Annotated in this window: 60 protein-coding genes and 2 pseudogenes (1 of these 62 cut by a window edge); 33 read left to right on the forward strand and 29 right to left on the reverse strand. The window is 51.4% G+C overall.

Features of this window, described 5'->3' with window-relative positions; translation table 11 throughout:
• The 3 genes from CXB77_RS17005 to CXB77_RS17015 all read right to left on the reverse strand — a co-directional run.
• Window positions 1-192 (reverse strand): RsmD family RNA methyltransferase (locus CXB77_RS17005; protein WP_172452733.1); only part of this gene is annotated, 192 nt, incomplete at its 3' end.
• Window positions 189-1,526 (reverse strand): M16 family metallopeptidase, encoded by a 1,338-nt coding sequence (locus CXB77_RS17010; RefSeq protein ID WP_347338187.1) that lies wholly within the window; start codon window positions 1,524-1,526, stop codon window positions 189-191. The genes CXB77_RS17005 and CXB77_RS17010, both read right to left, overlap by 4 nt.
• Complete coding sequence (locus CXB77_RS17015; protein ID WP_105073480.1) at window positions 1,516-2,892, reverse strand: M16 family metallopeptidase; 1,377 nt, start codon at window positions 2,890-2,892, stop codon at window positions 1,516-1,518. Before CXB77_RS17015 ends, CXB77_RS17010 begins: the two co-directional genes overlap by 11 nt.
• A gap of 206 nt (window positions 2,893-3,098) precedes the next feature.
• Here CXB77_RS17015 and dxs point away from each other — a divergent pair, with 206 nt between their 5' ends.
• Window positions 3,099-4,988: a 1-deoxy-D-xylulose-5-phosphate synthase gene (gene dxs, locus CXB77_RS17020; RefSeq protein WP_105074818.1), complete on the forward strand. Its 1,890-nt coding sequence runs from the start codon at window positions 3,099-3,101 to the stop codon at window positions 4,986-4,988.
• 15 nt (window positions 4,989-5,003) lie between these two features.
• Window positions 5,004-7,235 (forward strand): DNA helicase RecQ, encoded by a 2,232-nt coding sequence (gene recQ, locus CXB77_RS17025; RefSeq protein ID WP_105074819.1) that lies wholly within the window; start codon window positions 5,004-5,006, stop codon window positions 7,233-7,235.
• Between the two features lie 82 nt (window positions 7,236-7,317).
• Here the strand turns inward: recQ and cobJ are convergent, their stop codons facing one another.
• From cobJ to CXB77_RS17040, 3 genes are read right to left on the reverse strand one after another with little or no spacing between them, the layout of a single operon-like run.
• On the reverse strand, window positions 7,318-8,112 hold the full coding sequence (cobJ, locus tag CXB77_RS17030) for a precorrin-3B C(17)-methyltransferase (RefSeq protein ID WP_105074820.1): 795 nt from the start codon (window positions 8,110-8,112) through the stop codon (window positions 7,318-7,320).
• Window positions 8,109-8,840: a precorrin-2 C(20)-methyltransferase gene (locus CXB77_RS17035; RefSeq protein WP_105074821.1), complete on the reverse strand. Its 732-nt coding sequence runs from the start codon at window positions 8,838-8,840 to the stop codon at window positions 8,109-8,111. The genes cobJ and CXB77_RS17035 overlap by 4 nt, the downstream gene beginning before the upstream one ends.
• A gap of 7 nt (window positions 8,841-8,847) precedes the next feature.
• Window positions 8,848-9,474 carry a precorrin-8X methylmutase gene (locus tag CXB77_RS17040; protein ID WP_105074822.1) on the reverse strand — a complete coding sequence of 209 codons (627 nt, stop codon included), beginning with the start codon at window positions 9,472-9,474 and terminating at the stop codon, window positions 8,848-8,850.
• Window positions 9,475-9,588: 114 nt separating this feature from the next.
• Here CXB77_RS17040 and cbiE point away from each other — a divergent pair, with 114 nt between their 5' ends.
• The 5 genes from cbiE (at window position 9,589) to CXB77_RS17060 (ending at window position 13,472) form a co-directional block, all read left to right on the forward strand.
• Window positions 9,589-10,848: a precorrin-6y C5,15-methyltransferase (decarboxylating) subunit CbiE gene (cbiE, locus tag CXB77_RS17045; protein WP_242445828.1), complete on the forward strand. Its 1,260-nt coding sequence runs from the start codon at window positions 9,589-9,591 to the stop codon at window positions 10,846-10,848.
• Complete coding sequence (locus tag CXB77_RS22560) at window positions 10,826-11,284, forward strand: trypsin-like serine protease (protein WP_242445829.1); 459 nt, start codon at window positions 10,826-10,828, stop codon at window positions 11,282-11,284. Before cbiE ends, CXB77_RS22560 begins: the two co-directional genes overlap by 23 nt.
• The gene (locus CXB77_RS22565) at window positions 11,172-11,750 is read left to right on the forward strand and encodes a trypsin-like peptidase domain-containing protein (RefSeq protein WP_242445830.1); all 579 of its coding nucleotides are present in this window, start codon (window positions 11,172-11,174) and stop codon (window positions 11,748-11,750) included. Before CXB77_RS22560 ends, CXB77_RS22565 begins: the two co-directional genes overlap by 113 nt.
• Complete coding sequence (locus tag CXB77_RS17055; RefSeq protein WP_105074823.1) at window positions 11,747-12,778, forward strand: phosphoglycerate mutase; 1,032 nt, start codon at window positions 11,747-11,749, stop codon at window positions 12,776-12,778. The genes CXB77_RS22565 and CXB77_RS17055 overlap by 4 nt, the downstream gene beginning before the upstream one ends.
• Window positions 12,779-12,863: 85 nt before the next feature.
• Window positions 12,864-13,472 carry a YggS family pyridoxal phosphate-dependent enzyme gene (locus CXB77_RS17060; RefSeq protein ID WP_347338188.1) on the forward strand — a complete coding sequence of 203 codons (609 nt, stop codon included), beginning with the start codon at window positions 12,864-12,866 and terminating at the stop codon, window positions 13,470-13,472.
• 280 nt (window positions 13,473-13,752) lie between these two features.
• Here CXB77_RS17060 and CXB77_RS17065 read toward each other — a convergent pair whose 3' ends face one another.
• The 15 genes from CXB77_RS17065 to mnmG all read right to left on the reverse strand — a co-directional run bounded on the left by CXB77_RS17065 (window position 13,753) and on the right by mnmG (window position 26,741).
• Window positions 13,753-14,520 (reverse strand): hypothetical protein, encoded by a 768-nt coding sequence (locus tag CXB77_RS17065; RefSeq protein ID WP_146108860.1) that lies wholly within the window; start codon window positions 14,518-14,520, stop codon window positions 13,753-13,755.
• A 412-nt stretch (window positions 14,521-14,932) separates the two neighbouring features.
• The gene (gene glmU / locus CXB77_RS17070; RefSeq protein WP_105074825.1) at window positions 14,933-16,303 is read right to left on the reverse strand and encodes a bifunctional UDP-N-acetylglucosamine diphosphorylase/glucosamine-1-phosphate N-acetyltransferase GlmU; all 1,371 of its coding nucleotides are present in this window, start codon (window positions 16,301-16,303) and stop codon (window positions 14,933-14,935) included.
• 17 nt (window positions 16,304-16,320) lie between these two features.
• On the reverse strand, window positions 16,321-16,518 hold the full coding sequence (locus tag CXB77_RS22570; RefSeq protein WP_242445831.1) for a hypothetical protein: 198 nt from the start codon (window positions 16,516-16,518) through the stop codon (window positions 16,321-16,323).
• Window positions 16,455-16,817 carry an FKBP-type peptidyl-prolyl cis-trans isomerase gene (locus CXB77_RS17075; protein WP_242445832.1) on the reverse strand — a complete coding sequence of 121 codons (363 nt, stop codon included), beginning with the start codon at window positions 16,815-16,817 and terminating at the stop codon, window positions 16,455-16,457. Before CXB77_RS17075 ends, CXB77_RS22570 begins: the two co-directional genes overlap by 64 nt.
• Before the next feature lie 91 nt (window positions 16,818-16,908).
• Window positions 16,909-17,334 carry a F0F1 ATP synthase subunit epsilon gene (locus CXB77_RS17080; RefSeq protein WP_105074826.1) on the reverse strand — a complete coding sequence of 142 codons (426 nt, stop codon included), beginning with the start codon at window positions 17,332-17,334 and terminating at the stop codon, window positions 16,909-16,911.
• A 12-nt stretch (window positions 17,335-17,346) separates the two neighbouring features.
• Entirely contained in the window at window positions 17,347-18,735 is a 1,389-nt protein-coding gene (gene atpD, locus CXB77_RS17085; RefSeq protein ID WP_105074827.1) for a F0F1 ATP synthase subunit beta, read from the reverse strand.
• Window positions 18,736-18,801: 66 nt separating this feature from the next.
• A complete protein-coding gene (atpG, locus tag CXB77_RS17090; RefSeq protein ID WP_105074828.1) occupies window positions 18,802-19,668 on the reverse strand; it encodes a F0F1 ATP synthase subunit gamma in 867 nt (288 codons plus the stop codon).
• A 126-nt stretch (window positions 19,669-19,794) separates the two neighbouring features.
• Window positions 19,795-21,336 carry a F0F1 ATP synthase subunit alpha gene (gene atpA, locus CXB77_RS17095; RefSeq protein WP_105074829.1) on the reverse strand — a complete coding sequence of 514 codons (1,542 nt, stop codon included), beginning with the start codon at window positions 21,334-21,336 and terminating at the stop codon, window positions 19,795-19,797.
• 13 nt (window positions 21,337-21,349) lie between these two features.
• Window positions 21,350-21,889, reverse strand: a complete 540-nt coding sequence (locus tag CXB77_RS17100; RefSeq protein WP_105074830.1) for a F0F1 ATP synthase subunit delta — start codon at window positions 21,887-21,889, stop codon at window positions 21,350-21,352.
• Between the two features lie 9 nt (window positions 21,890-21,898).
• Window positions 21,899-22,369, reverse strand: coding sequence for a F0F1 ATP synthase subunit B (locus tag CXB77_RS17105; RefSeq protein WP_105074831.1), 471 nt, complete (start codon window positions 22,367-22,369; stop codon window positions 21,899-21,901).
• An 82-nt stretch (window positions 22,370-22,451) separates the two neighbouring features.
• Entirely contained in the window at window positions 22,452-22,703 is a 252-nt protein-coding gene (gene atpE, locus CXB77_RS17110) for a F0F1 ATP synthase subunit C (protein WP_105074832.1), read from the reverse strand.
• Between the two features lie 121 nt (window positions 22,704-22,824).
• Entirely contained in the window at window positions 22,825-23,694 is an 870-nt protein-coding gene (atpB, locus tag CXB77_RS17115) for a F0F1 ATP synthase subunit A (RefSeq protein WP_105074833.1), read from the reverse strand.
• Between the two features lie 10 nt (window positions 23,695-23,704).
• Entirely contained in the window at window positions 23,705-24,079 is a 375-nt protein-coding gene (locus CXB77_RS17120) for an ATP synthase subunit I (RefSeq protein WP_105074834.1), read from the reverse strand.
• Window positions 24,080-24,175: 96 nt separating this feature from the next.
• Window positions 24,176-24,841, reverse strand: a complete 666-nt coding sequence (rsmG, locus tag CXB77_RS17125) for a 16S rRNA (guanine(527)-N(7))-methyltransferase RsmG (protein WP_197711100.1) — start codon at window positions 24,839-24,841, stop codon at window positions 24,176-24,178.
• A 4-nt stretch (window positions 24,842-24,845) separates the two neighbouring features.
• Entirely contained in the window at window positions 24,846-26,741 is a 1,896-nt protein-coding gene (mnmG, locus tag CXB77_RS17130) for a tRNA uridine-5-carboxymethylaminomethyl(34) synthesis enzyme MnmG (protein WP_105074835.1), read from the reverse strand.
• A 546-nt stretch (window positions 26,742-27,287) separates the two neighbouring features.
• On the opposite strand from mnmG, the gene CXB77_RS17135 reads away from it, so the two are divergent.
• The 16 genes and pseudogenes from CXB77_RS17135 (at window position 27,288) to CXB77_RS17205 (ending at window position 42,812) form a co-directional block, all read left to right on the forward strand.
• Window positions 27,288-28,496 carry a methyl-accepting chemotaxis protein gene (locus CXB77_RS17135; protein WP_105074836.1) on the forward strand — a complete coding sequence of 403 codons (1,209 nt, stop codon included), beginning with the start codon at window positions 27,288-27,290 and terminating at the stop codon, window positions 28,494-28,496.
• A 22-nt stretch (window positions 28,497-28,518) separates the two neighbouring features.
• Window positions 28,519-28,887, forward strand: coding sequence for a response regulator (locus tag CXB77_RS17140; RefSeq protein ID WP_105074837.1), 369 nt, complete (start codon window positions 28,519-28,521; stop codon window positions 28,885-28,887).
• Between the two features lie 30 nt (window positions 28,888-28,917).
• Entirely contained in the window at window positions 28,918-29,235 is a 318-nt protein-coding gene (locus CXB77_RS17145; protein WP_105074838.1) for an STAS domain-containing protein, read from the forward strand.
• The gene (locus tag CXB77_RS17150; protein WP_105074839.1) at window positions 29,232-31,424 is read left to right on the forward strand and encodes a chemotaxis protein CheA; all 2,193 of its coding nucleotides are present in this window, start codon (window positions 29,232-29,234) and stop codon (window positions 31,422-31,424) included. Before CXB77_RS17145 ends, CXB77_RS17150 begins: the two co-directional genes overlap by 4 nt.
• 25 nt (window positions 31,425-31,449) lie before the next feature.
• Window positions 31,450-33,420: a methyl-accepting chemotaxis protein gene (locus CXB77_RS17155; RefSeq protein WP_105074840.1), complete on the forward strand. Its 1,971-nt coding sequence runs from the start codon at window positions 31,450-31,452 to the stop codon at window positions 33,418-33,420.
• Between the two features lie 12 nt (window positions 33,421-33,432).
• Complete coding sequence (locus tag CXB77_RS17160) at window positions 33,433-33,990, forward strand: chemotaxis protein CheW (protein WP_105074841.1); 558 nt, start codon at window positions 33,433-33,435, stop codon at window positions 33,988-33,990.
• Between the two features lie 57 nt (window positions 33,991-34,047).
• Window positions 34,048-34,413, forward strand: coding sequence for a response regulator transcription factor (locus tag CXB77_RS17165; protein WP_105074842.1), 366 nt, complete (start codon window positions 34,048-34,050; stop codon window positions 34,411-34,413).
• 4 nt (window positions 34,414-34,417) lie between these two features.
• Window positions 34,418-35,044, forward strand: a complete 627-nt coding sequence (locus CXB77_RS17170) for a chemotaxis protein CheX (RefSeq protein ID WP_105074843.1) — start codon at window positions 34,418-34,420, stop codon at window positions 35,042-35,044.
• The gene (locus CXB77_RS17175) at window positions 35,044-36,024 is read left to right on the forward strand and encodes a GGDEF domain-containing protein (RefSeq protein ID WP_105074844.1); all 981 of its coding nucleotides are present in this window, start codon (window positions 35,044-35,046) and stop codon (window positions 36,022-36,024) included. Before CXB77_RS17170 ends, CXB77_RS17175 begins: the two co-directional genes overlap by 1 nt.
• A 67-nt stretch (window positions 36,025-36,091) precedes the next feature.
• Entirely contained in the window at window positions 36,092-36,877 is a 786-nt protein-coding gene (locus CXB77_RS22575) for an Hpt domain-containing protein (protein ID WP_242445834.1), read from the forward strand.
• A complete protein-coding gene (locus CXB77_RS22580; protein WP_242445835.1) occupies window positions 36,769-38,010 on the forward strand; it encodes a chemotaxis protein CheA in 1,242 nt (413 codons plus the stop codon). Before CXB77_RS22575 ends, CXB77_RS22580 begins: the two co-directional genes overlap by 109 nt.
• A gap of 12 nt (window positions 38,011-38,022) precedes the next feature.
• Window positions 38,023-38,901, forward strand: a complete 879-nt coding sequence (locus CXB77_RS17185; RefSeq protein WP_242445836.1) for a CheR family methyltransferase — start codon at window positions 38,023-38,025, stop codon at window positions 38,899-38,901.
• Window positions 38,902-38,931: 30 nt separating this feature from the next.
• Window positions 38,932-39,528 (forward strand): chemotaxis protein CheD, encoded by a 597-nt coding sequence (locus CXB77_RS17190; protein WP_105074845.1) that lies wholly within the window; start codon window positions 38,932-38,934, stop codon window positions 39,526-39,528.
• 15 nt (window positions 39,529-39,543) lie between these two features.
• A pseudogene (locus CXB77_RS24815) lies at window positions 39,544-40,662 on the forward strand (protein-glutamate methylesterase/protein-glutamine glutaminase).
• A gap of 141 nt (window positions 40,663-40,803) precedes the next feature.
• Window positions 40,804-41,640 (forward strand): hypothetical protein, encoded by an 837-nt coding sequence (locus CXB77_RS17200; protein ID WP_146108861.1) that lies wholly within the window; start codon window positions 40,804-40,806, stop codon window positions 41,638-41,640.
• Between the two features lie 179 nt (window positions 41,641-41,819).
• Entirely contained in the window at window positions 41,820-42,812 is a 993-nt protein-coding gene (locus CXB77_RS17205) for an adenosine kinase (RefSeq protein WP_105074847.1), read from the forward strand.
• Window positions 42,813-42,847: 35 nt separating this feature from the next.
• On the opposite strand, the gene CXB77_RS17210 is transcribed toward CXB77_RS17205, so the two are convergent.
• The 6 genes from CXB77_RS17210 to CXB77_RS17235 form a co-directional block, all read right to left on the reverse strand.
• Window positions 42,848-43,183, reverse strand: coding sequence for an SET domain-containing protein (locus CXB77_RS17210; protein ID WP_105074848.1), 336 nt, complete (start codon window positions 43,181-43,183; stop codon window positions 42,848-42,850).
• Complete coding sequence (locus CXB77_RS17215) at window positions 43,180-43,908, reverse strand: 16S rRNA (uracil(1498)-N(3))-methyltransferase (protein ID WP_105074849.1); 729 nt, start codon at window positions 43,906-43,908, stop codon at window positions 43,180-43,182. Before CXB77_RS17215 ends, CXB77_RS17210 begins: the two co-directional genes overlap by 4 nt.
• Before the next feature lie 579 nt (window positions 43,909-44,487).
• Window positions 44,488-44,835, reverse strand: coding sequence for a M10 family metallopeptidase C-terminal domain-containing protein (locus tag CXB77_RS17220; RefSeq protein ID WP_172452734.1), 348 nt, complete (start codon window positions 44,833-44,835; stop codon window positions 44,488-44,490).
• Complete coding sequence (locus CXB77_RS17225; protein ID WP_206781063.1) at window positions 44,802-45,281, reverse strand: calcium-binding protein; 480 nt, start codon at window positions 45,279-45,281, stop codon at window positions 44,802-44,804. Before CXB77_RS17225 ends, CXB77_RS17220 begins: the two co-directional genes overlap by 34 nt.
• Window positions 45,282-45,313: 32 nt before the next feature.
• Entirely contained in the window at window positions 45,314-46,648 is a 1,335-nt protein-coding gene (locus CXB77_RS17230) for a matrixin family metalloprotease (RefSeq protein ID WP_105074852.1), read from the reverse strand.
• 144 nt (window positions 46,649-46,792) lie between these two features.
• Window positions 46,793-47,194, reverse strand: coding sequence for a DUF423 domain-containing protein (locus tag CXB77_RS17235; RefSeq protein WP_105074853.1), 402 nt, complete (start codon window positions 47,192-47,194; stop codon window positions 46,793-46,795).
• 262 nt (window positions 47,195-47,456) lie between these two features.
• On the opposite strand from CXB77_RS17235, the gene aprB reads away from it, so the two are divergent.
• The 5 genes from aprB (at window position 47,457) to CXB77_RS17250 (ending at window position 50,364) form a co-directional block, all read left to right on the forward strand.
• The gene (gene aprB / locus CXB77_RS17240; protein ID WP_105074854.1) at window positions 47,457-47,924 is read left to right on the forward strand and encodes an adenylyl-sulfate reductase subunit beta; all 468 of its coding nucleotides are present in this window, start codon (window positions 47,457-47,459) and stop codon (window positions 47,922-47,924) included.
• Window positions 47,925-47,962: 38 nt separating this feature from the next.
• Window positions 47,963-48,499: a hypothetical protein gene (locus tag CXB77_RS22595; RefSeq protein ID WP_242445839.1), complete on the forward strand. Its 537-nt coding sequence runs from the start codon at window positions 47,963-47,965 to the stop codon at window positions 48,497-48,499.
• Window positions 48,478-49,626 carry a hypothetical protein gene (locus CXB77_RS22600; RefSeq protein ID WP_242445840.1) on the forward strand — a complete coding sequence of 383 codons (1,149 nt, stop codon included), beginning with the start codon at window positions 48,478-48,480 and terminating at the stop codon, window positions 49,624-49,626. Before CXB77_RS22595 ends, CXB77_RS22600 begins: the two co-directional genes overlap by 22 nt.
• Window positions 49,602-49,940, forward strand: coding sequence for a hypothetical protein (locus tag CXB77_RS22605; protein WP_242445841.1), 339 nt, complete (start codon window positions 49,602-49,604; stop codon window positions 49,938-49,940). Before CXB77_RS22600 ends, CXB77_RS22605 begins: the two co-directional genes overlap by 25 nt.
• 106 nt (window positions 49,941-50,046) lie before the next feature.
• On the forward strand, window positions 50,047-50,364 hold the full coding sequence (locus tag CXB77_RS17250; protein ID WP_105074855.1) for a BolA family protein: 318 nt from the start codon (window positions 50,047-50,049) through the stop codon (window positions 50,362-50,364).
• A 39-nt stretch (window positions 50,365-50,403) separates the two neighbouring features.
• Here the strand turns inward: CXB77_RS17250 and CXB77_RS17255 are convergent.
• A pseudogene (locus CXB77_RS17255) lies at window positions 50,404-51,746 on the reverse strand (alanine/glycine:cation symporter family protein).
• A 173-nt stretch (window positions 51,747-51,919) separates the two neighbouring features.
• Between CXB77_RS17255 and CXB77_RS17260 the strand changes: the two are divergent.
• The 3 genes from CXB77_RS17260 to CXB77_RS17270 are packed head-to-tail and all read left to right on the forward strand — an operon-like array spanning window position 51,920 to window position 53,811.
• On the forward strand, window positions 51,920-52,591 hold the full coding sequence (locus tag CXB77_RS17260; protein WP_105074856.1) for a septation protein A: 672 nt from the start codon (window positions 51,920-51,922) through the stop codon (window positions 52,589-52,591).
• A gap of 3 nt (window positions 52,592-52,594) precedes the next feature.
• Window positions 52,595-52,897, forward strand: a complete 303-nt coding sequence (locus CXB77_RS17265; RefSeq protein ID WP_105074857.1) for a YciI family protein — start codon at window positions 52,595-52,597, stop codon at window positions 52,895-52,897.
• A gap of 38 nt (window positions 52,898-52,935) precedes the next feature.
• Window positions 52,936-53,811: a peptidylprolyl isomerase gene (locus tag CXB77_RS17270; RefSeq protein WP_105074858.1), complete on the forward strand. Its 876-nt coding sequence runs from the start codon at window positions 52,936-52,938 to the stop codon at window positions 53,809-53,811.
• A 39-nt stretch (window positions 53,812-53,850) separates the two neighbouring features.
• Here the strand turns inward: CXB77_RS17270 and tsaA are convergent, their stop codons facing one another.
• Window positions 53,851-54,564, reverse strand: coding sequence for a tRNA (N6-threonylcarbamoyladenosine(37)-N6)-methyltransferase TrmO (gene tsaA, locus CXB77_RS17275; RefSeq protein WP_105074859.1), 714 nt, complete (start codon window positions 54,562-54,564; stop codon window positions 53,851-53,853).
• A 141-nt stretch (window positions 54,565-54,705) separates the two neighbouring features.
• Between tsaA and CXB77_RS20510 the strand changes: the two genes are divergently transcribed.
• Window positions 54,706-55,671 carry a restriction endonuclease gene (locus CXB77_RS20510; RefSeq protein ID WP_197711101.1) on the forward strand — a complete coding sequence of 322 codons (966 nt, stop codon included), beginning with the start codon at window positions 54,706-54,708 and terminating at the stop codon, window positions 55,669-55,671.
• A 96-nt stretch (window positions 55,672-55,767) separates the two neighbouring features.
• On the forward strand, window positions 55,768-56,881 hold the 5' portion of the coding sequence (locus tag CXB77_RS17290) for a Ppx/GppA phosphatase family protein (protein WP_105074964.1). The gene runs 407 nt beyond the window's last position; 1,114 of the gene's 1,521 nt are visible here — the first part of the coding sequence; it begins with the start codon at window positions 55,768-55,770; its stop codon lies beyond the right edge, outside the window.

Raw genomic sequence — 56,881 nt, forward strand, 5'->3', positions numbered from 1 at the left:
AAATCCTAGCGCCCCGCTGCCGGCAAACGCATCTAAACATCGCGCCCCGCAAATCACCGGCGCCAGCCAGTTAAACAGCGTTTCGCGCACCCGATCCGGCGTCGGACGCAGCCCCGGCTGCTCGACAAACGGCAATCGGCGACCGCGAAATTGGCCGCCGATAATCCGCAATTGATTATTTGCCTGCGTCATGTGTCGCTGCTTCTGACGCGCTGCCGCCAACGGTGACAATCGCCAGCCGGTCGGGATGAATGCGCCGCGCAAACGCATCGCGGATTTGTTCGACCGTCACGGCTTCCACCCGCGCTGTGAACCGTTCCAAATGATCGAGCGGCAATCCGTAAAAAACCGATCATCGCTAAATAACTGACAATGCTGCTGTTGCTGGCAATTTTGAGCGGAAAACCGCCGGTGATATTTTTCTTCGCTGCCGTTAATTGCGCTTCGGTCGGACCGGTTTCGATAAACCGCCGCAACGTGTCCAGCAACACTGTTTGCGCTTGATTGGCTTGGGAATTTTTCGTTTGCAAGCCCAGCGTAAAACCGCCGAGCTGCGCCAGCGGCACAAATGCACTCGACACGCTATACGACATCCCGCGTTTTTCACGAATCTCGTCCATCAAAATCGACACCAGCCCGCTGCCGCCGAGAATGTGATTGCCGACATACAGCGGAAAATAATCGGGATCGCCGCGCCGCATTCCGGGTTGACCGACCAGCACCGTCGTTTGGGTTGCGGTGAACGGAATCGCCTTGACACTGCTCGCGGTCAACTCGGCGACTGGCGGCAGCGCGGGCGCACGTTCACCAGTGGGCAATCCGGCCGTGATGCGCGTGGCAATTGCTTCTGCGCCCGCGCGATCTACTGCACCCACAATCGCAATCAGCGCGTTTTTCGCCTGATAAAAATGGGCATGAAATGCCTGCAACTCCTCGCGGGTCAACGCCGTGACCGTTACCGCAGTGCCTTGTGGATCAGTGGCATACGGATGATCGCCGAAGATCGCGGGCGACAACGCCAATGCTGCGACTTGTTCCGGCGATTCTTCGGCTTGACGCAGCGCAATCAGACGATTTTGGCGGACGCGCTCCAAATCTGCGGACGGAAAAGTCGGCGCGGTTAACACGGTCGTCAGCGTTTCCAGTGCCGTATCCATCGCTGGCTGCTGGGTCAACGTCCGCAATGACCATTCAGTCGTGTCTTGGTCAGTGCTGGAACTGAGCGACGCGCCAATCTGCTCCAACCGCTCGGCCAGCGCGTCGGCATTCCATTCGCCCGCACCTTGCGCCAGCAGCGCGGCAGTCATCGACGCCAAGCCCGATAATTTGCCATCGCGGGCGCTGCCAGCGTCAAACACCACTTTGACATCCAGCATCGGAATTTCCGGCGCAGCGACGAACAGCACTCGCGCCCCGTTGGGCGTTTGCCATGTTTGGATATTGGGCATGGCGTGGGCAGTTGACACGCTGGCGAGCAGCGCCAATAAACCCATTAACGGTAAAGAAAAGAAGCGATTAACGCGCATGAGAGAGGTCTCCGAGTTCTGGCGCAGCGGGCGCGGGTTGATCGGCAGCCAGCGGTTGCGGATCAAGCACGGCAACGGTGAGATGGTCTGCGATGAGATATTTCTGCGCCACTGCTTGCACCTGCGCGGACGTGACGGCAGCCAAATTGTCCACATAACTGTCGGCCAGTCGCCAATCGAGACCGATGGTCGCCAGCATTCCCAGCTCCATCGCTTGATAAAACAGCATGTCCTGTTGGAACACTTTGGCGGCGATGACTTGCGTACGCACTCGTGCCAGCTCCTCGGTGCTCACCAGCTCGGTTTGGACGCGAGCAATTTGGGCGCGAATTGCTTGCTCCACCTCGGCGATGCTGTGGTTTTTGCTGGGCACTGCATCAAATAAAAACAGTCCGGCGAGCCGTTGAAAGGCGCTGTAGCTGGCGCTGGCGGAAGCAGCGACTTGACTGCCGCGCACCAATTCCCGCGCAAACCGGGCGCTGTTGCCACCGTCGAGAATCGACGCCAGCATTTCCAGTGCGTAGGGTTCCCACGCTTCCGCTGCATCGGCGACCACCGGCGTTTTATAACCCATTAACACATAAGGTTCTTTCGCTGGCGCTTTGACAATCAAGCGTTTTTCGCCGCGTTGCTCCGGTTCAATCGGCAATTTCGGAGGCGTGATGGTTTCGGCTTGGAGCGGGCCAAAATACTGCGTTGCCAGCGCAAACACCTGTTCTGGATCGACATCACCCACAACTACCAATGTCGCGTTGTTGGGCGCATACCACAGCCGATACCACTCGCGCAGATCAGCGGCCTGCAACTGCTCCAAATCGCCGGGCCAACCAATCACCGGATTGCGATAAGGCGACACGTCATAAGCGATTGCGCCAAACCGCTCGGAGGTCAGGGCTTGCGGATCGTCTTCGGTGCGCATTCGCCGCTCTTCTTTGACGACTTCCAATTCTTTGGCGAATTCGGTTTGACCGAGCCTGAGATGCCGCATTCGATCTGCTTCTAATTCAAAGGCAATGGCTAGTCGGTCGCTGGCGAGATTCTCAAAATAAGCGGTGTAATCGTCGCCAGTGAACGCATTTTCTGAACCGCCGTTTTCCGCCACGATGCGCGAGAATTCGTTGGGCGCGAACCGTTCAGTACCTTGAAACATCATGTGTTCCAGCAGGTGAGAAATGCCGGTGATGCCGCTGTGTTCATAACTGGCGCCGATGCGATACCAGATTTGCGAGGTTAAAATTGGTGCTCGGTGATCGGGTTTCACCAAAATTTTCAAGCCATTATCTAACGTTCGTTCAACTACGGGCGCTGGCGCAGCAAGTGCGATCAGCGGCAACAATAACGGCACAAACAAAAAACGTCGCAGCATCATAAAATCCAAGGTGGAAGTTGATAAGAAGTGCATTAACTATAGGCGAAGCCACTGCCCCCCAACCTCGATCGCCAAACAGCGGCGCTTGTTTTCGCCGCTTAATAGTGCAAATGCTTGATTTAATTGATTGCTTTTTCTCAACAACAACCAAGTAACGATTCGTCTAAACTACCGAACCTGTCAAAAAATAGACATTTTCAATCATGCCACACCGTACCCTCAGCGATTCTGGTGTCGCCTCGCGCCGCCGTTCCCTTCTCGACTCCATCGACTCACCCGCAGATTTGCGGGCATTGCCGCAGAGTCAACTGTCTGACATTGCCCATGAACTGCGCAGTTTCCTCATCGAATGCGTCTCGCAAACTGGCGGCCATCTCGCAGCAGGATTAGGCGTGGTGGAGCTGACAATTGGTTTGCATTACGTCTTCGACACGCCGCACGACCGGCTGGTGTGGGATGTCGGTCATCAGGCCTATCCGCACAAAATCCTGACTGGTCGCCGCGAGCAGATGCTGCAACTGCGGCAGCAAGGCGGGCCGTCGGGTTTTCCGAAACGCAGTGAAAGTGAATATGACTGTTTTGGCGTGGGTCATTCCAGCACATCCATCGGCGCTGCACTCGGCATGGCGCTGGCGGCCAAGCAGCGCGGCGAACGGCGCACTGTGATTGCCGTGATTGGCGACGGCGCACTCGGTGCAGGCATGGCGTTTGAGGCGCTCAACCACGCGGGTTCGATGGACGTTGATTTGATTGTCATTCTCAACGACAACGAAATGTCGATTTCGCCACCGGTCGGCGCAATCAGCGACCATTTGGCGCGTCTGCTGTCGGGCAAGCTCTACAACACCGTGCGCGAGGGCAGTAAAACCGCGTTGGCCGGTTTACCGCAGTTGCGGCATCTGGTCGGGCGCTGGGAAGAGCACATGAAAGGCATGCTGATGCCCAGCACCCTGTTTGAAGAATTGGGTTTCAACTACATCGGCCCGATTGACGGTCACGATCTTGATTCGGTCGTCGCCACGCTGCGTAACCTCAAAGGCATGACCGGACAACGGCTGCTGCATGTCGTCACCCAAAAAGGACGCGGCTATAAATTCGCCGAAGGTCAACCGACCATTTATCACGGCGTCACACCCTTTAACCGCGACACCGGCGAACTGCGCAAAGGCAGCAGCAGCGGACCGAGTTACACCCAAATTTTCGGCAGTTGGCTGTGCGACGCAGCGGCGCGTGATCCGCGTTTGATGGCGATTACTCCGGCGATGTGTGAAGGCTCTGGATTGACGCTGTTTGCCAAACGGTTTCCGAGCCGGTTTTTCGATGTCGGCATTGCCGAACAACACGCAGTCACACTCGCCGCAGGCATGGCGTGTGAGGGTTTAAAACCAGTCGTCGCCATTTATTCGAGTTTTCTGCAACGCGCTTACGACCAGCTAATTCACGATGTCTGCCTGCAAAATCTGGACGTGACTTTTGCCGTCGATCGCGGCGGTTTGGTCGGTCCCGACGGCGCAACTCACGCCGGCAGTTTCGATCTCAGTTTCAGTCGCCCGATTCCCAATCTCATCATTCTCGCGCCCGCCGACGAAAACGAATGTCGGCAAATGCTGAAAACCGCATTTGAATACGAAGGTCCAGCGATGGTGCGTTATCCGCGTGGCGGCGGACCCGGCGTCGATATTGATCCTCACGCGCCAGCGTTACCGATTGGGCGCGGCGAGATCATCCGCAACGGGCAGCGCGTCGCGCTGCTGGCGTTTGGCAGTTTGGTTCCAGCGGCGCTGGCAGCAGGCGAAACGCTGGATGCCACCGTTGCCAACATGCGGTTTGTGAAACCGCTTGATCAAGAACTGATTCTGGATGTTGCAGCGCGTCACGAGTTGCTGGTGACACTGGAGGAAAACGCCATTGCCGGCGGCGCAGGCAGCGGCGTTTCCGAGCTGCTCGCCGCACACGGTGTGCTGGTGCGCTGTATTCATCTGGGTTTACCGGATTTTTACATCGAACACGCCGAACACGCAGCCCAGCTCGCCAGCGTGGGTCTCAACCGCGATGGAATTATCGCCAGCGTTCAGGCAGCGCTGGCGCAATAACTGGACGGCTTGGCAATGCACGACGACTCTCCGCTGCGCGTCCTGAATCGGGTATTTGGTTTCGAGCGGTTTCGCGGCGCTCAGGCGGAAATTATTGATCTGGTCATCAGCGGCGGCGATGCGTTGGTGCTGATGCCGACGGGTGGCGGTAAATCGCTGTGTTATCAAATCCCGGCGCTGCTGCGTCCGGGCACGGCGATCGTGATTTCGCCGCTGATTGCGCTGATGCAGGATCAGGTGGACGCGCTGCGGCAATTTGGGGTGCGAGCAGCATTTCTGAATTCATCGCTCAGTTTGGAGCAGGCGCGACAAGTGGAGCGCCAGCTCATCGCTGGATCATTGGATTTGCTGTATATCGCGCCAGAACGGCTGCTCACCGAGCGGTTTCAAACGCTGCTTGATCGCATTCCGCTGGCGCTATTTGCCATTGATGAAGCGCACTGCGTCTCGAAATGGGGGCACGATTTTCGCCCCGAATATATTCAACTTGATTTGCTGCACACCCGCTGGCCGCAAGTGCCGCGTCTCGCCCTCACCGCCACTGCCGACACGCCAACCCGCAACGAAATCATCACTCGCCTGCAACTCGAACAGGCGCAGCATTTTGTTTCCAGTTTTGACCGTCCGAACATCCGTTATCGCATCGTCCAAAAAGCCAATGCGCGCCAGCAATTGCTGAGTTTTCTGCGCCGCGAGCATCACGAAGATGCCGGAATTGTTTACTGTTTATCGCGGCGACGGGTCGAGGAAACAGCACAGTTTCTCACCCAGAAAGGCGTGATCGCGCTGCCGTATCACGCCGGTTTGGATGCCGACACGCGCCGTCGTCATCAACTGCGGTTTCTGCGCGAAGACGGCGTCATCATGGTCGCCACCATCGCGTTCGGCATGGGCATTGATAAGCCCGACGTGCGCTTTGTCGCGCATCTCGATTTGCCGAAAAGTCTCGAAGCCTATTATCAGGAAACCGGTCGCGCCGGACGCGACGGACAACCTGCGAATGCGTGGCTGGCTTACGGTCTCGGCGATGTCGTGATGCTGCGGCGCATGATCGAAGGCTCAGATGCAGATGAACAGTTCAAGCGGTTAGAACTGCGCAAACTCGACGGAATGCTGGGTTTTTGTGAAACCAGCGAATGTCGTCGCCAAGTGCTGCTCAATTATTTTGGCGAAACGCTGCCGACGCCGTGCGGCAATTGCGACACCTGTTTGGAGCCAGTCGCCACTTGGGACGGCACGACCGCAGCGCAGATGGCGTTGTCGTGCATTTATCGCACTGGGCAGCGATTCGGCGCTGGCTATCTCGCCGACGTGCTGCTCGGCACGGATTCCGACCGCATTCGCCAATTTGGTCACGACCGCGTGAGCACTTTTGGCATCGGCAAAGTGGTAGACGGGCAACCGATGACGGTCGGGCAGTGGCGGTCGATTTACCGGCAACTGGTCACAGCGGGCTGGATTGCCGTGGATTTAGAAGGACATGGCGCGTTGCGGCTGACCGAGCAGAGTCGTCCGCTGTTGCGCGGCGAGCAGTCGATTCGCCTGCGCCGCGATCCCGAACGCAAAACCACCCGAGCGACTCGCGCTGCTGCGGCAAAAAACGCCGCACCGAATAATCCCGAAGCAGCCGCATTATTGGCAGCACTGCGAGCACGGCGGTTGCAGTTGGCGCAGGCGCAAAACGTCGCGGCTTATGTGATTTTTCCCGATACCACGCTGTTTGATATGGTGATTTATCGTCCGCGTGATGCGGAGGAATTCGGGCGCATCAGCGGTGTCGGGCAAATGAAGCTGGCGCGATTTGGCGCAGAATTTCTGGAAGTGCTCGCAGCGCATGAAGCACAACACGGACGTCCGTCAGTGACGCTGCCGTTGCCGCCGCCGCGTTCCACTGCGCCGCGAATTGCACGGGCGCGGGGTGAATTGAGCGAGACCGCGCAAACGACGCTGGTGTTGTTTCGGCAAGGATTGACGCCGGAGCAGATTGCTGAAAAACGCAATTTCGTACATTCAACGATTTACGGTCATTTGGCGCGGTGTATTGAAGCGGGAAAGCTGGCGCTGGAGGATGTAGTGACGGTGGATGCGGAAACGCGGCAGCGCATTGAATTCGCGTTTGCGCAATTGCCGGACGATGCGCTGGCGGGATCAAAGCAAGTGTTTGATTTATTTGAAGGACGTTACAGTTACGGGTTGCTGCAGTGTGTGCGGGCGGGAATGAAAATCCCCCCAACCCCCCTTTGCTAAAGGGGGGCTTCTGGATGGTTCCTTTTTCAAAGGGGGGCTTCTCTTCCTCCCCCCTTAGTAAAAGGGGGGTTGGGGGGATTTCTCACGGATACCAGCGCGGCGTGTACACCCAATTCCCACCAGTCAGACGCGGAAATAGCCGCGTTTGCGAGGAGCCAATAATCACCACCGTGCGCATATCGACCTGTTCGGGCACCACCTCGCCCAGCGTGGTCACGCGCACCAATTCATCCGGTCGCCCAACATCTCGCCCCAGCACCACCGGCGTCGTCGGCGCACGATGAATGCGCAATAAATCAAGTGCTTGGGCGAATTGCTGCGGACGTGCCACCGAACGCGGGTTATACAACGCAATCACTAAATCGGCTTGCGCTGCATGTTCCAACCGCCGCGCAATCTGCGCCCACGGTTTGAGATTGTTCGACAGCGATAACACGCAGAAATCGTGACCCAACGGCGCACCGACTCGCGCTGCCGCCAATTGCGCCGCCGAAATCCCCGGCAAAATCACCAATTCCACCGCGTGCCAATTGGGATCATGCGACTGCTCCAACGCTTCCATCACGGCAGCCGCCATCGCAAAAATCCCCGGATCACCCGACGACACCACGGCAACGCGCCGACCCTGCGCGGCTAGTTCAAATGCCAGCCGCGCCCGCTCCATTTCGCAGCGGTTATCTGAATCGAGCACCCGCTGCTCGGCGCGAAACGGGCCGGCCAGTTCGACGTAGGTCGTATAACCCACGATGTCTTGTGCCAGCGCCAATTCCTCGCGTGCTGCCGGAGCCAGCCATTCCGCTGCGCCCGGACCAATTCCGACAACGGCTAATCGTCCTGCTGGCGCAGCATCCGGCAGTGGATCGCTCAACCTGCTCATACGCCTTGCCACCGCTCGCCGGGAATCAAAATCATTGAAAAATAAGGCACATTTTCAGGATCAATCTCGGTCAACGGCAGCACGCGCTCGCCGTCCATCGTGGCGCGTTCGACATATCGCGCCCGCTCCGCCAAACCGAGCGCGACGATCACTCGCCGCACTTTCTCGAAATTGCTGCCCAATTTCATAATCGCTGCTGCCTCAACCTCCGCCAGTCGCGCCCGCAGCGTTTCCTCCGGCAAGGTTCCCGCCAACACTTGCAACCGTTGATCTCGATACACCAGCGGAGTGCGCAACACTGCGGCGCTGGCGGTCACCGAACACACGCCGGGCACGACTTCCGTCGTAAAGCGCTCCGCGAGACGGTCGTATAAGTACATGAAAGAACCGTAAAAAAACGGGTCGCCCTCGCACAACACGGCGACATCGCGCCCAGCGTCAAGATGCGCCGCGACCGTCACCGCTGCCTCGTCGTAAAACTCGCGCATTGCGCCCTCGTAATCGAACGGCGGCGGCGGTTTCTGACCGGTCACGGGATAACGCAGCGGCACTTGAATCTGCTCGGGACGCAAGTAATTCTGTACCGTCGTCAACGCGTTGCCGGTTTTGCCCTTGCCCGCGTAATACGCCACCACTGGCGCAGCGCGGAGATAACGCAGCGCCTTGACCGTGATGAGTTCTGGATCGCCCGGGCCGACGCCCAAGCCGTATAAACACCCTGTTTCCATAACGTTTTTAGGAATGTTCCCGTCCAAATGCGTTCACCGCAGCCACCGCCATCGCGCTGCCGCCGCGCCGACCGCGCACCGTAATAAATGGAACGCCGCGACTGTCGGCAGCCAGCGCCGCTTTCGATTCCGCTGCGCCGACGAAACCCACTGGAAAACCGAGAATCAGTGCCGGTTTCGCTGCGCCAGCGTCGAGCATTTCCAGCAAGCGAAACAGCGCGGTCGGCGCGTTGCCAATCACTACAATTGCGCCAGCGAGATGCGGTCGCCACAGTTCCAACGCGGCAGCCGTGCGGGTATTGCCGAGCTGTTTTGCCAATTCCGGCACGGTTGGTTCGTTCAAGGTGCACAGAATCGGATTATTCGCTGGCATCCGTGCGCGGGTGATGCCCTGGGCAACCATTTGACTGTCGCACAGCAGCAGCGCACCAGCGGTCAGAGCCTCGCGCCCGGCCGCGCCAGCGTCGGGTGAAAACAGCAAATCTTCAACAATATCCGGCATTCCGCACGAGTGAACGATGCGCACCGCCACTGCTTCGAGGTCAGCGGGCAGATGATCGAGCCGAGTTTCGGCGCGAATAATGGCGAATGATTGGCGATAGATGTCGTGAGCATCGCGGTTGTATTCGATCATGGAAAAATCTCAGGTGAAGGGCAGCGCGGGTCGCTTGAATAATCGCGTTAAAGTATACGTTAGAACACCGGCGAAAATGACACGCCAACATAACGCATTGAAAGAATTGACATGATGACGACAGCACAACTCCCGATTACTCCTTGGTTGACCATCGTCGGCATTGGCGAAAGCGGCTTGAACGCGCTCGGCGCTGAGGCACAAACGGCGATTACCCGCGCCCGCATTCTGTTCGGCGGCGAGCGACATTTGGCGCTGCTTGCCGCTGATTTCCCCGCGCCAGCCGCGCAACAGCGCATTCCGTGGTGCAGTCCGTTTCATCAAGCAGTCGCGCAATTACTGACCTATCGCGGCACTCCGGTGACGGTGTTGGCGAGCGGCGATCCGCTGTGGTTTGGCATCGGCAGCACCTTGGTTGCGCAGTTGCCAGCGGCTGAATTGCGCATTCTGCCTGCGCCGTCGGCGATGTCACTCGCAGCAGCGCGGCTGGGCTGGGCGCTGCAAAATGTGCGGGTGATCGCGGCGCACGGGCGACCGCTCGACAATGTGACGCTACATCTCGCCAACGGAGCGCAATTGCTGGTGCTCGCCGCTGATGAACACACGCCGGAGCAGCTCGCGGCGCTGGTGACGGCGCGGGGTTATGGCGCAAGTCGCTTAACCGTGTTTGAGCGGATTGGTGGCGCTGCCGAGCGGCGCGTGGAGGGCATCGCCGCAAATTGGGCGCATCCGCCCGGCGCGGCGCTCAATCTCATCGCGGTGGAATGTGTCGCTGTTGCTGGCGCGATGCAGTTATCACGGCGCGGCGGATTGCCGGATGCCGCTTATCAGCACGATGGGCAATTGACCAAACGCGATGTTCGCGCTCTGACGCTCGCTCGGCTGACACCACAACGCGGGCAATTGCTGTGGGATGTCGGCGCGGGTTGCGGTTCGATTGGCATTGAATGGATGCGGGCGGATAACGGCTGCCGAGCGATTGCGATTGAAGCCAACGCCGCACGGCTCGCGCTGCTGGCGGAAAATTGCCGAACGCTGGGCGTGCCGGAATTGCAGATTGTCGCCGGTCATGCGCCGGAGGCACTCGCCGGATTGGAAGCGCCAGATGCAGTGTTTATCGGCGGCGGGTTGACCGTGGCGGGCGTGTTTGAAATCTGTTGGGCAGCGTTAAAACCAGACGGCGTGTTGGTTGCCAACGCGGTGACGCTGCAAAGTGAAGCAGCGTTAGTCGGTTTACGGGCGCAGTTCGGCGGCGAATTGACGCGGCTTTCGGTCGCACAGGCTGCGCCGTTGGGACGTTTTGACGGCTGGCGCACTGCGATGCCCATCACGCTGTACACGGTGCGAAAAAATGCGTTATCAATCAGCAATTAATTTGCAAATGTGGGCAGTGTTGGCGCTGCTGTGGACAGCGCCGAGCTGGGCGCTGCTCGGCGGTCAAGCCGATACGCCAGACGGATTCGGCGCAGTGATTGCGATGATGCGCGACGATCAGGCGCTGCATTGTTCCGCCACGAAAATCAGCCAGAACGTGTTTCTCACTGCCGCGCATTGCGTCGCCAGCACGCGCACCGGAACCATTGATGCTGCGTTTGTCGCCGATCAAACGCTGTTCATCAGTGCTGCGCCAGCACCAAAAACCCGCAACGATTTCATTAAATTAACAATTGAAACGCGCTCAATTGCATTCCGGCTACTTGACCGGGCTGCAACGCTTTTTTGCGTACAAAACCCAGCGCATCGCCGCGTATCAGCAACGTTACAGCGGCGAGGATTTGGCGCGGCGCATTCGCGTGTTGGAAGCGGATAATCATTTCACGGCGCGATTTCCCGATCTTGCCGTCGTGGTCGTCCGCGAACCGACGCCGCTGATTCCGGTTGCGCCAGTCGATTGCACACCGCTCGCGGCTGGCGACAAGGTGCAACTGGTCGGTTACGGCTACGACAGCATCAAACACTTCGCGCAAATCCGTAAAACTGCGCCGTTTGGTCAACGGCACTGGGGCACCACCGACGTGATTCGCGTTGATCCGATTAACTTTTATACCTACGGCGGACTGTTACGCGCTGGCGAACCGTCGCTGAGTCCCGGCGATTCCGGTGGACCAGTATTGCGACGCGGGCGTGTGGTTGGCGTCAACGGCACGGTTTACGGTCTCAGTCGCCTCGACGCAGCGCGTTCCAATATGTCAGTGAATCTCAACGGTTTAGACGCGCCAGCAGGCGACAATTCTGGCGCACACTGCCGCGCTTTTTTTCGGAAGTTCACGCCATGACTCCATCGCTCACGCTGATTTGCCCCGGATTATTGGGTCCGCTGCCGCTGTTGCCACAACCGCGCCCGGTCGTTCCCGCGCTTGATCGCTTGATTGGACGCGCAACGCGGATCGCCGCGCCAGCACCGCTGCAACATGACGATCCGCTGGCAGTTGTGCTCGCGCACTGCGGCATGTTCGCACCAGCGGAGCAGACGCTGCCGACTGCCGAGCTGTCGGTACTCGGCGAAGATGGCGTGATGGATGCGACGGGCTACTGGTTTCACGCCGATCCGGTGCATTTACGCGCAGATCGGGAGCGTTTGCTGTGTTTTGCGGGCGCAGCGATTGCGCCAGATCGCGCCGAAGCCGACGCGCTGGTGACGCTGTTTAATGCGCATTTTGCCAACGACGGACTGCAACTGATCGCGCCGACGCCGCAGCGTTGGTATTTGCGCGTTGCCCAGCCGACTGAGGTGCAGATGCCGCCGCTGGCGCAGATTCAGGGCATGGCGCTGGAGACAACGCTGGTGTGCGGCGCTGGAGCGCGGCACTGGCACAGCCTGTTAAATGAAGTGCAGATGCTGTTTTTTAACAGCGCCGTCAATCACGCCCGCGAGCGCCTGCGCCGTCCTGTCATCAGCGGAATATGGACGTGGGGCGGCGGCGCGTTGCCAGCCGTGCCGACTGGCGTTGAGGTTCCAGCAGTGTTCGTTGGCGAACATCCGCTACTGCGCGGGCTGGCGCGGCACACCGGACGCGAGTATTTGACGCTGGCGCAGTGGCGCGAGCGTGCGCCGCTTGATAACGCTTTGATTTATTACGAAACATTGCAAACGGCGCTGCTGGCGCAGGATTTAACGGCGTGGACAACGGCGCTGCTGGCGCTGGATGTCGATCTCGCAGCAACGGCAGCGCAACTCCGCAGCGGGGCGCTGGCGCAGGTGCTGATTGATGCGTGTCAAAACAATCAGTTACAGGTTATTCGTGGTCACGCCCTGCGGTGGAAATTTTGGCAACGACGCGGATTTTTTGAGGAATTCACATGAAAGCTGATGATTTTGCTGCAAATTTGCAGCAGGTGCAGGCGCGAATTGCGCCGCCTGTGCGCGAGCGCAACGCCCAGCGGATGCAGTGGCGCTGATTGCGGTCAGCAAACAGCAGTCTGCCGAGGCGATTCGCGCCGTGTCTGGGTGCGGTCAACGCATTTTTGGCGAAAGTTATGTGCAGGAGGCGGTCGATAAACAGGCGCAATTGCTTGATTTTGCGCTGGAATGGCATTTTATCGGGCGGATTCAGGCGAATAAAACGCGGCAGATTGCGGCGCATTTTGCGTGGGTGCATGGGTTGAGCGATCCCGCTCACGCGCGGCGCCTCAACGATCAACGTCCGCCGGAATTGCCACCATTAAATGTGTGTTTACAGGTGAATGTGAGCGGCGAGTCAAGCAAAGCTGGCGTGGAACCGGCGATGCTGCCGGAATTGCTGGCGGTGTGCGCGGCGCAGCCTCGGTTGCGGGTGCGGGGATTGATGGCGTTACCGGCAGCAGCGACGGATGAACTGGCGCAGCGTCAACCGTTTGCGGCGCTGCGGAGTTTGCGCGACCAATTTGCAACGCCGGACTGTCCGTTGGAGTGTTTGTCGATGGGCATGTCGGATGATTTGGAAGCAGCAATTCTGGAAGGAGCGACGATGGTGCGCATCGGGACGGCGATTTTTGGAACGCGGGCGCAATGCAGTTGATTTGGGTAGTGCCCCGATCAATAGGGTTAAATGGATTTTTATCTTACAATTACAAATTGTTAGTGAAAATTTATCCTGCCAATCAGGGCATTACCTGAATCATAAATACATCACTTTATAAGTGGCGGGTTACGCTATCGCTAACCGGCTCTACCTCGCTAACTTTATTCATCACGATTGCCCCCGTTTTGATGTCTAACGTAAAGTTCACATGCGCCGGCAAAAGAGCCGCGCGAAGCGCGGAACTTTTGACGGCGTCAGGTGCAACGGATAGTTATAATTATCGTATATTTAATCCAATGTACTCGGAATGAAGTTTTGTTTGTTTATCGAAATCTTGAGTGTTCAAAAAATCTGGTAATTGATCAACAGTGTGGCGTTCAAAAAAATCAATCAATGCTATCGGTAATTTTAGCTCTGCAATAGTTGAATATTGTTTTAATGCCTTTATATTTAGAAAGAAAAACTGTGCCTGCTCTTCAATTAATTGCAATATACGTGCAACTGGAGGGTCTATCTCTGGCACATCAGTAAATTCGTTCTGCGTGTACTGAATGTCTACACGGACATCTTGGGCGCGTGGTCTTGCAAATAAGTCCGTCAATTTATTGATAGCGTCTCTCTTTATTTCGTAAGGCGATTTTACTATTTGCTCGTTCGATTGAGTAGATATTTTTTGAAACCCTTGTTTAACTGAGTATTTAACGGAAAAACTTGGAGATGGATGAGAGAAAATTCTTGGGCTTTTTAAGAAACTTAGTTTCTTTGATAGAATTTTAATTCTGGAATCAAATAACGCTGCATTCGTTTGTGTTCCATTAGCTATTAATATTTCCCTAACAGGTCCCAACTGGTCAATAATGGCTATTAATTCAGATTCACGCATTTGTCCAGAGTCATGGCAAAATGCAGCCCCATTTTTGCATTTGTAAACAATGGCAGCACAACTCTCAACGCCATCTGTATAAAAGCCTTTCGTTGAATATTGATCTGGGGAAATTATTCCGCAACCCCCTTGCGTAATAGAAATGTAATTAAAGATAGTCATTGAGTTGTCCATTTTTGATGAGTGATATTTTGGGAGATTATAACGAGACTTCGACCTCAAATCTGAGATAAAAGCCAACCTATAAATCTGTCAAAATTGATGAAAATACATTGTACTTGCATCTATAGATGGCGTCAAATTCTTTGTTTTTAAGGGTTATAGCGCAATTGTCAGAAACATCTTTAGTTTTAGATGTCGTTTCGCAAGCCATACAAAAGCCTCGTTTGTGTAACTAGCAGTGCATATAAATGGCGTTGCCGGAGCGTACAATTCAATCGCTCAATGTGATTTGTTCATCCGCTTTCTTTTCGTCAGAGATCACACTTTTGCTTGAATTTAATACAAAATGCCGTCCACAATCTCGACATCTATACACTTACTTTTTGATAGAGTTAAAGCCGTCTTTGACACATTATTTCACGGGTTTTTTCTGCGGACGCTGCCAACTGGGAATGGTGGTTTGGCGGCTGCGGGTCAACGTGAGTTGTTGCGCTGGCGCGTCGCGGCTGATGACCGAACCCGCGCCAATCGTCGCGCCAGCGCCCACTTTGACCGGAGCCACTAGCGCCGTATTGGAGCCGATAAACGCTGCATCGCCGATTTGCGTCAACGATTTATTTACACCGTCATAATTGCAAGTGATTGTTCCTGCACCGATATTAACGCCCGCGCCAATTTCCGCATCGCCCAAATAACTCAAATGATTGGCTTTGCTGCCGCGTCCCAGCGTGGTTTTTTTGATTTCAACGAAATTGCCGACGTGCGTGTCATCGGCGAGCTGGGCGGCCGGACGCAGCCGCGCAAACGGTCCGATCCGCGCATTCGCGCCCACTTCCGCGCCTTCGATCACGCAATTGGCGAAAATCTCGGTGTTCGCGCCGATGCTGCAATTTTTCAGGACGCAATTCGGACCGACGCGCACACCAGTTGCCAGCCGTACTTCACCTTCGATGATGACGTTGATGTCAAGGCTGACATCGCTGTCCGCGTGAAGAGTGCCGCGCAAATCGAAACGCGCTGGATCAGCCAAACTCACGCCGGAACGCATCAAATTTTCCGCTGCGTCATGCTGATAAACGCGCTCTAATTCAGCCAGTTGCACACGATCATTGACACCGGTCACTTCCGCCAAACTGCTGGGTTGGGCGCTCGCAATCACCACGCCATCCTGCGCTGCCAGCGCAATCACGTCGGTTAAATAGAATTCGCTTTGCGCGTTATCGTTTTTGATCCGCGCCAGCCAATCCGCCAGTTGCGCCCGATCTGCCACGAGAAACCCAGTGTTTACTTCGGAGATTTCCTGCTCCGCTAAGGTTGCATCGCGCTGTTCGACGATGCGCAGCACCCGCCCAGCGTGGTTGCGGACAATGCGCCCGTAACCGGTCGGATTGCAGAGTTCCGCCGTCAACACTCCCAGCGCAGTGTTGGCGCTGACCGTGATCAAGCGCCGCAGCGTCGCCGGAGTAATCAGCGGAACATCGCCGTACAGCACCAGCACCCGATCGACATCCGCCAACGCGGGCATTGCTTGCATCACGGCATGACCCGTGCCTTGCTGCTGCGCCTGCTCCACCCACACGCAGTCATAACCCGCCAACGCTGTTTGCACCTGAGCGCCGCCGTGTCCAAACACCACGACGCAACGCTCGGCAGCGAGGCTGTTGGTAGCGTCGAGAACATGCGCCAACAACGGTTTGCCCGCGAGCGGATGGAGCACTTTCGGCAGTTTGGAGCACATGCGTTTGCCGAGTCCGGCAGCCAAAATCACGACGCCTAATGTCATCGAAATTGCTCTCAAAATTAGTGAAGACTGGTGCTGGGCAATTGACAACCGCTTGATTCGCAGTCAATTCTGCGTGTCGGTTCGCGCACTTCTTGGATGCGAATGTGCACCACCAGTGATTTGCCTGCGAGGGGATGATTGCCGTCAACGGTCAATTTGCCGTCGGCGATTGCGGTGACGATGAAGGTGCGCACCTCGCCCGCTTCGTTTTGCATCTGCACTTCAGCGCCGATAAAACGAAACTCCGGCGGACATTATCCAGATCGTCGGTGAAAGTTAGGTTTGGATCGTGCGCACCAAAACCGTGTTCTGGCGTTAATTGCAATTCAATGATGTCGCCAGCTTGTTTGCCCCGAATTGCTGCATCCATGCCGCCGATCAATTCCGTGTGTCCGCCGTGAATATAGGTGACGGGAAGATCAGCTTGTTCCAAAACCGCGCCATTGGTATCGGTGATGCTGTAAGTCAATGCGACCAATTTACCGTCGCTAATCGTTTGATCTGCTGCACTCATTCAACATCTCCGCGAAAAAAAACGCTCCTGTCGGAATGACAAGGAGCGTTTGATTAAAGAACGAATGACCATCACAAATAGAAATGGTGAATTAACGTCCTTTCATTTTGCGCAATTTCTCAATGGCGCGAAGCTGTGCTACTGCTTCAGCCAATTCGATTTGTGCTCTGGCGTATTCAAACTTTGCAGATTGACCAGCCAGCGTATCTTCGGCGCGACGTTTGGTTTCCAACGCTGCCGCTTCATCGAGATCACGAGCGCGAATCGCAGTATCCGCAAGCACCGTGACCACGCTGGGCTGCACTTCCAACATGCCGCCAGAAACATAAAAATGCTCCTGCTCGCCATGTTCGTTTTCCACCCGCACATCACCCGGTTTGAGCCGACTGATAAACGCAGTGTGACGCGGCGCAATGCCCACTTCACCCATTTCGGCGGTTGCATACACCATTGTCGCTGGACCGGAATGGATCGCACCCTCAGCACTGACGATATCGACACGCACTGTCATTGCCATCGGAGAATCCCCTTAGCTGGTCGCCGCCATCTTCTCGGCTTTTGCCACTACTTCAGCAATACCACCGACCATGTAAAACGCCTGCTCGGGCAGATGATCGTATTCGCCGTTGACGATGGCTTTGAAATCCTTGATGGTTTCTTTCACCGGAACAAACTTGCCCTCTGCGCCAGTGAACACTTCTGCCACAAAGAACGGCTGCGACAGGAAACGCTGAATTTTGCGTGCCCGTGATACTGCCAGCTTGTCCTCATCGGAAAGCTCATCCATGCCCAGAATGGCGATGATGTCTTTCAGCTCTTTGTAACGCTGCAACGTGCCTTGCACCGCCCGCGCCGTGTCGTAATGCTCTGCGCCAACCACGTTTGGATCAAGAATCCGGCTGGTGGAATCGAGCGGATCAACTGCCGGATAAATACCCAGCTCGGCAATTTGCCGTGACAACACCAGCGTCGCGTCCAAATGCGCAAATGTTGTTGCTGGTGACGGATCGGTCAAATCGTCCGCTGGCACATAAACGGCTTGGAACGAGGTAATCGAACCGGTGCGGGTGGAAGTGATGCGCTCTTGCAGTGCGCCCATTTCCGATGCCAGCGTGGGCTGATAACCCACAGCAGATGGCATCCGCCCGAGCAGCGCAGACACTTCGGTTCCGGCCAGCGTGTAACGGTAAATGTTGTCGATAAACAGCAACACGTCACGTCCTTCGTCGCGGAAATATTCCGCCATCGTCAGACCAGTCAATGCCACGCGCAGACGGTTGCCGGGTGGCTCGTTCATCTGCCCGTACACCAGCGCAACCTTGTCAAGAACGTTCGACTCTTTCATCTCGTGATAAAAGTCGTTGCCTTCACGAGTCCGCTCGCCGACGCCAGCGAACACCGAAAAGCCGGAATGTTCTGCCGCGATATTGCGAATCAGCTCCATCAGCGTGACGGTTTTGCCCACGCCAGCGCCACCGAATAGACCAACCTTGCCACCTTTGGCGATCGGCATGATCAGGTCGATGACCTTAATGCCGGTTTCTAAAATTTCGGTGGAAGCGGCTTGGTCTTCCAACTTCGGCGCAGCGCGATGAATCGACCAGCGTTCTTCGCAGCCCACTTCACCGAGTTCATCAATTGGGTTGCCGAGCACATCCATGATGCGCCCCAGCGTTGCCTGACCAACTGGAACCTGAATTGGCGCACCGGTTTTGATGACTTCGAGACCGCGCTGCATTCCGTCGGTCGAACCCATCGCAATCGTGCGCACGACGCCGTCGCCGAGCTGCTGCTGCACTTCCAGCGTCAGCCCCATCGACTCAATTTTTAAGGCTTCATAAATTTTAGGCATCTCACCGCGTGGGAACTGTACGTCCACGACGGCGCCGATGATTTCCACCACGTTACCGGAACTCATAATAATTACTTCCTCTTCTGCCTTGTGGCGTCTGCGATTCTGTCTGGAACTGGTTTAGCGCGGCGCTCACACCGCAGCGGCACCGCTCACGATTTCGGAAAGTTCCTGCGTGATAGCGGCTTGACGCGCCTTGTTATACACAAGTTGAAGCTCGCCAATCAGGTTGCCAGCGTTGTCCGAAGCGGACTTCATCGCAACCATTCGTGCCGCCTGCTCGCAGGCACTGTTCTCAACCACTGCCTGATAAACCAGCGATTCAATGTAACGGGTTAACAGCGCATCCAACACTGAACGGGCATCTGGTTCGTAGATGTAATCCCAGTGATTAGGCAGGGGATCGTGCATCTCCTCACCAGCAATCGGTACCAGTTGGCGAATGACCGGACGCTGCGTCATGGTGTTAACGAATTCATTACTGACGATATAAATCGCGTCAATCTGTTTAGACTCGTAAGCGTCAAGCATGACCTTCACCGTACCGATGAGGTCTTCGATGTGCGGTTTATCACCCAAATGCGTGGCTTGTCCCAGCACTCGCCCACCAAAACGCTTGAAAAAAGCCAGTGCTTTGCTGCCAATCGTGCAGAACGCTACCGCAGTGCCAGCCGCTTGATGCGCTTTGATTTCACTCGCTAAACGGCGAAACAGATTACTGTTTAAGCCGCCACACAGCCCACGATCTGACGAAATAACGATATAGCCCACGCATTTGTGTTCGCGTTCAACTGCCATAAACGAATGGCGATATTCCGGCGTTGCGTGAGCGAGATGACTAATCACTTGCAGCATCTTTTCCGCGTAGGGACGCGAGGCCGACATCCGATCCTGAGCCTTGCGCATTTTCGAGGCGGCGACCATTTGCATGGCCTTAGTAATCTTTTGGGTACTTTTGATGCTTGCGATCTTGGTGCGGATTTCTTTGGCGCCTGCCATATGGTTTGTTTCAACCCTTGTTGTATTTGGACTTAGCGTTGCAACGCCCGGCGGTTTGATGCGCGTTAAAACACCTCACACCAGTTGCTCCACTTCTGAAGAAGCAAGCAACTGGTGTGATTGAGCTTACCAAGTGTTATTTGCCTTGAAAGTCTTGATCGCAGTGTGCATTGCTGCCTGAATGGCATCGGAGAAATCACCGGTGGCATCAATTTTAGCCAGCAAATCAGCCTGTGATGATTTGATGTAGCTCTGCAATGCCCGTTCAAAATCAACGACTTTCTTAACATCTACGTCGTCAAGATAGCCTTCGTTGGCTGCAAACAGCGAAATCGCCATTTGCCCGACACCCATCGGCGAATACTGGGTTTGCTTCATCAACTCGGTCACGCGCTCACCGCGTTGCAACTGCTTCCGCGTGGCTTCATCCAAATCCGAAGCAAACTGCGAAAAGGCTGCCAATTCACGGTACTGCGCCAGCGCCAACCGAATACCGCCGCCGAGTTTCTTGATGATCTTGGTTTGCGCCGCGCCACCAACCCGCGAGACCGACAAACCGGCGTTAATCGCTGGGCGAATGCCGGCGTTAAACAGATCGGTTTCCAAGAAAATCTGCCCGTCAGTGATGGAAATCACGTTGGTCGGCACGAATGCGGACACGTCACCAGCTTGAGTTTCAATGATCGGCAGTGCGGTTAATGAACCGGTTTTGCCCGTGACCTTGCCACCAGTGGCTTTTTCAACAAAGTTGGCATTGACCCGCGCTGCCCGTTCCAACAAGCGCGAATGCAGATAGAACACGTCACCGGGATAGGCTTCACGACCGGGCGGACGACGCAGCAGCAGCGAGACTTGACGATACGCCCACGCCTGTTTGGTTAAATCGTCATACACAATCAGCGCATCTTCGCCTTTGTCGCGGAAATACTCGCCCATCGTGCAGCCGACATAAGGCGCGATGAACTGCATCGCTGCAGATTCAGCGGCAGCGGCAGCAACAATAATCGTGTGTGCCATCGCGCCATGTTCTTCGAGCTTGCGCACCAGCGCCGCAATCGACGAATTCTTTTGTCCGATGGCAACGTAAATACACTTAACGCCCGTGCCTTTCTGATTGATGATCGCGTCAATCGCAACAGCGGTTTTACCGGTTTGACGGTCGCCAATAATCAGCTCGCGTTGACCACGACCGACCGGAACCATCGCATCAATCGCCTTCAAACCCGTTTGCACCGGTTGATCGACGGATTGGCGAGCGATAACGCCGGGCGCCACCTTTTCAATTGGCGAAGTGCCAGCGGCGTTGATCGGACCCTTGCCATCAATCGGATTGCCCAGCGAGTCCACGACCCGCCCCAGCAAACCCTCACCGACCGGCACTTCCAACACGCGACCGGTGCAGCGCACCCAATCGCCTTCGGTCAGATGGGTGTAATCACCGAGGATGACTGCGCCGACGGAATCGCGCTCCAGATTCAACGCCAAACCAAAGGCGTCACCCGGAAATTCCAACATTTCATAATACTTAGCGTCAGATAAACCGTGAATACGGACGATGCCGTCGGTCAGGCTGACGATGGTGCCTTCAGTCCGGGCTTCGGTCTGAAGGTCAAAATTCTCGATCTTCTGTTTAATGAGATCGCTGATCTCAGAAGGATTCAGTTGCATGGCGGTATCCAGTTCAGAATTGCAAAGCGTTAGCCAGTTGCTTGATCTTGCCGCGCACCGAGTCGTCGATCACGAGATCGCCGGCGCGAATCTCTATCCCGCCGATCAATGCGTTATCGGTCTCGACCGTCAGCTCAACCTGACCCCCAAAGCGTCGCGCCAACGCCTGAGCCAGTGATTCTTGCTCTTCGGCGCTTACATCAAAGGCACTGCGAATCTGCACATGACGCACGCCTTGATCGGCAACGCGACTGACTTCAAACAGACGCGCAATTTCAGGGAGTGCGGTTAAACGCGCATTTTTCGACAACAGGCGCAAGAAGTTAGCTGCTTCCTTATGAAGCTGTGCACCGCAGACATCGAGAATGATGCCGCAAGTGCGTTCACGCGAAACACTCGGATTGCTAATTTGCGCAGCCAAAAGTGGGTCGGTGGTCACTGCCGCCAAAAGTTCCAAGGCTTGGGACCAGTGATCGATCTGCCCGACTTCCTTGGCGCGTTCAAATACCGCTTCGGCATAGGGACGTGCGATGGTGGTCATGTCTCCGGCCATAAGGTATCCCTAGAGCTGCTTGGCAAAAGTATCGACGAGCGACCGGTGCGCACTGACATCGATCTCTTTTTGCAGAATTTTCTCTGCCGCAGCAATGGCGAGTGCCGCCACCCGTTCCCGCAGTTCTTCACGCGCACGATTGGTTTCCCGCTCAATTTCAGCCTGTGCTGCGGTCACTAACCGACTGCCTTCAGCGCGGGCATCATCCTTCGCTTCTTCAACGATTTCAGTTGCGCGTTTCTGCGCTTGCGTCACGATTTCAGCCGCAGTTGCCTTCGCTTCGGTTAACAATGTTTGGGCATGTTGTTCACCGCGAGCCTTTTCTTGATGACCGCGCTCGGCAGCAGCAAGACCTTCTGCGATCTTGGTTTTCCGCTCTGCCAATGCACCGACAATGGGCGGCCAGACAAATTTCATACAAAACCCGACGAACACCGCAAAAGCGATCATCTGGGCAAATAGCGTCAAATTGATATTCATAGCGTTGCCTCGTGCCTATGTCTCGTACCGAATCAGGGTGACTGCTGAAAAACCGCGACCCCTGGCAGCAGCGGGACGTTGATTAGGCAGCAAACATGAGGTACAGACCCATGGCGATAGCGATCACTGGCAAAGCGTCAACCAGACCCATGACGATGAAAAATTGGGTGCGCAGCATCGGAATCAGTTCTGGCTGACGCGCCGCGCCTTCCAGAAAACGACCACCGAGAACGCCAATACCGACACCTGCGCCAACAGCGCCCAGACCGAGCATCAGACCTGCGCCAATAAATTTGATAGCTGCTGCAAATGCTTGTGCGACTTCGAGTTCCATAAGATTCCCCAGAGTTAGGTGTTGCGACAAAAGTTAAGGGTAAAGCGATAAACTAGAATCACTAAAATTAATTACCGTCATTCGCAAGTGTTAATAAACATTGCGAACAACTGCCATTCATTTAGTGATGCTCCTGATGTGCCATGTCAAGATAAACAATGGTTAACACCATGAAGATAAACGCTTGAAGCGTGATGATCAGGATATGGAACACAGCCCAGACAAATTGGAGCAAACCACCTGTCACGTTAAGAACAACGCTGCCACCATAAAGAAGTGCGATCAGGATGAAAATCATTTCGCCAGCGTACATGTTTCCGAATAGACGCAATGCCAGTGAGAGCGGTTTGGACAGCAAACTAATTCCTTCAAGTAGAAGATTCGCTGGCATTCCCCACTTTCCAAATGGCTGAAGCGTCAATTCACCTAAAAACCCGCCAACGCCTTTCATCTTAAAACTGTAAAAAAGCACCAAAAAGAATACCGTCAACGCCATACCAAAGGTGGCATTTGGGTCTGTTGTTGGCACAACTTTTAAGAAGACGTGATGCGGATCAGCGCCGAATACGGCAGCAAATTGACTGAATAGATAAGGCATCAAATCAACTGGCAATAAATCCATTAGGTTCATCAAAAACACCCAAGCAAAAATAGTCAACGCCAGTGGCGCAACCATTGGATTTTTCGCATTGAATGAACCACGCACATTCTCTTCAACAAAATCGACAATCCATTCCACAAAATTCTGTGCACCACTGGGAACTCCAGCAGTGACACGCTCGGCTACGCCCTTGAAAAACCAGAGGAAAATACCACCGAGCAGAATTGAAAAAAACATGGTATCGACATTGATTGCCCAGAAACCCATCTGCGCTGCTTCTGCACTGGAATGAGCAAAACCAAACCCATGCTCAGGATGAACACCAAGCGTCAGGTTAGTAAGATGGTGCTGGATATAGCCCTGGGAGGTGAGCATTTCGGAAGAAGACATCAATCATCTCTCACATCGGGTTTCGACTGCCGAATTGGGCGGCGATCAGGGTTGGTATGATTTGGGTAGCAAAATAAGCGCCCAGCATGACTGGGATATTAAGATTATCAAACGTCAATCGCGCCAGCGCAAACAAACTCAAAATAACGGCGATTTTAACGATTTCGCCCTGATAAAAACGCCGCATTAAACGCGGTATTTCTTGAGCACGATAATCTTGAAAAACCAGAACTGCGAGCAGAGCATTGGCAATAAAACAGGTTCCAGAGCCAACGGCGACCGCTAGCGCATGATTTGAAAATAACGCAATAACACTTATCACAAAACCAAAAATAATTTGGCTTTGAAGAAGTGATTTAGCCTGAAACACACCCGACTGTTGCATGGGTTGTCAAGAATCGGACAAGCGCGATATTTACGGAATGCCCAGTATAAGGGGTTGCCGATAAAGGGTCAACGCAACTCGTGCATTTTGATTATGTTATGCGTCGAACGAAATTTCGATGATATGTCGTGCCGCATCAAGAAAAGGAATTTGTAACTGATGAATGTGAAATGGCGGCCACGCCTGTCGATTGGGCAATGTGTCCATCCGCCCTTTCATCAACAGCAATCGTCCGGCAGGAGCAAGCAGACCGCTGCGTAATACGCCAATGACCTCGGTATAGGCGACCGCTCGGCTGACAATGGTCGTAAACGGTTGCGTCGTTCGATACGTTTCAATGCGCGTTTGCACCGGCGTCACATTAGGCAGCGCCAGCTCCAGCACTGCCTGCCGCACAAACCGGATTTTTTTACTGTTGCTGTCCAGCAACACAAACTGCCGCTGCGGTTCAATGATCGCCAGCGGCAGCCCCGGCAATCCCGCACCAGTACCGAGATCAAGCACCACATCGCCGCTGAGATACGGCGCAATTGCCAAACTATCGAGCAGATGCCGCGCTACCATTTCCAGTGGATCGCGCACCGCAGTTAAGTTGTAAGTCTGATTCCACTGCGCCAGCAGCGCGAGAAATTGCAGCAACTGTGCGTGTTGCGCTGCCGTCAGCGTCAATCCCAATTGCGTCGCGCCAGCGGTCAAACGCTCGCTCAACTGCATTTGATCGACTGCAACTGGCGCGATTTTCGATTTCGGTTTTAGTTTCATCAGCTTATCGGCTTTCTGCGTGACGTTTGAGATGAATCAATAGCAACGACACTGCCGCTGGCGTGACGCCCGGAATTCGCGCTGCCTGTCCCACCGTCACCGGACGCACCCGCTTAAATTTTTCGCACACTTCCTTAGATAGTCCGCGCACCCGGTCAAAATCGAAATCAGCCGGCAGTGTTTTGGTTTCCTGTTCGCGCTGGCGCTCAATTTCGGAACGTTGGCGCGTGATGTAGCCGTCATAACGCGCTTGAATTTCCAACTGTTCACTCACCGCTGCCGCCACCGGCTCTGGCGATTCACCGGTCAATTGCACCACGCCCGCATAACCGACATTGGGACGCGCCAGCAGTTCTGACGCTCGCGCTTCCCGACGCAACGGTTCGCCCAGTACCTGCGTTGCCAGCGTTTGATCGACCATTTCAGGGCGAATCCACAATTCGCGCAATCGCTGGCGTTCGCGCTCAATCGCCTCGCGTTTAGCGGCAAAATGTCGCCATTGCGCCTCGCCGACCAAACCCAATTGCCGCCCGATTTCCGTCAACCGCAAATCGGCGTTGTCTTCGCGCAGCGTTAACCGATATTCGGCGCGACTGGTGAACATGCGATATGGCTCGTTCGTTCCGCGAGTGACCAAATCATCCACCATCACGCCCAAATAGGATTCATCGCGGCGCGGCAGCCACGGCTCGCGCTCCTGAATCTGCAATGCGGCATTCAATCCGGCGAGCAAACCCTGCGCCGCAGCTTCTTCATAACCCGTTGTGCCGTTAATTTGCCCAGCAAAAAATAAGCCGTGCAAATGGCGGGTTTCCAATGTCGGAGCCAAATCACGCGGATCAAAAAAGTCGTATTCAATCGCATAACCCGGGCGCATTAAATGCGCGTGTTCCAAGCCAGCAATTGATCGCACCAATGCTTCTTGAATGTCATACGGTAAACTGGTGGAAATTCCGTTTGGATACACTTCGTGCGTATTTAATCCTTCTGGCTCAATAAACACTTGATGCGAATTCTTATCCGCAAACCGCACAATTTTATCTTCAATTGACGGACAATAACGCGGCCCAACGCCTTCAATTACGCCAGTAAATAATGGCGAACGTGATAATCCAGAACGAATAATTTCGTGAGTGCGTTCATTGGTTTGCGTGAGATGACAACTGATTTGACGCGGATGATCGGCGGCGCTGCCGAGATAAGAAAATACCGGCACGGGTTCATCACCGCGCTGTTCGGCGAGCTGGCGATAATCAATAGTGCGGGCATCGAGACGCGGCGGCGTTCCAGTTTTCAGTCGTTCCACCGCAAACGGCAGTTCGCGCAGTCGCCGCGCCAGCGCATTGGATGGCGGATCACCAGCGCGACCGCCTTCATAATTCGCCAGCCCAACGTGAATGCGTCCACCGAGAAAAGTGCCGACGGTGAGAATGACGGCACGAGCAGCAAAACGCAGTCCCATTTGGGTTTGCACGCCAATCACGCGATCTTGTTCGACAATGAGATCATCAACAGTTTGCTGAAACAGCGATAAATTCGGCTGATTTTCCAACGCGCTACGCACGGCAGCGCGATAAAGTACACGATCCGCCTGAGCGCGAGTGGCGCGAACTGCCGGTCCCTTGCTGGCATTCAAAATGCGAAACTGAATCCCCGCGCAGTCGGTTGCTCGCGCCATGAGTCCGCCAAGCGCGTCGATTTCCTTGACCAGATGACCCTTGCCAATGCCGCCAATCGCCGGGTTGCAGCTCATTTGACCGAGGGTTTCCATTTTTTGCGTGACCAGAAGTGTTCGCGCACCGCAGCGAGCCGCAGCCAGCGCCGCTTCTGTCCCAGCATGACCGCCGCCAACGACGATGACATCGTATTGATCGCTTGCCAACTTAACTTCCTGTTCCATAAATCCTAATCAAACTTGACTAGGTGAATTAATCTGCACTTGGTTGGCGTGATGGATCGTCCCACACAAGCCCCTTAACGCTCAGTTACACCGTAGAATGTGCATGTAGCAACCGTTTGACTTCCTAATACGGCGTAAACCATTTGATTTTAGAAACTGCATTTTTGCAATGCGCTTTGCAAACTCGCCGATGTTACATTAATTTCTCATATCGAGGGATTATAAATAAGTGTACTTAAAAACAAAATATCAGTTGCTAGACTCTCCTATTTCATAGAGTTCAAAAATCATGAGTCGGCACTAAATAAAAACTCGCTCATTATTCACTCGGTGCGCGGGTTTTTTGTTTCAATAGCATCAGCAATTCATTTTGCTTATAACTTTGTGCCTGATGGTTTCCGGTTTTATTTATCAACAGCAACGTATGGCTGGCTGTTAATTAACGCAGATGCTGCAAATCACCAGCAGTAACCGCGTTGCCTTGTCGCTATTCTGTGCAAGGCGTAGCATCATCGCCCACAATAAATACCCAATGCGGGAGCACCGATGGCGCAAAATTCGCAATTTAATCAAAGCAAAGATGCTCCACCTCGTCCGTGGAAAACCTTGTTATTGGGCATCGTAGCCGCGGTTGCTTTAATTGCCATGACGCCGGCGTCATGGCTGGCATGGGCGCTGGCATTGTTGCTGATTGCGGCAGCGATGCTGATCGAATATCTACAATGGCGCACGCTGAAGACGCTGCTCACGCAGACATCCCAAGAGATTGCGCACAACATTGCGGACAAATCGCAGCAATTGGATGTGTGGACGCGAGCGTTTGAACGGCTCGGTATCGAACTGTTTCCGATTTTTACGCGCCATATTGAACATTCGCGTCAGCTCGCAGAAACCAGCGTGATTCATTTGTCGCAAACTTTCAGTGGTTTGGTGATGGATTTAGAACGGGTGATTTCTGCATCACAGAGCGGCGGTAGTCAGGATCAACTCATCGTTGGTCAGTTTCAACAAAGCCAAATCGCGCTCACCGAAGTCATCAGCGATTTTGAAAACATTCTCCACCGCGAAGTTGAAATGTCTAATCAAGTTAAACGATTGGCGGGATTTGGTGCGGAGATGCAGCAGATGGCGCAAGGTGTGCGGGCAGTTGCCGAGCAGATCAATTTGCTGGCACTCAACGCAGCAATTGAGGCAGCACGCGCTGGTGAACAGGGACGCGGTTTCGCAGTAGTCGCGGATGAAGTGCGTAAATTGGCTGGCACTTCGGCGGAAACTGGAGCGCAGATCAGTCATAAAGTGGAAGAGCTGGCGCGAGCCTTGACACAAACACAGACACTTGTGCAAACCTCGATGCAGAGTGCTGACGGATTAGTGAAAGCCTCGGAACAAAAAGTCGGCACGGTGCTGGCGCGGTTGCAGGAAACTACGGAAACCATTAACGCCGATGCCGGACAATTGCGGCAATTAAGTGCCACGATCCGCGAGCAAATCAGCGCCGCTTTGGTTGATCTGCAATTTCAAGATCGCACCAGTCAGATTTTGGTGCATGTCTGCGAAGGTCTGGATCATTTGAGCGAACGCTTAAAACTGTGCGCCAAGCATGATTTGACACAGCAACAACAAGATATTCTGGAGATCGACGGACTATTGGCGCAAATGCTGGCTTCTTACAGCACACTGGAAGAGCGCAATTTGCACCATGGCGGCGGAACTACTGCATCATCAGCGGCAAGTTCTGAATTAACTTTCTTCTAATCGCAAATGGGGTTCATTCAAAATGGCAAAAACCATCATGGTCGTTGACGATTCAGCATCGCTGCGCAATGTAGTCGGCATTGCATTAAAAGGTGCGGGTTATGACGTGATTGAAGCCTCCGATGGACGTGATGCGCTGGCGAAGCTCAATGGACAAAAAGTGCATTTAATTGTGAGTGACGTCAATATGCCTAACATGGACGGAATTACGCTGGTGCGGGAATTAAAACAACTTCCAAATTATAAATTCACGCCGATTATGATGCTCACTACGGAAAGCCAGCCGGAAAAGAAACAAGCAGCGCGAGATGCTGGCGCAAAAGCATGGTTGCTTAAACCTTTTCAACCGCCGATGTTGCTTGATGCAGTGGCAAAATTAGTATTGCCTTAAACATTAACGATCAAGCAGCGAGGTGCATAGATGAATACTGATACTGAGGATACGGCGCTGGTGTTGGAGGGCGAACTGACGATTTATACCGCCACTGCCACATTTGTCACTCTGCGCGATTATTTATCTGGTCGGAATCTGTGCGCATTGGATTTATCAGCAGTCACTGAAATTGATAGCGCTGGGCTGCAACTGCTGTTATGGGCGCGACGGGTCGCAGCAGAACAGCGTATACGCTTTCAATTCGTTGGCATCAGTCAAGCGGTAATTAACGTGATTGATTTATTGCACCTTGAACCGCTATTTGGTGGCTATCCGCTGGATACAAAAACGGAAAATCCGACATGAATCTCGATAGCGCCCGGCAAGCCTTTATCGAAGAAGTAGCCGAATTACTCCAATTGATGGAGGATGCGCTGCTAGCATTAGAAGAAAACCCTGAAGACCCCGAATCACTCAATGAAGTGTTTCGCGCCATGCACACGATTAAAGGCACGGGCGGAGTATTCGGCTATACACCCATCGTCGATTTCACGCACACTGTAGAAACGTTAATGGACGCAGTGCGCAGCGGGCGTATGGCATTATCTAAACCATTAATTGAAACGCTATTTGAATGCCGCGATCACACTTCGGCGTTAATTGATTTCATTGCCGCAGATAAGACCGGCACTGCGCCACTTGATCCTGAATTGCAACGTGCTGGCGATGCGTTGTTAGCGCGGCTCGGTCATACGCCAGTTGCTTCGCCATTGCCGATTGCAGCACTGCATTTTGATACGCCTAAATACCTGCCAGAAGCAAATGAACTGTGGATGATTAGTCTGGAGTTTAAGCGCGATGCGTTACGTAATGGCATGGACCCACTATCTTTTTTGCGTTATCTCAGTTCACTCGGCGATTTAGTGCATGTCGCGACCTTATTTCCAATTGCGTCTACTGCCAGCGAGCATTTCGATCCAGAAAGCTGTTATCTCAGTTTTGGTATTGCTTTTCGCAGCGATGCCGATAAACGGACAATTGCCGGCGTATTTGAATTTGCGGATGAAGATTGCGAGATTCGTATTCTTGAACCCGATTCAGCACAAAATCGCTACATTGAATTACTCGAAAGCATTCCGCATGAACAGGTTGATTGCATGGGCGATTTGCTGGTCAGTATCGGTGCATTAACACCTTACGAATTGGCGCGAGCATTGAAAACGCAGGAGACTGCGCCGCAAACCATTGATTCTGATGGCTCAACATCGAAACGGCGTTTAGGCGAAATTCTGGTTGAACAGGGTTCAATTAAACCGGGCGTGGTCGAACATGCGGTAAAAACACAGGAAACCATCCGCGCAAAACGTCAGGAAGAAAATCGCGTCATTCGCGTTGACGCGCAGCGCCTCGGTCATCTCATTGATTTAGTGGGCGAATTGGTAACGAGCAGCGCCGCCATTCGTGTGATGGTTAAACGCGCTGGCATTGATAACATGACCGAAGTCGTTGATGGCGTTGATTATTTAGTATCGGAAATCCGCGATAACGCGCTGCAATTGCGTATGGTGGCCATTGGCGAAAGTTTGTCGCGTTTTCGGCGCGTGGTGCGCGATGTTAGTCAAGAACTCAGCAAATCAATTGAATTGGTGATTACTGGCGGCGAAACTGAATTAGATAAAACTGTCGTAGAAAAAATCACCGATCCATTGACGCATTTAATTCGCAATGCGGTTGATCATGGAATTGAACTACCCGCAGTGCGACAGGCAGCTGGGAAATCAACTACCGGCACAATTCATCTTAATGCCTATCACGATTCCGGGCATATCGTGATTGAAATTAATGATGACGGCGCAGGATTAGATACGGCGCGTATTCGCGCAAAAGCGGAAGCGAAAGGATTAGTTAAACCCGAAGATGTATTAACGCATGATGAAACGCTGCGGCTGATTTTTGCACCGGGTTTATCAACAAAAGATCAGGCGACTAATTTATCCGGGCGCGGCGTGGGCATGGATGTCGTGCGACGCAACATTGAAGCCTTGCGCGGCACAGTGGAATTGGAAAGCCAGCTTGGTCTTGGTACTAAAATCACTATTATTTTGCCGCTCACGCTGGCGATTATTGAGGGCTTTTTAGTCGGTGCTGGGCGCGATCAATACGTGATTCCATTATCGCAAGTCGCCGAATGTGTCGAAATGAATGTGATTGAAACGCGCCAACATCGCGGCGAGCATTACATCAATTTACGCGGTGAAGTATTGCCGTTCATTCGCTTGACTGATTTATTTGAAAATGCCGAGGAAAACCGTGTTGCTAGCCAACGTGAAAGTCTAGTTGTAGTGCGCTTTGGTCATCATAAAATGGGTTTAGTAGTCGATACGCTGCTTGGCGAATTGCAAACCGTCATTAAACCCCTCGGCAAACTATTTGAACGCTTGCGCGGCGTGGCGGGCGCAACTATTCTCGGTACTGGTGACATTGCTTTAATTCTTGATGTAGCAGAATTAGCAGCAATTGGTCATGTCACTCGCCACATCACTTCAAAACACTAAGTTTTTTTAACTCAAGGAGCATCCAATGTTTCACTCAATGACAATGGCTAAGAAACTGAGTCTTGGTTTCGGTGTCGTATTGGTTTTGTTAATCGTGGTCAGTATTCTAGCTTTTACCGCCATTGATAGTGCCTCTGTAGGTTTTTCGTCCTATCGTGAAAAAGCAGTTCGTGCCAATCGCATGGGCGAAATGCAAGCGAGTATGTTGATGGGGCGAATGCAAGTTAAAAACTATCTTAAAACCCATAGCGATAAAGATGAAAAGGAATTTCAGAAATATCTGCAAGCAGCCGATAATCTTTTAAAAGAAATAACTGTTCTCATTAAAAATCCAGAACGCTTGAGTAAACTTAATACCTCAGGCGCGAATATAGATACCTATGCCAAGGCATTTGAGACCGTTGTTGCACATACCCGCGAGACAGATCGTTTGGATAACGAAGTATTGGGTAATGTTGGAAGAGAAATTGAGCAGCGATTGAGCAAAATCATGGATGAAGCTAATCAACAGGAAACGACAGCAATAGCGGGAAAAACACTGCGGAGTTTGTTATTAGCGCGGATTTATGTGCGGCGTTTTATTAGTGACAATGAACAAAAAGATGTGGATCGCGTTAATCAAGAATGGGCGGAATTTAGTAAATCGCTAACTGCCTTAGGAGTAATCACACAAGATGCGCAGCGCCGTTCGATGCTGGATGAAGTGATGCGTTATAAAAATGATTACAAAACCGCTTTTGATCGTATGGCGCAATTAACTTTTGAACGCAATCGAATTGTGACTGAAACGCTTGATGTACTCGGTCCAAAATTTGCGACGGATATTGATGAGATTAAACTCTCCTATAAAGCAGAACAGGATGTGATTGGGCCGGAAGTGCAGGCATCTAATGATCGCGCCATTATGACTATTTCAGTGCTGTCAGGAATTGCCTTATTGCTTGGAATTGGTATTGCATGGCTGATTATTCGTGCCGTCATGGGACAATTGGGTAAAGACCCCGCAATTATTGCTGAAGTGACGCGCAAAGTCGCAGTTGGTGATCTCGCAATTGAATTCGATCAAAACAATTTACGCGGCGTTTATAAAGACATGTTTAGTATGGTGGAGCGGTTGCGCCAAATTGTCGGCGAAGTGCGTGTTGGTGCTGACAATCTGTCATCGGCTTCTAGCGAGGTCAGCGCCACTGCGCAGGCACTCAGTCAGGGCGCGACCCAGCAGGCTGCCAGCGTTGAAGAAACCACTGCCAGCATCGAGCAGCTCAACGCTTCAGTGCAGCAAAATACTGAAAATGCTCGCATTACCAACGGGATTGCGAAGAGTTCGGCGGAGGAAGCGCGGCGCGGTGGCGAGGCGGTTAAACGCACGGTGAGCGCAATGAAAGAAATCGCCAGTAAAATCGGGTTGATTGAAGATATTGCGTATAAAACCAATCTGTTGGCGCTCAATGCTGCAATTGAAGCGGCACGCGCTGGTGAGCACGGCAAAGGTTTTACCGTGGTTGCCGCCGAGGTGCGCAAGTTGGCAGAAAATAGCGGCGTAACTGCTCAGGAAATCAATCAGTTAGCGACTAATAGCGTTTCCATTGCGGAAGAAGCTGGCAAATTATTGGAGCAAATGGTTCCCAATATCGTTAAAACCGCTGATTTAGTTGAAGAAATCACCGCTGCTTCTGGCGAACAAGCCACGGGAATCAGTCAAATTAACGAAGCTATGAGCCAGCTCGATAAAGCGACCCAACAAAATGCGTCATCATCGGAAGAACTCGCAGCAACTGCTGAAGAACTCAACGGACAAGCCAGCCAACTGCAAGAAACCATGTCGTTTTTTCGCACTGGCGGCGCATCAAGCGGGCGAGTAAAATCGCGTCAAACATCCACCTATCAAACCTCCCGTATTGCACCAACTCGCCGTACCAGTCATGTAAATGATGATTTTGCTGAATCATCAATTGATTCGACAGACTTTACGCATAAGGATTTCGAGCGGTTTTAAGGAGTTGAATATATGAAACAACTCGTCACGAGCACACAAAATTTACCCGCAATTCATCGCGAAGTGAGCGATGAAATTACGCAATATCTGACTTTTTCGGTTGCTGATGAGCGTTTAGCAATGTCAATTAACGCCGTGAAAGAAATCATTGAAACTCCGCAAGTCACACGGGTTCCAATGACTCCAGATTATATTCGCGGAGTGATTAATTTGCGTGGCAATGTGGTTCCGGTTATTGATTTGGGTGCACGCTTAGGGCGCGGACCATTGATGTTAACGAAACGCAGTTGCATTGTATTGGTTGAAGTGCAAGTTGCTAATGACAGCCATGTCTTGGGAATGTTGGTGGATGAAGTCAAAAACATCCTTGATATTCCACCAGAAGATGTAAAACTGCCGCCGGAATTTGGTTCTGAAATTCGCACTGATTTTATTGAAGCAATGGGACGTGTCGATGACGTTTTCGTCATTATTCTTAGCGTCGATCATGTGTTATCAGTGCAGGAACTCGCCGCATTACGTCACTTCACTGAAGATACTTTACCGAGTGGTGGTGAATTAGATACTTAATGCACCATGCTATAAATACCAACACATTTTTTAATTCTACGCAGACTTAAATTATCCATGACTAGCCCAACTCTTTTAATAGTTGATGACAGTAAAATGGCGCGAATGATGATTCGCCAGTTTATCGTCGATCAACGTCCCGACTGGCGCATTATTGAAGCCATTAGCGGTGATGATGCGTTAAAAATGATTGAGCAAGAATCGCCAACGTTTTTAAGTTTAGATGTCAACATGCCTGGTATCAGCGGTTTAGAAGTTGCTGGTCGAGTTCGTCTGCATCACCCCGATATTCGCATCGTTCTTTGCACTGCGAATATCCAAGAAGCAGTGCGTAAAGCTGCCGAAAAGGCTGGCGTTAAATTCGTCGGGAAACCGATTACACCAGCATCTATTAACGCTATGGTGACGTTGTTTGAGGAATAACACTGTGTTCCAACTCACCGAGTTGCAGTGCGATGCCATGAAAGAATTATTTAATCTTGGTGTTGGGCGAGCAGCACAAAGTTTGAGCCTGATGGTACATGATGAAGTTGAATTGTCTACACCAGATATTTTATTGGTGCAACACGATGAAGTCATTTCAACCTTATTGGGTTCAGAATTTAAACAATTGAGCATGGTCACGATTGATTTCGTGGGTTCTTTTGATGCAACCGCGATTTTGTTATTTCCAGAACGCAATGCGTTAGCAATCGTCAGTCACATGCTTGATCCGCACATGTTACCAGAAGAACTATCGGAATTTGAGCAAGAGGCAATGTGCGAAATTGGCAATATCATTCTCAATGCTTGTATGAGTTCATTAGCAGATGAATTTCAAATTGAGTTTGAAGGCGGATTACCGGTGCATTATTTTAGTGATACCGATGCACTGCCACTATTTGGCGTAAAGCAAGCAAATGAAATAAATCAAGTAGTGCTGTTGCTACAGATTCATTTATCAATGCGTCAAGAACAAATTCATGGTCATCTACTTTTTTTGCTCAGTGTGAGTTCACTTAACGCCTTATTAAAATGTGTCGATGATTATCTTGCGCGATTCGGAGTGAGTTGATGGATGGGGCGTTTGCTACCAAGTTGCTCGACCATTTACAAAGCGGAGTTGTGCTGCTTGATCCTCAGGTACAAATTTGCGCTTGGAATCAATGGATGACTCGACATACTGAATTGACGTTTAATGACGTGGTAACTAAATGTATTGACGCAGTTTTTCCTGAAATTGTGCACAGTCGGCTGCAAGACTGTATTCAACAGGCATTATATTTCAAATTGTCGTCAATGCTGACACCAGCCCTTAATCCAGCGGTTCTTCCATTGTACCAAAAACCATCAAATCGAAATCTCTCTCAACGCATTGAGCAATTGATATACATCACACCAATTCCACAGGATGAGGAGGTGTTTTGTTTAATTCAAATTCAAGACATGACTGCAACCGTGCGTCGCGAACGACGTTTACGAGCGCAATCAACAAATCTTATTGCAACCACCTATCGTGATGCACTCACTGGTGTTGGGAATCGTCGCCGTTTTGATCACGATTTAGGCGCATTTTTTAGTGATGCTTATCGTAAACAGCAAACCATCGCGCTATTGATGATTGATATTGATGATTTCAAAGCCTATAACGATCATCTTGGTCATCTCAAAGGCGATGATTGTTTAATGAAAGTAGCGACGACCTTACAGGAAGGATTGCGCCAGCGTGGTGATTGCGTATCACGTTATGGCGGTGAAGAATTTGCATTACCACTGCCAGATACTGATATTGATCTTGCTTATTCAATTGCCGAGCGGTTACGTCAATTGATTGAAACACTGGAGATTTCGCATCCGGCTTCGCGTACCATGCCACATATCACCGTGAGTATTGGCGTGAGTGCATTAATTCCTAAAGTGGGACAAAATATGACCACACTAATTAGTCAAGCGGATCAGGCGCTGTATCAAGCAAAAGATGCTGGACGCAATCGCTGTATTCGCTATACGCCAGAACTAAATACTGCACCAAAAGAACTGGTTTTGCAGCATTAAATACTGCCGCACTGTATTCGGTGCGGAGTTAATAGTTATTTCGCGCTTTAATTATAAAAAACTGGATATGACCGCCAACAACGCGCAACTGGTGTTTTTACAGGTTTTCCTCGAAGAAGTCGCGGAAGTCCTTCAATCGGTTGAAGATGCGCTGCTGGCGTTGGAACAAAATCAAACTGAAACTGAATCGCTTAACGCGGTATTCCGCGCTATGCACACGATTAAAAGTGCTGCAGCTGCTTTTGGTTACACTCCAGTCGTTGATTTTACGCATCGCGTGGAAACGCTAATGGATGCGGTGCGCGATGGACAGATAATTCTGACACCGCCGCTGATTAAAACTCTATTTGAATGCTGCGATCATATCGCTCGTATGATTGATGTTATCACCGCCGATGTTTCTGATGACATACCATTCAATCCCGATTTGCAGCGTGCTGGTGAGATGTTGCTGGCGCGTTTATATCCTTCATCAGCATCGCCAGATGACCTGATTGCAACTGTTTTACCACTCGTTGAACCTCGTCCAATTTACACCCGTTATCTCGAATTGCTGGCGCTGCCACCGCATGAACAGATTGATTGCATTGGTGATTTACTGGTCAGTGTTGGGGCACTCACTCCTGCTGAATTGACACAAGCACTGCAAACACAGCGCCATTTAATTCCGACCACCACTGCTGATGATACGCAGACAAAACCGCGTTTAGGCGAAATTTTGGTTGAACAGGGTTCAATTAAGCCGTGTGTCCTCGAACATGCAGTAAAAACACAGGAAACCATTCGCGCAAAACGTCAGAAAATCGCGTCATTCGCGTTGATGCGCAGCGCCTTGGTCATCTTATTGATTTAGTTGGTGAATTAGTAACGAGCAGCGCCGCCATTCGTGTGATGGTTAAACGCGCCGGCATTGATAACATGACCGAAGTCGTTGATGGCGTTGATTATTTGGTATCGGAAATCCGCGATAACGCGCTGCAATTGCGTATGGTGGCCATTGGCGAAAGTTTGTCGCGTTTTCGGCGCGTGGTGCGCGATGTTAGTCAAGAACTCAGCAAATCAATTGAATTGTTGATTACTGGCGGCGAAACTGAATTAGATAAAACTGTCGTGGAAAAAATCACCGATCCATTGACGCATTTAATTCGCAATGCAGTTGATCATGGAATTGAACTACCCGCAGTACGACAGGCAGCTGGGAAATCAACTACCGGCACAATTCATCTTAATGCCTATCACGATTCAGGGCATATCGTGATTGAAATTAACGATGACGGCGCAGGATTAGATACGGCGCGTATTCGCGCAAAAGCGGAAGCGAAAGGATTAGTTAAACCCGAAGATGTATTAACGCATGATGAAACGCTGCGGCTGATTTTTGCACCGGGTTTATCAACAAAAGATCAGGCGACCAATTTATCCGGGCGCGGCGTGGGCATGGATGTCGTGCGACGCAACATTGAAGCCTTACGCGGCACAGTAGCATTGGAAAGCCAGCTTGGTCTTGGTACTAAAATCACCATTATTTTGCCACTCACGCTGGCAATTATTGAAGGTTTTTTAGTTGGTGCGGGGCGCGATCAATACGTGATTCCATTATCGCAAGTCGCCGAATGTGTCGAAATGAATGTGCTTGAAACACGCCAACATTGCGGCGAGCATTACATTAATTTACGCGGCGAATTATTGCCGTTCATTCGCTTGACTGATTTATTTGAAAATACTGAGGAAACCCGTAGTGCTAACCAACGTGAAAGTCTGGTTGTAGTACGTTTTGGTCATCATAAAATGGGTTTGGTAGTCGATACGCTGCTCGGCGAATTGCAAACCGTGATCAAACCACTTGGTAAACTATTTGAACGCTTGCGCGGTGTGTCGGGCGCAACTATTCTGGGTACTGGCGACATTGCTTTAATTCTCGATGTAGCAGAATTAGCAGCAAGTAGTCATGATCATGGCGCAGCAATAAAAAACTTTATTAAATAACGGATTGAAATGATGCGAAAACCTGATTTAAGCGCCAAATCGCACCCGATGCTGCCGACAACACCAGACGTTGCGCCATTATTAGATTCAATTCCGTTATCTGAAAATGATTTCGAACGATTTCGTCGTTTTATTCACGACCGTGCTGGAATTAGTTTAACACCACACAAGCGGCAAATGGTAAGTTCACGACTGCAACGGCGCTTGCGGCAATTAGGATTACATAGTTTTAGCGCCTATTTGGATTACATTGCTGCGCCACAACAAGATCAAGAGCGTCAACATCTCATTGATTTATTAACAACCAATGAAACTTATTTCTATCGTGAACCAGCACATTTCGAGTTTTTATTACACGATATTTTGCCAGCATATCGTGGTCAATCGCTGCGCGTATGGAGTGCTGCCTGCTCATCCGGTGAAGAAGTCTATACGCTGGCAATGGTATTGGCGGAAGGTTTAGGCATGGGTGATTGGCAAATTTTTGGCTCCGATATTAGTACGCGAATGATTGAAGCTGCGCGTGAGGGCGTTTATCCGCTGGAACGTGCAAAACGATTGCCTGCCAATTGGCTGAATCAATACTGTCTTAAAGGTGTGCGCTCGCAAGCAGGCAATTTATTAATTGATCCGCATCTAAAAGCGCGGGTGCATTTAGAGCAGCATAATTTGAAGCGTCCGCTGCATACTGGTCAAAAATTTGATGTCATTTTTTTACGCAATGTGATGATTTATTTTGATGTTCCAACCAAACAAGTTGTTATGGATCATTTACAACAGGCGTTGTATCCTGGCGGCTATCTTTTTCTCAGTCACGTTGAATCATTGCATTCGCTTAAAACTACATTAGAAATGGTGCGACCGTCAGTGTTCCGTAAACCATTAAATTGATGATGGTATAACGAAAATTATTCATTGCTCATGTCGCAACATTCTATTCATCAGGTTCAGAAACATTTCGTTCATCCCGGCGAGCATTACGTCACCGCTGATCCGATTATTCTTTCTACACTATTAGGTTCATGCGTTTCTGTGTGTTTATTCGATCCGGTGGTGCGCGTCATGGGTATGAATCATTTTTTATTACCGATGCGAAATCCAGCTGGTGGAACACTCACCTTAGCTTCTGATGCGGGACGTTATGGATTATGGGCAATGGAGTTATTAATTAACGGTCTATTGAATATCGGCGCTCGGCGCGAAAATCTTCGCGCTAAAGCATTCGGTGGTGGCAATGTGCTTAATATCGCTACACAGTCGCTCCCCAATCATTTTCAAATTGGCACTGCGAATGCGCAATTTGTGCGGAAATTTCTCGTGAATGATGGCATTCCATTGATTGCTGAAGACCTTGGCGGAGATCGTGGACGACAAATTCATTTTGATGGCCGCGATTTTTCAGTGTATTTACGTCGCATTCCGCAGCGTCAAGAAGATCGAATTGCTGCCCATGAGCGAGCGTATTTACATCGCACATTGAAAGATCAACGCCGACCTGCTCCAGCAGAATTTTTTTAGAGGACATTTGTTTAAATGACTCCGGTCAAAGTATTTATTGTTGATGATTCCGCTGTAGTGCGGCAGGTATTGACGGATCAATTAAGCGCAATTGCTGGCATTACTGTCATGGGTTCTGCCCGCGATCCTATTTTTGCGCAAAAGCAAATGGAAAAAGATTGGCCGGATGTCATCGTGCTTGATATTGAAATGCCGCGTATGGACGGCATTACTTTTTTGCGCCAATTAATGCGTGAGCACCCAACGCCGGTCATTATTTGCTCCACATTGACCGAGCGCGGCGCGGAAGTGACGATGCAGGCAATGAACGCAGGCGCAGTGGATATTATTGCCAAACCAAAAGTGGGATTGCGGCAATTTCTTGAAGAATCAAGCACTTTGCTGGGAGATGCGATCAAGGTGCCAGCTGCGCCCGACTGGAACATTTTGGTGCAGCACGCCGTGCGGGTGCAGCGACCATGCCCGTGACGCCTAAGTTATCCGCTGAAGCAGTTGAAACAACACGCAATTTTAAAGCACTTGCAGCGACGACTGATCGTGGTTGCCATTGGCACTTCTACTGGCGGCACTCAGGCACTGGAATATGTGTTGACGCGGCTGCCGCGTACTGCGCCGGGAGTCGTGATTGTGCAGCACATGCCGGGACAATTTACCGCTGCATTTGCTGCTCGATTAAATGGTTTATGTGAAATTGAAGTGCGCGAAGCGCGGAATGGCGACCGCGTGATTGCGGGGTTGGCATTAATTGCGCCGGGCACCGACCATCTATTATTGCGACGCAGCGGAGCACAATACCGAGTGGAAGTAAAAAATGGTCCGTTAGTGAGTCGTCATCGCCCCTCAGTGGACGTGTTATTTCGTTCAACTGCGCAGGCGGCTGGAGCAAATGCGGTGGGTATTATTATGACTGGAATGGGTGATGACGGTGCTCGCGGTCTATTAGAAATGCACGATGCTGGCGCGTTTACCATTGCACAAGATGAAGCAACCTGCATTGTTTACGGAATGCCTAAAGAAGCAGTAAAACTCGGTGGCGTTGATGCAATTATTGGATTACCGCAAATCCCTGCAATGATTGTGCAAGCACCATCACGACAAAGTTATTTGCGCACGATCAATGAGGTTAAAAAATAACCAATCAAAAACTACTTTGCAATGTATAATTCTGTGTTTGGAATTATACCGATGACGTAGGAAGCATTTTCTATTTCAATCAGCAACTAGTTTGTTAACTTCCTAATCACCAGCCTTTACTTGATAACTACGGAGATAAAAATGAAACTGCTTTCTGATAAAAGAACATATTTCTCTATTTTTGGTGCGATCGGAGGATTAATAAGCGCATTTATTTATATCGGTTTAGGATTTGATAGTGCGTTTTCGTCATGGATTTTGGGAACGGGCTTTGACGGGATGTGTATAGCAACACTGCTCGCATTTGGTCAAACTAAATATGTTGGAAAAAGTTTCGATAAAAAAGCTATTGGTCGAGCAGCTTTAATTGGTGCATTTGGAGGCTTTATCGGTGGCGGTATCGCTTTTTTGGTGGGTTTGCCAATCGTAAGTTTGCTTGGAGGAGGAACCGATGCCGGGCGTTTTCTTGGTTGGGCGATTGGCGGTATTGTTATAGGATTTGCTGTATCTAAAGTTATCCCTAATCTTAAATCTTCAATTGCTAGTTTAGCTGGTGGGGTTGGAGGTTTTTTAGGATGTTTTTTAATGTATCTCATTTCTAGTTATTCTCTTGGCGTTGCGACTACAGGCGCAGCTATTGGTTTAGCTATTGCCTTATTTGAAACAGCATTCCGCCAAGTTTGGTTAGAGATTACAATTCGACCAAAAGGATTTTCACTAGAAAAAGAACGTACTGTATCGGTGTCACTTGGTGATAAGCCTATAGTTTTTGGCTGTGCTCATGACTCTGACGTAAAGCTGGCTGAAGTCGAAGGAGCTCAAGCTCATTTTGCAAAGGTGTCTTTAGTTAAAGGAAAAGCAGTTCTTTTTAATATAGTCACCAACAAGACATCTGATCTTGATTACAACGAAGAATTCGATGTTTCCAATGCCCATATCGTAGTACGTTCTAAAACGGCTACTGTAAACATTACATAACGTTTTTGATCTGTTTCTACTTAAAGTTCAGCGGTTTTTAGATGAATAGACAATGTGTGTTATTTTGGCAGTAGTACCTGGGTTGGCAGAACAAAATTGTATTAACAATTAAATACTTTTTATTTCTGCTAACCAGGGCATATAAAGCAACATGAATTCATTATTTAGGTAAATAAGAAATGACCGCAACATATCACATTTACGGCATTGGCAATGCGTTGGTTGATTTAGAGTATTCCGTAGAAGTGCGAGATTTAAGCGCACTGGGAATTGATAAAGGCGTGATGACCTTAGTCGATGAAACGCAGCAAGCCAGTATTCTGCATCATTTGCGCGATTATCATCATCAACGCGGTTCTGGCGGTTCTGCTGCCAATTCGATCATCGCATTTAATCAATTTGGTGGAAAGAGTTTCTATTCATGCAAAGTTGCTGATGATGAATTAGGCTATTTTTACATGAATGATCTTCGCGCTGGTGGCGTTGAAACTAATTATCACACGGCAAAAGATCAAGGGCATACCGGGCGTTGCGTGGTATTAGTTACACCAGATGGCGATCGCACCATGTGTACTTTTCTCGGTGTGAGCAGCAATTTGTCAACTCGTGAATTGGTGATTGATGCGTTGCGCGATTCCGAATGGTTTTATACTGAAGGTTATTTAGTCACGTCCGATTCTGCACGTTTAGCCTCTATTGAAGCAAAACGTATTGCCGATGCAGCAGGTGTGAAAACGGCGATGTCATTGTCTGATCCGAATATGGTGAAGTTTTTCAAATCGGGTTTATTGGAAATGATCGGCGGCGGCGTTGATTTAATTTTTGCCAATGAATTTGAGGCAATGGGCATGGCAGAAAGTGATGATTTAATGCAAGCCGTTGAAGCACTAAAAAAATTAAGCAAGTGTTTTGCAATTACTCGCGGGGCAAAAGGTGCTCTATTGTGGGATGGACAAGCCTTAATCGAAATCAATTCAATACCAGTAGCTGCAGTTGATACGCTCGGCGCAGGAGATATGTTTGCTGGAGCATTTTTATTCGGGTTAAGTCAAGGATGGGATTATCAACGGGCAGGCGAATTAGCTGCTGCTGCGTCAGCTAAATTGGTCACGCATTTTGGGCCGCGTTTGGCAGCAGCGGAAACGCAAGCGGTATTGCGAGCGTTTATTTAAAGTTCAATCACTTTTCAAAACAGGGATTTTTTATTTTAGGGTGCGGCGTTGTAATCAATGGTAAGTTCGTCATCTATTACAATGTCGCGTAGGGCGTATAATTCAAAACCATCGAAAACTGCATTGGGTTGTTCGCTGTGATTGAGCCAGCGCAACAAATTGGTTCCACGCCGCCGCATTAACACCTGCGTTTCCGTATTATAAAACCATAATACATGCGCATCATCTTCATTCATTTCTACGCCTTCAAAAAGACCAATCAATTCCCCTGATACGAAAGTCATACGTGCAAAACAACCCTGACCGTGAATTGATGATGGCGCAGCATAAACGCGATGATTCAATGAATTGGTATGACGAGAAGTTTTCATTTGAAATCGCCCCACAACGCTTGAATCACTGCAATTGCGGCCAATGGCGCAGTTTCGGTGCGCAAAATGCGCGAACCAAGGCGAACACCTTGAAATCCCTGCTTTTTCACCTGCTGGCGTTCGCTGGCACTTAAACCGCCTTCCGGTCCAATCAGCAACGTGATTTCGCCATTCGGCGCAGGCAAATTAATCAACGCTTGCGCCGCTTCTGGGTCTAGCAAGACGCCGCCCGCTGTCCATTCTGCCAGCCACGATTCCAGCGCCAGCGCCGGATCAAGTAACGGCAAACGCCGCCGTCCCGATTGTTCACATGCACCGATTACCACGCCGCGCCAGTGTTCCAGTCGCCGTGCCAGCCGCTCACCTTCCAGCCGTACCTGACTGCGTTCGGTAAACAGCGGCGTCAGTCTGCTTACTCCAAGTTCCACGGCTTTTTGCAGCGCGTACTCCATCCGTTCGCCTTTGGACACGCCGAGCGCCAGATGAATCGCCAGCGGCATGGGCGGTTCTGGCGCGGTTACATCTTGAATTAACGCCGTTGCAGTGGCGCGGTGAGATGTGAGTAAACGCGCTGGGTAATCGCAGCCGTCGCCGTTGAACAAAATGAGCGGGGCGTCGGCAGCCAGCCGCAGCACCTGCGTTACATGACGGGTTGCGCCGGGCGGCAGTGTGACTGCGTCGCCAACCGCCAGCGGCAAATCAACAAAAATCCGTGTGTGGCGCATCAGAATTTTTCTGCTCTCAAATAGCAAATGCGGCGAGTGTATCGCCGCATTTCACGCGGTTGATACATAGTACTCAATAACCTACTAATTTTTACCATTTGCTACTAATCACTGGTTTGACATCATCGCCACATCATGATTAGTATGTTTATAACAACGTGTACCTTATGGCGATAACCAAGCCCGCGTTGTTAATTGAGCTCTTTAACAAGTTCGAGTATGTGGTTGCTAACACGAGTTGTTAGCGTAAAACTTGAAACACATCTTAAGAGTTAGAGCACGAAGTGTTTATTTCGTGCCTTGGTAGATACACCCGACAACGCCGGTTACGGATCAAGTTGTCGCAGTTAACGAAAGTTAAGAAAAATGTATCGGATTTAGCTCACGACAAAATCGGCTGCGGTAAGCGTCAAGCTGACACCAATGATGGCAAACTGAATAGCCGCACCAGCTCCTGAGCCATCAGCGTCATAAAGCAGCGCTCCTGATTTGGTGTTGTAGAGAATGAAGTCATTGCTGTCATGGGCAGTTCCTGTAGCACTGGCGTGGAAATTTGCTGCCGCAAGTATGCCCGCGTGGTTAGTTTGGTGAAGATCGCGTTTTCAGCACGATGCTGTCGTCGGTAACGTTGAAATCGGTAATCTTATCAACGTTAGATGCTGTCAGTGCGGTGTTGAATTGGAAAATGTCATTGCCAGCGCCGCCAGTGAGGATGTCTTGACCAAGCCCGCCATTCAGCGTGTCGTTGCTCGCCAAACCAATGAGCGAGTCATTACCAGCATTTCCCAATAGCGAATTTGCGCCGTTATTCCCGGTGAGCACATTGTTAAGCGCGTTGCCAGTGAGAGTGGCTGCAGCAGTGCCGAGAATGGTTCCTTTTTCGACATTGGTCGTCAGGGTGTAAGTACTGAGCTTGCTGTAAACCAAATCAATCCCGCTGCTACTCGCAGTTTCAATGACCTTATCGCCACATTATCAACGTAATAGGTATCGGAGCCATTGCCGCCGATCATGCTATCGCTGCCGACACCACCGTTCAGCGTGTCATTACCCGCACCGCCGTTGAGCGTGTCGTTACCCGCCAAACCAGTGAGCGAGTCATTACCAGTAAGACCATCAATGTAATCGTTGTCGGCAGTGCCCTTGAGATTGCTGTCATTGCCGGGTGTGCCTTTATCAGCAACTGCGGTGACATGGACAACCGCGCCAGTGGCAGTTGAAACAACGTTCTCCGCCGCACCCAGCTTGTCGGTGTAGCTGGCAGCAACGGTGATGGTTTTACCCACATCGGTCGCAGTGAGCGTGTAGCTACTGGTTTTTGCGCCGGTGATTGCAGTGCCATTTGCCAGCCACTGATAGCCAATCGTGCCCAAACCATCAATGTCAGCCAGTGTATTGGTGGCAGTCAGGGTTTGACCTTGGTTGCAGTGCCGCTGATGGTGACTGCGCCAGTGGGCAAGTCATTGACGTTAGCAACCGCAGCAGTTGCAGCAGAGAACACGCGTTCGGAGTTACCCATGCTGTCGATGTAGTTCGCAGCAACAGTAATGGTTTTACCAACATCTTCCTGCGTCAACGTGTAAGTGTTAGCAGTGACGGTTGCCACGCCGTTGGTTATCCAAACGTAGGTCATCCCGCCCAAACCGTCAGCATCAGCCAGCGTATTTGTAACCGCCAAAGTCTGACCTTGCGTTGCAGTGCCGCTGATAGTGATTGCGCCAGTGGGCAAGTGATTACCCAACGATGCAACCGCGCTAGTGGCAGTTGAAACAACGTTCTCTGCTGTGCCCAGTTTGTCGGTATAACTTGCCGCTACGGTAATCGTTTTACCCACATCGGTCGCAGTGAGCGTGTAGCTACTGTTTTTTGCGCCGGTAATTGCGATGCCATTCGCTAGCCATTGGAAGAAGGCATTGTCCATACCGTCGCTGTCAGTGACGCTCGCGGAGAGGATATCGCCTTGCTGGGCATTGGTTAAATTGCGACCGTTGGTAGTGTTAATCAGGGTCAGGATACCAGTGGTATTGGCGGTTGGTACAATTGTCTGCATTAATGTTGAACCATAAACAGAATTAACCCCGTATTCACCACCTAAACCATCACCACCATAAATCCACCACAGCGCAGCTAAATCGTATTCCTGATATTCGGCTTTTGGTGCACCAGTCCACGTATACGACATTAAAGTGTGATTGGTATTATCAATATCTTCTGGTAATTGATTTGTACCTTCAAATGGATGTTTTAAGCCGAGCGCGTGTCCAAGTTCATGTAACAAAACTTGATAACCTTCGGTGCCGATTTTCGGGTTTAAATTATCCTTAAATTCAAACACATCAAGAAAAATATCGGCATCAACATCATAGGTGCTAATAACTTCATTGCTGGTATAAGAATAACTAGACTCCGAGCTTGTCAATCCGGCTGTGTTGGCGTCAGATAAATTCGCACTAAAAAATGCCAGTTGCGCTTGTGCAGCAGAACTGGTTTCAACAAAATCAATCCCAATTACACTTGACACATAAGTCAGCGCATCCTGTGCTGCAGTTTTTTGGTCGCTATTAAATGTGGTAACACTCGAAATGCCGCTGGTGTGAGTGCCATCATCGGTAAAAGTATAATACAGAACGTTGCCGTTATTAGGTAATAAATAATTCCATGTTGGCCCTTTATCAATTAAGGCATCAACAAATTTATCACCCGATAATGGGATTTGATTAATGTCGTCTACTGTTGCCATCGTCACACTCCAGATAGTTATAAATACCCATTCTCAGACTAATACCGTTTTGCCGTCTGCGTAAATTGCATCATGCTGGGGCACGAGCAACCACGCTAGACGGCAGCGGCAGGTCAATAAACATCCGCGTGTGCCGCATCGTGATCAGATTCCGCCATTGATTGCGGCGGCGCTGCGCCACACGCCCAGCGCCAGCAGCGTCCAACCAATAATTAATGCCACGCCGCCGATGGGCGTGATCATGCCGAGTTGCCGAATGCCAGTGAGCGTCATCACGTACAGACTGCCGCTAAACAAAACGCTGCCGAGCAGAAATGCCCAGCCTGCTGCGTTTACCAGTCGCGCCGCTGGCAATTGCAGCAGCACTAAACCGCAGATCAAAATCACCAGCGCGTGAATCCCTAAATAATTGGTCGCAGTCAGCCAGTTGGCGAGCAGCTCTGGCGGAACACGATTTTTCAAACCGTGCGCTCCAAATGCGCCCAACGCGACGGTTACGCCGCCGTTAATCGCTCCAATTGTTAACCACAGTTGTGCTTGGTTCATTGCCACCTCATCAAATTGAACGAAATATCAGGCTTTCCTAATAAGGCAATTTTATGAAAGCCAACGGAAATACTATTTTGACCGTATGCCGGCAAGTCAGTAGGCTGCAAACCTGATATTACCGGCTTTTTCTGCTCTCGAAGTGTTGTGCCCACCGCGTTTAACGCGGTTTTTTGTGCGGCCACAGTCGGAAGCGCCCCGCCGCCCAGACTTCATCTGCAAGCGGCATTCACCGCAGTGAACCGTGAGGAGATCGTGAACCATGCCAACGTTTGTGCGTACTGATAAGTGTGACGGCTGCAAGGGTCAGGACAAGACCGCTTGCATGTATATCTGCCCCCACGACCTGATGAAACTGGATCAAGATGGTTCAGACACCGGTCACGCGATGAAGGCTTATAACCAAGAGCCAGAGCAGTGCTGGGAATGTTATTCCTGCGTCAAGATTTGCCCGCAACAGGCGATCGAATGCCGTCATTACGCTGACGTGGTGCCAATGGGCGCTTCCGTGCAACCGCTGCGCGGCACCGATTCGATCATGTGGACGATCAAATTCCGCAACGGCAACATGAAGCGCTTCAAATTCCCCATCCGCACCACTTCCGAAGGCTCCATTGATCCTTACGGCAACAAGCCAGCGGCTGACATCGCCAAAATCGGCGAGCCCGGTTTCTTCACCCTCGGCGGCGTTCAGAAAGCTGGCAATCCCAGCGAGCTGATCCGCAAATAATCGACATTCCTAACAATTACAGATTCGGGGTAGAAGACATGGCAGGAGAATTCGGTAAACCGGAGATCGTCGAAGAAGAAGTAGACATCCTTCTGATTGGCGGTGGCATGGGCGCATGTGGCGCAGCATACGAAATCGGCCCTTGGTTGGATGAAGCCAAGAAGCAAGGCATTGATCTGAAAGTCAAACTGGTGGACAAGGCGGCAATGGATCGCTCCGGCGCAGTGGCGCAGGGTCTGTCGGCAATCAACACCTATTTGGGCGAGCAAGACCCCGCTGATTATGCGCGGATGGTTTCCAACGACCTGATGGGCATCACCCGCGACGACTTGGCTTATGACCTCGGTCGCCATGTCGATGATTCGGTGCATCTGTTTGAAGAATGGGGTTTGCCGATTTGGAAGCAGCCCGGCGATGAAGGCAAGGCGTTGGTTGACGGCGGCAAGCCAGTTCGTTCCGGCAAGTGGCAGATTATGATCAACGGCGAGTCCTATAAATGGATCGTCGCTGAGGCCGCAAAAAAGGCGCTGGGCACGACCGCATTCAAGAGCGCGTGTTCATCGTCAAGCTGGTGAATGATAAGAACGATAGCAACCGCATCGCTGGCGCAATCGGCTTCTCGGTGCGCGAGCACAAAGTCTTTGTTTACAAGTTCAAAGCCTGTCTGCTGGTCGCCGGCGGCTGCGTCAACATTTTCCGTCCGCGCTCCGTCGGTGAAGGCACCGGTCGCGCTTGGTATCCGGTCTGGAATGCTGGCTCGACTTACGCGATGGCGGCTGAAGCTGGCGCTGAGTTGACGATGATGGAAAACCGGTTCGTGCCCGCCCGTTTCAAAGACGGTTATGGCCCGGTCGGCGCATGGTTCCTGTTGTTCAAAGCCAAGGCCGTCAACGCCTTTGGTGAGGTCTACATGGACACCAACAAGGAGCTGCTCAACGATTATCCGCCCTACGGTCAAGCGGCAGTGCCAGCCTCGTGCTTGCGCAACCATTTGATGATGAAAGAAATGCGCGAAGGTCGCGGCCCGATTTACATGGACACCGTGTCCGCGCTGGGCAAGCTGGCGGAGACGATGACGCCCAAGGAAATCAAGCACCTCGAAGCTGAGGCGTGGGAAGATTTTCTGGATATGTGTATCGGTCAAGCTGGCGTGTGGGCGGGTGAAAACATCGAACCGGAAAAGAAGAATTCCGAGCTGATGCCGACCGAACCCTACCTGCTCGGCTCACATTCCGGCTGCTGCGGCATCTGGGTGTCTGGCCCGACCGATGTTGGCGCACCGACTGCTGAAGAGCACGCCGACGCCGGCAAGATTCCCAGCCACCTGCCTTCCGGTTGGAACTGGGGTTATCGCTCGATGACCACCGTCAAAGGGTTGTTCACTGCCGCTGATGGCGTGGGCGCATCCGGTCACAAATTCTCCTCCGGTTCTCATGCCGAAGGGCGTTTGGCAGCCAAGGCGATGGTGCAATTCTGCATGGATAACAAGGATCACCAGCCAGAACTGGCTGATTCGGTTGCGGATTTGGTCGATGAGATTTATCGCCCCGTGCGCAATTTCCTTGAAAGCAAGGATTACACCACTGCTATCGACGTGAATCCGAATTACATCACGCCGAAGATGCTGCAATTCCGCTGCAAAAGGTCATGGATGAATACGTCGCTGGCGTTTCGACCATGTACCAGACCAACGCCAAGATGATGGAAGTGGCGGAGATGAAGCTGGAGATGCTCAAGGAAGATGCGCTGAAAATGCGGGCAAAAGACCTGCATGAATTGCTCCGCGCTTGGGAGAATTATCATCGAATTCTCACCGCTGAGGCGCACATGAAGCATATTCAATTCCGTGAAGAGAGCCGTTACCCCGGTTTCTATTATCGGATGGATTACAACTTCGTGGATGAGACCAATTGGAAGTGCTTCGTCAATTCGATTTATGACAAGACCACCAAGACGTGGAACTGCTTTAAGCGGGCGCATGTAGACATCGTGGACAAGTCCAAGCTGTTTAAGTAAACAGCGATTCATGCTCGGCATCGCTGCCGGGTGATCAAAAGCCCGATCATCTTCATTAGGTGGTTGGGCTTTTTTATTCTTAAATCACCATTTCTGAGATTAAAAAATGAGCCGAAAACAACGCATTACCGATCAACTTCAACAGTCACTGCACTCTATTGTGCATCTGGATATTGTGAATGAAAGCTATATGCACGCAGTTCCGGTAGGCGCAGAATCACATTTTAAAGTGCTCGTGGTCAGTGAAGATTTTTCATCGCTTTCTATCATTGAACGGCATCGCCTGCTTAATCAATTATTAGCAGTTGAATTCGATCATGGTTTACACGCGCTGTCATTGCACACTTGGACGCCGGAAGAATGGACTACAAAAGGTGGCGTTTTAGCGGAATCGCCGCCCTGTTTGGGCGGCTCAAAACTGTAGGTTTAATCAATTGGTTAATTGCTACTAAAAACGCACCAATTACTGCGATTGAGTTGTAAAATACTCTCGCGTCAAACGGAATACCACTGGGCTTAATAATAACAATGCAACCAAATTGGGGAGCGCCATTAGCGCATTGAGCGTGTCGGCAATGAGCCAAATCAAATCCAATTGCGCCAGCGCCCCGACTGGAATCATTAACACCCAGAGAATGCGAAATGGCACGATGACCCGCTCGCCAAATAGATATTCCGCGCAGCGTTCGCCGTAAACGCTCCAACCGAGAATGGTGGTGTAGGCAAATAGCACCAAACCAATTGCGACGATGTATGTGCCCACGCCGGGCAGCGATTGCTCAAAGGCTGCCGATGACAACGCCGCGCCGGTTAAGCCCGAAGTCCAAGCGCCAGAAACGACGATCACCAATCCGGTAATCGAGCAAATCACCAGCGTGTCAATGAACGTGCCGATCATCGCTACCGTGCCTTGCGCGACTGGATCGTTCGATTGCGCGGCAGCGTGGGCAATTGGTGCACTGCCCAGCCCGGCTTCATTGGAAAAAATGCCGCGAGCCACGCCAAATTGAATAGCTGCTGCTACGCTCGCGCCAGCGAATCCACCCGCTGCTGCGGTTGGCGAAAAGGCTTGCACGACAATGAGTTGCAATGCAGGAATGATTTGATCCAAATGCGTCGCCAGCACGACCAGTCCGCCGAGCACGTAAGTCAGCGCCATAAACGGAACCAATGCAGCGGACACGACGCCGATGCGTTGAATGCCGCCGAGCAGCACCAGTCCGGCAAGGATCGCCATGACTAACCCGCTCATCCATAACGGAATTCCAAACGCATCGAGTGCGGCATGGGCAACGGAATTGGCTTGTACCGTGTTGCCAATGCCGAACCCAGCGAGAACGCCAAAAATGGCAAAGGCGCTGGCCATCCACAGCCATTTTTGACCCAGTCCGAGCTTGATGTAGTACATCGGACCGCCGAGATGATTGCCCTTGCCGTCAACTTCGCGGTAGTGCATCGCCAGCACTGCTTCGGCGTATTTGGTCGCCATGCCAACCAGTGCCGTGCACCACATCCAGAAAATCGCGCCCGGTCCGCCGAGAAATACGGCAGTTGCCACACCCGCGATATTGCCCGTGCCGACGGTCGCCGAAAGTACAGTCATCAGCGCGTGATACGGCGTGATGTCACCTGCGCCCTGCTGTTTGCGCCCGCGCCACAGCATCCGAAACCCGAGACCGAGTTTTAACAGCGGCATGAACCGCAATCCGATCATTAAAAAAAAGCCAGTACCGAGAATAAGCACCAGCATTGGTGGCCCCAGACCAAACCATTTAACACGTTCACCCATGCCGTTATTTGTTCCACTGCAATAATCCCATCTCAATCTGATTGAAAAACCGTTGCGACGACACAAAGCGCCGCCGCAATCTGCCAACGTGGTGTTAATCAAAGCGACTTTACCGCATTGTCGCTGGGTCTTATCCTCGCATGGCGTTAACGATTGCGCCCAGAAACCCATTCACGTTTAGGAATGCTCAATGCAACTGTTGATTGATTTTTTACCCGTTTTATTATTTTTCATCGCTTACAAGTTTGCTGGCATTTACGTTGCAACCGGCATTGCGATTGCGGTTTCGGTGGTGCAAGTCAGTTGGAATTGGTGGCGACATCGCCGCGTTGAGACGCTACAACTGGCCACGCTGGGCTTGATTGTGGTCTTTGGTGGATTAACGCTGGCGCTGCATGATCCGATTTTCGTGATGTGGAAACCAACGCTGATTAACGGATTGTTTGCCGTGGTATTTTTCGGCAGTCACTGGTTTGGTGAGCGCAATCTGATTGAGCGAATGATGGGACATAATGTGACGCTGCCGCCGCTGATTTGGTCACGTTTGAACTTCAGTTGGGCAGCGTTTTTCGCCTTTTTGGGAGTGATCAATCTGTTTGTGGTTTATGTGTGGAGCGGATTTTTCACTGCGCAACAAACGTTAATTGCAGAAAGCGGTCAAACGGCGCTTGATCTCACCACTTGCGCCGCGACCTATACCGACCGCTTGCTGGCGCTGTGTGAAGATGCGCAGGCGCGGGAGGCAGTGTGGGTCAACTTTAAGCTGTTCGGTATGATGGGTTTGACCGTGTTATTTGTCATTGCGCAAGCGTTTTATCTTGCGCGTCATGTTCAAGAGCCAGCGTCAGCGGAGGCTGATTAAACAATGCTTTACGCAATTATTGCGGTGGATGTTCCCGACAGTTTGCCGCTGCGCCAGCAGACACGACCGGCGCATCTGGCGCGGTTGCAGGCGCTGCAAGATGCTGGACGTTTGGTGCTCGCTGGACCACATCCAGCAATTGATAGCCCAGAACCGGGCGCAGCGGGTTTTACGGGTTCGCTGGTGGTGGCAGAATTTCCCGATCTTGCTGCCGCTGAAGACTGGGCAGCGGCGGATCCGTATCAAGCGGCTGGGGTTTATCAGCAGGTCAGTGTCAAGCCGTTCAAACAGGTTTTCCCAAGTTAATCATCGTCTTTAGTTCTCAACCCAATGGAAGTGATGTTATGAAAATAGTTCGTGTCCCGTTGTTACTTTGCGCGTTGCTGGCGACTGGCAGCGGTTTTGCCGAAGACGCCAAAATCAACACCGATTCTCCCGATACGCTGATTGCGACGGTCAACGGCATCGCCTATCCGCTTGACGTGTTCCGCGTGTTTTATCTGTCACGGATGCAGCAGACGCAGGGCGAAAATACGCCGGCGATGCAGCAGCAGGCGTTTGATGAATTCATGGGTTTGATCGTCGCCTCGCAGGAAGGCGCTCGGCGCAAGCTCGAAAGTGATCGCAACGTGGTTGCTGCGCTCAAACTGGAGCAGATGAAGGTGATGTCGAATGCGGCGCTGGCAGCAATGGCGCAGGAAATCAAACCGACTGATGACGATCTCAAGGCAGCGTATGACAAGGTGAAGGCGCAGTCTGGGCGCGTTGAATTCAAGGCGCGGCACATTTTGGTGAAGGACGAAGATGAAGCGAAAAAGCTGATTAAACAGTTGGATAAGGGCGCTGATTTCGCGGAGCTGGCCAAGAAGAATTCGACCGGTCCGACCGGCAAGGATGGCGGCGATCTCGGTTGGTTTGATCCGAAGCAGATGGTTCCGGCATTTGCGACCGCGATTGCTGACATGAAGCCGGGCACTTATTCCAAGACGCCGGTGCAAACCCAGTTTGGCTGGCACGTCATCAATTTGCAGGACACGCGTAAAGCCGAGCCACCAGCGTTTGAGGATGCCAAGCCGCAGTTGACGGCATTGGTGCAGCGCCAGCAGCTTTCCGAGAGGATCGTGGAAATGCGCAACAAGGCGAAGGTGGAACTCAACGAGGCGATTGTGAAAATCACGCCGAATAAAGACGCGCCAGCGGCTGACGCGACCAAGAAATAATCTGCTCGTTCGCCGGTTGTAGATTCGCTGCAACCGGCATCATTTGTCCGCACTGGGTGTAACGCTCACCACTTCGATTCCCGCTGCATCGCAGCGCCAGCGCACATTCAAATTATACAGTTGCATTCCAAACTCGCGCCGTTGCGGGTAACGATTCATATAACCGGGGCGCGGGTCTTGCGCCAAAATCTGCGCAATTAACTGCCGCAATTGGCGTTGTCCGTCTGGGTCTACCAGCACGAGGTCACGCTCGGCAGCGGCGCTGAAGTGCACTGGCGTGATCGTCATTTCCGGCGGTGTAGCGAATCCACTTCGTGCGCTCGGCAGCGCATCGGCGTAAGGCACATACGGTTTGATGTCGAGCACCGGCGTTCCATCAAGCAAATCGACTCCGCGCAACCGCAGCGCCAGCCCTCGCGCATCACGGATTAAACCCAGTTGCTCCACCGCTGATAACCCAATCGGATTGGGACGATAGGGCGCACGGCTGGCAAACACACCGACCGTTTGGCGTCCACCTAAACGCGGGGGGCGCACCGTCGGTTTCCAGCCAGCGTCGAGACAATCCGCATGAAATACAAAGAGAATCCAGACGTGTGAAAAACCGTCGAGTCCCTTAAATGCTTCTTCTCGCGCAAAGGCTGGCAGCAGTTCGAGTCGCGCTTCTGCGGCCGTGACCAACCCGGGCTGGCGAGGAATCCCGAATTTGTCGGTGTAGGGCGAGCGAATGATGCCGATAGGATTAAAGGTCATTAGGCGTTACGCAGTTTTATCAATAAGCATTTGATTTAATTGAAACTTAATTTGCGCAGTGCGCAATTGTGTTTTACTTAGTTTGTTATGATATTGAAATCAAGTAAACTCTGAATACTAAAAAATTATTTGGTTACACTAATGATAAAACCTTTATTAAATTTTACAGCAGGTTTTTTCGTTCTTATTTGCAATATCTCGGTACAAGCTGGATGCTTGCCAAGTGATGATTTCGTTCCTAGCTGCAGATACAAACAGGGTGATTCTTGGTGTAAAAAACATGGAAAAGGAAATCGATATGCTTATGATGATAAATGTATTAAAAAATTTAATAATTCTCCGCAAAACAATAGTTATAAAAACAACACAAACAATCAAAACGCTAACGTATCAGCGCCACAGGAAAAAGAAAAAGCGCCTCTTGCTTCAGGAGATGACAAAAAACTAAGTGGAAGTAATTTTGCTGAAACATCAAAAAATTCTGAACTAATTTTTGCATTTTTTATAGATTTTATACTCCTTTTTGTAACTATTTTTATATTAATCAAGGGACTTAAAGCCGTAAAGATATTATTTCTAACCATAATTGCGCTTGTTGTGTTTGGATTCACCATCAAATTTGCTACAGGATTTTGGTTGGCTATTTTAAGTGCTGTATTTTTACTTATACTTGTAAGAAAGTACAAAAAAACCAAGAATATCTTGATAAACAAGTCATTAAATTCAACGAATGAGTTGAAAACAGACATTATAGGAATGTCACCAATACAATATGAACAGTATTGTGCCAAAATTCTCAATCACACTGGCTGGCGTGCACGAACAACTGTTGCGAGTGGCGATCAAGGGGCAGATGTTTTTGCAGAAAAAAATGGAATTATCGTTGTTATACAATGCAAGCTATATTATTCAGCAAATGTTGGGAACAAAGCAGTTCAAGAAGTTTATGCTGCAAAAGGATTTTATAACGCGCATAAAGCTTTTGTCGTTTCCAATGCTTCATATACTAATTCTGCATGTCAACTCGCATCAAAACTCGGTGTGTTTCTTATTCATCACGATGATCTTAATCGTCTTGATAGCCTGCTTGTTTCATCTGCAAGCTGATTTAATGACAGATTAACTTTTTTAACCACGCACTCAGCCCCGTTCTAAGATTCTGGTAACATGTATCCCATTGATAGCAATGCAGGATTTTTTCTAATGCCTGAAGTACTTACCGAAATCAATGAGCTGCCGTCGCATGACATCGTCGCTGCGGTTGATCTCGGTTCCAATAGTTTTCACATGATTGTTGCGCGTCTCGATGAAGGTCACATGCGCATCACTGACCGCATCCGCGAAGTAGTGCGCCTCGGTGAAGGTTTAACGCCAGAAAAAACGCTCACGCCGGAAGTGAGTGAGCGGGCGCTGTCTTGTTTAGAGCGGTTTGGGCAACGGTTGCGCGGTTTTGCGCCGGGCAGCGTCCGCGCAGTTGGTACGAATACGCTGCGCCAATTGCGCCCAGAAACCGGCTTTGTCGAACGCGCTGAACTCGCCCTCGGTCATCCCATTGACGTCATTGCTGGGCGCGAGGAAGCGCGGTTGATTTATCTCGGTGTGGCGCATGGTTTGGCCGCAGGCACGGAGCGGCGTTTGGTCGTTGATATTGGCGGCGGCAGCACTGAAATCATCGTCGGTCAGGGCTTTTCGTCACGCTTGCGCGAAAGTTTGCATCTCGGCTGCGTCAGTCTGTCACGTCAAGCGTTTGCGGATGGGCGCATCACCGCCAAAGCAATGCAAAAAGCGGAATTGGCTGGCGCGTTGGAAGTGCGACCCGTCCGTGAATTATTCCGCCGCGCTCGCTGGCAACAAGCAGTGGGTTGCTCCGGCACCATTCGCGCCATCGCTGCGGTGGTGAATGCAGAAGGTTGGTGTGATAACGGAATTTCTGCGGAATCGCTGGCGCAGTTAAGTGCTGCGCTGACCGATGCCGGGCGCGTGGCAACCATCAATCTCAAAGGCTTACCGGAAGAACGCAAACCCGTTTTTGCTGGCGGTGTGGCGATTTTACGGGCGGTATTTGAGGCGCTCGGCATCACGCACATGCAGGTGTCTGATTACGCGCTGCGTGAGGGTTTGATTTACGAAATGATGGGGCGGTCGCAGCATGAAGATGTGCGCGAGCGTACTGTTGCCACTTTATGCCAACAATTCCAAACCGATCTAGCACATGCCCGGCGAGTGGAGGCGACGGCGCTGGGAATTTATCAACAACTCGCTGCGCCCTGGGATTTGAACCATCCCGAACATCCGCAAATGCTGACTTGGGCAGCGC

Origin of the sequence: Chromatium okenii (assembly GCF_002958735.1) — a bacterium.
GTDB classification, from domain to species: domain Bacteria; phylum Pseudomonadota; class Gammaproteobacteria; order Chromatiales; family Chromatiaceae; genus Chromatium; species Chromatium okenii_A.

Bases quoted from the DNA above. Each gene is read 5' to 3' on its own strand.
- CXB77_RS17010 (WP_347338187.1), bottom strand. From the start codon at position 1,526: ATGCGCGTTAATCGCTTCTTTTCTTTACCGTTAATGGGTTTATTGGCG.
- CXB77_RS17015 (WP_105073480.1), bottom strand. From the start codon at position 2,892: ATGCTGCGACGTTTTTTGTTTGTGCCGTTATTGTTGCCGCTGATCGCA.
- dxs (WP_105074818.1), top strand. From the start codon at position 3,099: ATGCCACACCGTACCCTCAGCGATTCTGGTGTCGCCTCGCGCCGCCGT.
- recQ (WP_105074819.1), top strand. From the start codon at position 5,004: ATGCACGACGACTCTCCGCTGCGCGTCCTGAATCGGGTATTTGGTTTC.
- cobJ (WP_105074820.1), bottom strand. From the start codon at position 8,112: ATGAGCAGGTTGAGCGATCCACTGCCGGATGCTGCGCCAGCAGGACGA.
- CXB77_RS17035 (WP_105074821.1), bottom strand. From the start codon at position 8,840: ATGGAAACAGGGTGTTTATACGGCTTGGGCGTCGGCCCGGGCGATCCA.
- CXB77_RS17040 (WP_105074822.1), bottom strand. From the start codon at position 9,474: ATGATCGAATACAACCGCGATGCTCACGACATCTATCGCCAATCATTC.
- cbiE (WP_242445828.1), top strand. From the start codon at position 9,589: ATGACGACAGCACAACTCCCGATTACTCCTTGGTTGACCATCGTCGGC.
- CXB77_RS22560 (WP_242445829.1), top strand. From the start codon at position 10,826: ATGCGTTATCAATCAGCAATTAATTTGCAAATGTGGGCAGTGTTGGCG.
- CXB77_RS17055 (WP_105074823.1), top strand. From the start codon at position 11,747: ATGACTCCATCGCTCACGCTGATTTGCCCCGGATTATTGGGTCCGCTG.
- CXB77_RS17065 (WP_146108860.1), bottom strand. From the start codon at position 14,520: ATGACTATCTTTAATTACATTTCTATTACGCAAGGGGGTTGCGGAATA.
- glmU (WP_105074825.1), bottom strand. From the start codon at position 16,303: ATGACATTAGGCGTCGTGATTTTGGCTGCCGGACTCGGCAAACGCATG.
- CXB77_RS22570 (WP_242445831.1), bottom strand. From the start codon at position 16,518: ATGCAAAACGAAGCGGGCGAGGTGCGCACCTTCATCGTCACCGCAATC.
- CXB77_RS17075 (WP_242445832.1), bottom strand. From the start codon at position 16,817: ATGAGTGCAGCAGATCAAACGATTAGCGACGGTAAATTGGTCGCATTG.
- CXB77_RS17080 (WP_105074826.1), bottom strand. From the start codon at position 17,334: ATGGCAATGACAGTGCGTGTCGATATCGTCAGTGCTGAGGGTGCGATC.
- atpD (WP_105074827.1), bottom strand. From the start codon at position 18,735: ATGAGTTCCGGTAACGTGGTGGAAATCATCGGCGCCGTCGTGGACGTA.
- atpG (WP_105074828.1), bottom strand. From the start codon at position 19,668: ATGGCAGGCGCCAAAGAAATCCGCACCAAGATCGCAAGCATCAAAAGT.
- atpA (WP_105074829.1), bottom strand. From the start codon at position 21,336: ATGCAACTGAATCCTTCTGAGATCAGCGATCTCATTAAACAGAAGATC.
- CXB77_RS17100 (WP_105074830.1), bottom strand. From the start codon at position 21,889: ATGGCCGGAGACATGACCACCATCGCACGTCCCTATGCCGAAGCGGTA.
- CXB77_RS17105 (WP_105074831.1), bottom strand. From the start codon at position 22,369: ATGAATATCAATTTGACGCTATTTGCCCAGATGATCGCTTTTGCGGTG.
- atpE (WP_105074832.1), bottom strand. From the start codon at position 22,703: ATGGAACTCGAAGTCGCACAAGCATTTGCAGCAGCTATCAAATTTATT.
- atpB (WP_105074833.1), bottom strand. From the start codon at position 23,694: ATGTCTTCTTCCGAAATGCTCACCTCCCAGGGCTATATCCAGCACCAT.
- CXB77_RS17120 (WP_105074834.1), bottom strand. From the start codon at position 24,079: ATGCAACAGTCGGGTGTGTTTCAGGCTAAATCACTTCTTCAAAGCCAA.
- rsmG (WP_197711100.1), bottom strand. From the start codon at position 24,841: ATGAAACTAAAACCGAAATCGAAAATCGCGCCAGTTGCAGTCGATCAA.
- mnmG (WP_105074835.1), bottom strand. From the start codon at position 26,741: ATGGAACAGGAAGTTAAGTTGGCAAGCGATCAATACGATGTCATCGTC.
- CXB77_RS17135 (WP_105074836.1), top strand. From the start codon at position 27,288: ATGGCGCAAAATTCGCAATTTAATCAAAGCAAAGATGCTCCACCTCGT.
- CXB77_RS17140 (WP_105074837.1), top strand. From the start codon at position 28,519: ATGGCAAAAACCATCATGGTCGTTGACGATTCAGCATCGCTGCGCAAT.
- CXB77_RS17145 (WP_105074838.1), top strand. From the start codon at position 28,918: ATGAATACTGATACTGAGGATACGGCGCTGGTGTTGGAGGGCGAACTG.
- CXB77_RS17150 (WP_105074839.1), top strand. From the start codon at position 29,232: ATGAATCTCGATAGCGCCCGGCAAGCCTTTATCGAAGAAGTAGCCGAA.
- CXB77_RS17155 (WP_105074840.1), top strand. From the start codon at position 31,450: ATGTTTCACTCAATGACAATGGCTAAGAAACTGAGTCTTGGTTTCGGT.
- CXB77_RS17160 (WP_105074841.1), top strand. From the start codon at position 33,433: ATGAAACAACTCGTCACGAGCACACAAAATTTACCCGCAATTCATCGC.
- CXB77_RS17165 (WP_105074842.1), top strand. From the start codon at position 34,048: ATGACTAGCCCAACTCTTTTAATAGTTGATGACAGTAAAATGGCGCGA.
- CXB77_RS17175 (WP_105074844.1), top strand. From the start codon at position 35,044: ATGGATGGGGCGTTTGCTACCAAGTTGCTCGACCATTTACAAAGCGGA.
- CXB77_RS22575 (WP_242445834.1), top strand. From the start codon at position 36,092: ATGACCGCCAACAACGCGCAACTGGTGTTTTTACAGGTTTTCCTCGAA.
- CXB77_RS17185 (WP_242445836.1), top strand. From the start codon at position 38,023: ATGCGAAAACCTGATTTAAGCGCCAAATCGCACCCGATGCTGCCGACA.
- CXB77_RS17190 (WP_105074845.1), top strand. From the start codon at position 38,932: ATGTCGCAACATTCTATTCATCAGGTTCAGAAACATTTCGTTCATCCC.
- CXB77_RS17200 (WP_146108861.1), top strand. From the start codon at position 40,804: ATGAAACTGCTTTCTGATAAAAGAACATATTTCTCTATTTTTGGTGCG.
- CXB77_RS17205 (WP_105074847.1), top strand. From the start codon at position 41,820: ATGACCGCAACATATCACATTTACGGCATTGGCAATGCGTTGGTTGAT.
- CXB77_RS17210 (WP_105074848.1), bottom strand. From the start codon at position 43,183: ATGAAAACTTCTCGTCATACCAATTCATTGAATCATCGCGTTTATGCT.
- CXB77_RS17215 (WP_105074849.1), bottom strand. From the start codon at position 43,908: ATGCGCCACACACGGATTTTTGTTGATTTGCCGCTGGCGGTTGGCGAC.
- CXB77_RS17230 (WP_105074852.1), bottom strand. From the start codon at position 46,648: ATGGCAACAGTAGACGACATTAATCAAATCCCATTATCGGGTGATAAA.
- CXB77_RS17235 (WP_105074853.1), bottom strand. From the start codon at position 47,194: ATGAACCAAGCACAACTGTGGTTAACAATTGGAGCGATTAACGGCGGC.
- aprB (WP_105074854.1), top strand. From the start codon at position 47,457: ATGCCAACGTTTGTGCGTACTGATAAGTGTGACGGCTGCAAGGGTCAG.
- CXB77_RS22595 (WP_242445839.1), top strand. From the start codon at position 47,963: ATGGCAGGAGAATTCGGTAAACCGGAGATCGTCGAAGAAGAAGTAGAC.
- CXB77_RS22605 (WP_242445841.1), top strand. From the start codon at position 49,602: ATGTACCAGACCAACGCCAAGATGATGGAAGTGGCGGAGATGAAGCTG.
- CXB77_RS17250 (WP_105074855.1), top strand. From the start codon at position 50,047: ATGAGCCGAAAACAACGCATTACCGATCAACTTCAACAGTCACTGCAC.
- CXB77_RS17260 (WP_105074856.1), top strand. From the start codon at position 51,920: ATGCAACTGTTGATTGATTTTTTACCCGTTTTATTATTTTTCATCGCT.
- CXB77_RS17265 (WP_105074857.1), top strand. From the start codon at position 52,595: ATGCTTTACGCAATTATTGCGGTGGATGTTCCCGACAGTTTGCCGCTG.
- CXB77_RS17270 (WP_105074858.1), top strand. From the start codon at position 52,936: ATGAAAATAGTTCGTGTCCCGTTGTTACTTTGCGCGTTGCTGGCGACT.
- tsaA (WP_105074859.1), bottom strand. From the start codon at position 54,564: ATGACCTTTAATCCTATCGGCATCATTCGCTCGCCCTACACCGACAAA.
- CXB77_RS20510 (WP_197711101.1), top strand. From the start codon at position 54,706: ATGATAAAACCTTTATTAAATTTTACAGCAGGTTTTTTCGTTCTTATT.